At 62.4% G+C, this 56811-nt stretch carries 53 protein-coding genes and 2 tRNA genes (1 of these 55 only partly in view); 27 read left to right on the top strand and 28 right to left on the bottom strand.

The window, feature by feature from the left end; genetic code table 11:
- Positions 1 to 376, bottom strand: the 5' end (the start) of a protein-coding gene (locus tag ACF8K2_RS23940) for a TIGR01777 family oxidoreductase (protein ID WP_392468061.1). The gene continues 530 nt to the left of window position 1, outside the view; 376 of the gene's 906 nt are visible here — the first part of the coding sequence; it begins with the start codon at positions 374 to 376; the stop codon falls past the left edge of the window.
- Positions 377 to 563: 187 nt separating this feature from the next.
- Here ACF8K2_RS23940 and ACF8K2_RS23935 point away from each other — a divergent pair, with 187 nt between their 5' ends.
- The 5 genes from ACF8K2_RS23935 to ACF8K2_RS23915 all read left to right on the top strand — a co-directional run bounded on the left by ACF8K2_RS23935 (position 564) and on the right by ACF8K2_RS23915 (position 5622).
- Entirely contained in the window at positions 564 to 1550 is a 987-nt protein-coding gene (locus tag ACF8K2_RS23935) for an NAD(P)/FAD-dependent oxidoreductase (RefSeq protein WP_186554185.1), read from the top strand.
- A 108-nt stretch (positions 1551 to 1658) separates the two neighbouring features.
- Entirely contained in the window at positions 1659 to 2618 is a 960-nt protein-coding gene (locus tag ACF8K2_RS23930) for a DUF523 and DUF1722 domain-containing protein (protein WP_392468057.1), read from the top strand.
- Positions 2608 to 3477 (top strand): MerR family transcriptional regulator, encoded by an 870-nt coding sequence (locus ACF8K2_RS23925; protein ID WP_392468054.1) that lies wholly within the window; start codon positions 2608 to 2610, stop codon positions 3475 to 3477. The genes ACF8K2_RS23930 and ACF8K2_RS23925 overlap by 11 nt, the downstream gene beginning before the upstream one ends.
- A 7-nt stretch (positions 3478 to 3484) precedes the next feature.
- Positions 3485 to 4927 (top strand): deoxyribodipyrimidine photo-lyase, encoded by a 1443-nt coding sequence (gene phrB / locus ACF8K2_RS23920; protein ID WP_392468052.1) that lies wholly within the window; start codon positions 3485 to 3487, stop codon positions 4925 to 4927.
- Positions 4924 to 5622, top strand: coding sequence for an SDR family oxidoreductase (locus tag ACF8K2_RS23915; RefSeq protein ID WP_392468049.1), 699 nt, complete (start codon positions 4924 to 4926; stop codon positions 5620 to 5622). Before phrB ends, ACF8K2_RS23915 begins: the two co-directional genes overlap by 4 nt.
- A 32-nt stretch (positions 5623 to 5654) precedes the next feature.
- On the opposite strand, the gene ACF8K2_RS23910 is transcribed toward ACF8K2_RS23915, so the two are convergent.
- The 6 genes from ACF8K2_RS23910 to hemA form a co-directional block, all read right to left on the bottom strand.
- The gene (locus ACF8K2_RS23910) at positions 5655 to 6173 is read right to left on the bottom strand and encodes an acyloxyacyl hydrolase (RefSeq protein WP_264234733.1); all 519 of its coding nucleotides are present in this window, start codon (positions 6171 to 6173) and stop codon (positions 5655 to 5657) included.
- Between the two features lie 114 nt (positions 6174 to 6287).
- Complete coding sequence (gene murI, locus ACF8K2_RS23905) at positions 6288 to 7085, bottom strand: glutamate racemase (RefSeq protein ID WP_392468046.1); 798 nt, start codon at positions 7083 to 7085, stop codon at positions 6288 to 6290.
- Positions 7078 to 7833 carry a molybdopterin-synthase adenylyltransferase MoeB gene (locus tag ACF8K2_RS23900; RefSeq protein ID WP_186554192.1) on the bottom strand — a complete coding sequence of 252 codons (756 nt, stop codon included), beginning with the start codon at positions 7831 to 7833 and terminating at the stop codon, positions 7078 to 7080. The genes murI and ACF8K2_RS23900 overlap by 8 nt, the downstream gene beginning before the upstream one ends.
- A complete protein-coding gene (gene prmC / locus ACF8K2_RS23895) occupies positions 7827 to 8657 on the bottom strand; it encodes a peptide chain release factor N(5)-glutamine methyltransferase (protein ID WP_392468043.1) in 831 nt (276 codons plus the stop codon). The genes ACF8K2_RS23900 and prmC overlap by 7 nt, the downstream gene beginning before the upstream one ends.
- Complete coding sequence (gene prfA, locus ACF8K2_RS23890) at positions 8657 to 9739, bottom strand: peptide chain release factor 1 (RefSeq protein ID WP_186554194.1); 1083 nt, start codon at positions 9737 to 9739, stop codon at positions 8657 to 8659. The genes prmC and prfA overlap by 1 nt, the downstream gene beginning before the upstream one ends.
- Positions 9736 to 11013: a glutamyl-tRNA reductase gene (gene hemA / locus ACF8K2_RS23885; protein ID WP_392468039.1), complete on the bottom strand. Its 1278-nt coding sequence runs from the start codon at positions 11011 to 11013 to the stop codon at positions 9736 to 9738. The genes prfA and hemA overlap by 4 nt, the downstream gene beginning before the upstream one ends.
- A 212-nt stretch (positions 11014 to 11225) precedes the next feature.
- On the opposite strand from hemA, the gene ACF8K2_RS23880 reads away from it, so the two are divergent.
- The 9 genes from ACF8K2_RS23880 to ACF8K2_RS23840 all read left to right on the top strand — a co-directional run bounded on the left by ACF8K2_RS23880 (position 11226) and on the right by ACF8K2_RS23840 (position 19369).
- Positions 11226 to 12947 (top strand): tetratricopeptide repeat protein, encoded by a 1722-nt coding sequence (locus ACF8K2_RS23880; protein ID WP_392468037.1) that lies wholly within the window; start codon positions 11226 to 11228, stop codon positions 12945 to 12947.
- Positions 12948 to 12950: 3 nt separating this feature from the next.
- Complete coding sequence (gene lolB, locus ACF8K2_RS23875; RefSeq protein WP_186554197.1) at positions 12951 to 13568, top strand: lipoprotein insertase outer membrane protein LolB; 618 nt, start codon at positions 12951 to 12953, stop codon at positions 13566 to 13568.
- 3 nt (positions 13569 to 13571) lie between these two features.
- Positions 13572 to 14417, top strand: coding sequence for a 4-(cytidine 5'-diphospho)-2-C-methyl-D-erythritol kinase (gene ispE, locus ACF8K2_RS23870; protein ID WP_392468033.1), 846 nt, complete (start codon positions 13572 to 13574; stop codon positions 14415 to 14417).
- A 34-nt stretch (positions 14418 to 14451) separates the two neighbouring features.
- A tRNA-Gln gene (locus ACF8K2_RS23865) sits at positions 14452 to 14526 on the top strand.
- Positions 14527 to 14574: 48 nt separating this feature from the next.
- On the top strand, positions 14575 to 15516 hold the full coding sequence (locus ACF8K2_RS23860; protein WP_099773531.1) for a ribose-phosphate pyrophosphokinase: 942 nt from the start codon (positions 14575 to 14577) through the stop codon (positions 15514 to 15516).
- 125 nt (positions 15517 to 15641) lie between these two features.
- The gene (locus ACF8K2_RS23855; RefSeq protein ID WP_186554199.1) at positions 15642 to 16238 is read left to right on the top strand and encodes a 50S ribosomal protein L25/general stress protein Ctc; all 597 of its coding nucleotides are present in this window, start codon (positions 15642 to 15644) and stop codon (positions 16236 to 16238) included.
- Between the two features lie 77 nt (positions 16239 to 16315).
- Entirely contained in the window at positions 16316 to 16900 is a 585-nt protein-coding gene (pth, locus tag ACF8K2_RS23850) for an aminoacyl-tRNA hydrolase (protein ID WP_264234724.1), read from the top strand.
- A 22-nt stretch (positions 16901 to 16922) separates the two neighbouring features.
- The gene (gene ychF, locus ACF8K2_RS23845; protein WP_186554201.1) at positions 16923 to 18023 is read left to right on the top strand and encodes a redox-regulated ATPase YchF; all 1101 of its coding nucleotides are present in this window, start codon (positions 16923 to 16925) and stop codon (positions 18021 to 18023) included.
- Between the two features lie 164 nt (positions 18024 to 18187).
- The gene (locus ACF8K2_RS23840) at positions 18188 to 19369 is read left to right on the top strand and encodes an MFS transporter (RefSeq protein ID WP_392468027.1); all 1182 of its coding nucleotides are present in this window, start codon (positions 18188 to 18190) and stop codon (positions 19367 to 19369) included.
- Here the strand turns inward: ACF8K2_RS23840 and ACF8K2_RS23835 are convergent.
- The 5 genes from ACF8K2_RS23835 to ACF8K2_RS23815 form a co-directional block, all read right to left on the bottom strand.
- Positions 19341 to 20306, bottom strand: coding sequence for a LysR substrate-binding domain-containing protein (locus tag ACF8K2_RS23835; protein WP_392468024.1), 966 nt, complete (start codon positions 20304 to 20306; stop codon positions 19341 to 19343). The genes ACF8K2_RS23840 and ACF8K2_RS23835 overlap by 29 nt on opposite strands.
- Before the next feature lie 109 nt (positions 20307 to 20415).
- Positions 20416 to 21042, bottom strand: coding sequence for an isochorismate family cysteine hydrolase YcaC (gene ycaC, locus ACF8K2_RS23830; RefSeq protein WP_186554204.1), 627 nt, complete (start codon positions 21040 to 21042; stop codon positions 20416 to 20418).
- 44 nt (positions 21043 to 21086) lie between these two features.
- Positions 21087 to 21776 carry a hydrolase gene (locus tag ACF8K2_RS23825; protein ID WP_186554205.1) on the bottom strand — a complete coding sequence of 230 codons (690 nt, stop codon included), beginning with the start codon at positions 21774 to 21776 and terminating at the stop codon, positions 21087 to 21089.
- Between the two features lie 335 nt (positions 21777 to 22111).
- Complete coding sequence (locus ACF8K2_RS23820; RefSeq protein ID WP_392468021.1) at positions 22112 to 23416, bottom strand: McrC family protein; 1305 nt, start codon at positions 23414 to 23416, stop codon at positions 22112 to 22114.
- A 16-nt stretch (positions 23417 to 23432) separates the two neighbouring features.
- Positions 23433 to 25853, bottom strand: a complete 2421-nt coding sequence (locus ACF8K2_RS23815; protein ID WP_392468018.1) for an McrB family protein — start codon at positions 25851 to 25853, stop codon at positions 23433 to 23435.
- A gap of 237 nt (positions 25854 to 26090) precedes the next feature.
- On the opposite strand from ACF8K2_RS23815, the gene ACF8K2_RS23810 reads away from it, so the two are divergent.
- The 3 genes from ACF8K2_RS23810 to ACF8K2_RS23800 all read left to right on the top strand — a co-directional run bounded on the left by ACF8K2_RS23810 (position 26091) and on the right by ACF8K2_RS23800 (position 29526).
- Positions 26091 to 26480, top strand: a complete 390-nt coding sequence (locus ACF8K2_RS23810) for a YybH family protein (RefSeq protein ID WP_392468012.1) — start codon at positions 26091 to 26093, stop codon at positions 26478 to 26480.
- A 99-nt stretch (positions 26481 to 26579) separates the two neighbouring features.
- Entirely contained in the window at positions 26580 to 28082 is a 1503-nt protein-coding gene (locus ACF8K2_RS23805; protein ID WP_392468010.1) for a purine-cytosine permease family protein, read from the top strand.
- A gap of 13 nt (positions 28083 to 28095) precedes the next feature.
- Positions 28096 to 29526 carry an aldehyde dehydrogenase family protein gene (locus ACF8K2_RS23800; RefSeq protein ID WP_392468007.1) on the top strand — a complete coding sequence of 477 codons (1431 nt, stop codon included), beginning with the start codon at positions 28096 to 28098 and terminating at the stop codon, positions 29524 to 29526.
- Positions 29527 to 29628: 102 nt separating this feature from the next.
- Here the strand turns inward: ACF8K2_RS23800 and ACF8K2_RS23795 are convergent, their stop codons facing one another.
- From ACF8K2_RS23795 to ACF8K2_RS23785, 3 genes are all read right to left on the bottom strand, one after another.
- On the bottom strand, positions 29629 to 32031 hold the full coding sequence (locus ACF8K2_RS23795) for a DUF3772 domain-containing protein (protein WP_392468004.1): 2403 nt from the start codon (positions 32029 to 32031) through the stop codon (positions 29629 to 29631).
- A gap of 59 nt (positions 32032 to 32090) precedes the next feature.
- The gene (gene ada, locus ACF8K2_RS23790) at positions 32091 to 33137 is read right to left on the bottom strand and encodes a bifunctional DNA-binding transcriptional regulator/O6-methylguanine-DNA methyltransferase Ada (protein ID WP_392468001.1); all 1047 of its coding nucleotides are present in this window, start codon (positions 33135 to 33137) and stop codon (positions 32091 to 32093) included.
- A gap of 171 nt (positions 33138 to 33308) precedes the next feature.
- Positions 33309 to 33941: a DNA-3-methyladenine glycosylase family protein gene (locus ACF8K2_RS23785; RefSeq protein WP_392467998.1), complete on the bottom strand. Its 633-nt coding sequence runs from the start codon at positions 33939 to 33941 to the stop codon at positions 33309 to 33311.
- Between the two features lie 321 nt (positions 33942 to 34262).
- On the opposite strand from ACF8K2_RS23785, the gene ACF8K2_RS23780 reads away from it, so the two are divergent.
- From ACF8K2_RS23780 to ACF8K2_RS23770, 3 genes are all read left to right on the top strand, one after another.
- Positions 34263 to 34778, top strand: a complete 516-nt coding sequence (locus ACF8K2_RS23780; RefSeq protein WP_186554212.1) for a sigma-70 family RNA polymerase sigma factor — start codon at positions 34263 to 34265, stop codon at positions 34776 to 34778.
- A complete protein-coding gene (locus tag ACF8K2_RS23775; RefSeq protein WP_392467995.1) occupies positions 34765 to 35721 on the top strand; it encodes a FecR domain-containing protein in 957 nt (318 codons plus the stop codon). Before ACF8K2_RS23780 ends, ACF8K2_RS23775 begins: the two co-directional genes overlap by 14 nt.
- A 94-nt stretch (positions 35722 to 35815) precedes the next feature.
- Entirely contained in the window at positions 35816 to 38269 is a 2454-nt protein-coding gene (locus ACF8K2_RS23770) for a TonB-dependent siderophore receptor (protein WP_312152433.1), read from the top strand.
- A 38-nt stretch (positions 38270 to 38307) separates the two neighbouring features.
- On the opposite strand, the gene ACF8K2_RS23765 is transcribed toward ACF8K2_RS23770, so the two are convergent.
- The 3 genes from ACF8K2_RS23765 to ACF8K2_RS23755 all read right to left on the bottom strand — a co-directional run bounded on the left by ACF8K2_RS23765 (position 38308) and on the right by ACF8K2_RS23755 (position 41046).
- Positions 38308 to 39468, bottom strand: coding sequence for an MFS transporter (locus ACF8K2_RS23765; RefSeq protein WP_392467992.1), 1161 nt, complete (start codon positions 39466 to 39468; stop codon positions 38308 to 38310).
- A 124-nt stretch (positions 39469 to 39592) separates the two neighbouring features.
- On the bottom strand, positions 39593 to 39736 hold the full coding sequence (locus ACF8K2_RS23760; RefSeq protein ID WP_264234708.1) for a hypothetical protein: 144 nt from the start codon (positions 39734 to 39736) through the stop codon (positions 39593 to 39595).
- Positions 39737 to 39831: 95 nt separating this feature from the next.
- A complete protein-coding gene (locus tag ACF8K2_RS23755) occupies positions 39832 to 41046 on the bottom strand; it encodes an MFS transporter (protein WP_312152438.1) in 1215 nt (404 codons plus the stop codon).
- Positions 41047 to 41236: 190 nt separating this feature from the next.
- On the opposite strand from ACF8K2_RS23755, the gene ACF8K2_RS23750 reads away from it, so the two are divergent.
- Positions 41237 to 42160 (top strand): FecR family protein, encoded by a 924-nt coding sequence (locus tag ACF8K2_RS23750; RefSeq protein WP_392468100.1) that lies wholly within the window; start codon positions 41237 to 41239, stop codon positions 42158 to 42160.
- Between the two features lie 96 nt (positions 42161 to 42256).
- Positions 42257 to 42333 (top strand) — tRNA-Met (locus ACF8K2_RS23745).
- Between the two features lie 57 nt (positions 42334 to 42390).
- Here ACF8K2_RS23745 and ACF8K2_RS23740 read toward each other — a convergent pair.
- On the bottom strand, positions 42391 to 43008 hold the full coding sequence (locus ACF8K2_RS23740; protein ID WP_392467988.1) for a LysE family translocator: 618 nt from the start codon (positions 43006 to 43008) through the stop codon (positions 42391 to 42393).
- A 205-nt stretch (positions 43009 to 43213) separates the two neighbouring features.
- On the opposite strand from ACF8K2_RS23740, the gene ACF8K2_RS23735 reads away from it, so the two are divergent.
- On the top strand, positions 43214 to 44131 hold the full coding sequence (locus ACF8K2_RS23735; RefSeq protein WP_392467985.1) for a LysR substrate-binding domain-containing protein: 918 nt from the start codon (positions 43214 to 43216) through the stop codon (positions 44129 to 44131).
- Here the strand turns inward: ACF8K2_RS23735 and ACF8K2_RS23730 are convergent.
- The 4 genes from ACF8K2_RS23730 to ACF8K2_RS23715 form a co-directional block, all read right to left on the bottom strand.
- A complete protein-coding gene (locus ACF8K2_RS23730; protein WP_392467982.1) occupies positions 44071 to 44655 on the bottom strand; it encodes a D-Ala-D-Ala carboxypeptidase family metallohydrolase in 585 nt (194 codons plus the stop codon). The two genes, ACF8K2_RS23735 and ACF8K2_RS23730, sit on opposite strands and share 61 nt — an antisense overlap.
- 147 nt (positions 44656 to 44802) lie before the next feature.
- Positions 44803 to 45441, bottom strand: a complete 639-nt coding sequence (gene can, locus ACF8K2_RS23725; RefSeq protein WP_186554220.1) for a carbonate dehydratase — start codon at positions 45439 to 45441, stop codon at positions 44803 to 44805.
- 51 nt (positions 45442 to 45492) lie between these two features.
- Complete coding sequence (gene rimI / locus ACF8K2_RS23720; protein ID WP_186554221.1) at positions 45493 to 45948, bottom strand: ribosomal protein S18-alanine N-acetyltransferase; 456 nt, start codon at positions 45946 to 45948, stop codon at positions 45493 to 45495.
- Positions 45945 to 46733, bottom strand: a complete 789-nt coding sequence (locus ACF8K2_RS23715) for an energy transducer TonB (protein WP_392467979.1) — start codon at positions 46731 to 46733, stop codon at positions 45945 to 45947. The genes rimI and ACF8K2_RS23715 overlap by 4 nt, the downstream gene beginning before the upstream one ends.
- 263 nt (positions 46734 to 46996) lie before the next feature.
- Here ACF8K2_RS23715 and mksB point away from each other — a divergent pair, with 263 nt between their 5' ends.
- From mksB to mksF, 3 genes are read left to right on the top strand one after another with little or no spacing between them, the layout of a single operon-like run.
- Positions 46997 to 48265 (top strand): Mks condensin complex protein MksB, encoded by a 1269-nt coding sequence (gene mksB / locus ACF8K2_RS23710; protein ID WP_186554223.1) that lies wholly within the window; start codon positions 46997 to 46999, stop codon positions 48263 to 48265.
- Positions 48255 to 48962: an Mks condensin complex protein MksE gene (gene mksE, locus ACF8K2_RS23705; RefSeq protein WP_186554224.1), complete on the top strand. Its 708-nt coding sequence runs from the start codon at positions 48255 to 48257 to the stop codon at positions 48960 to 48962. Before mksB ends, mksE begins: the two co-directional genes overlap by 11 nt.
- A complete protein-coding gene (gene mksF, locus ACF8K2_RS23700) occupies positions 48959 to 51790 on the top strand; it encodes an Mks condensin complex protein MksF (RefSeq protein WP_392467975.1) in 2832 nt (943 codons plus the stop codon). The genes mksE and mksF overlap by 4 nt, the downstream gene beginning before the upstream one ends.
- A 108-nt stretch (positions 51791 to 51898) precedes the next feature.
- Here mksF and ACF8K2_RS23695 read toward each other — a convergent pair whose 3' ends face one another.
- The 5 genes from ACF8K2_RS23695 to rplU all read right to left on the bottom strand — a co-directional run bounded on the left by ACF8K2_RS23695 (position 51899) and on the right by rplU (position 55583).
- Positions 51899 to 52360: a CreA family protein gene (locus ACF8K2_RS23695; RefSeq protein ID WP_392467973.1), complete on the bottom strand. Its 462-nt coding sequence runs from the start codon at positions 52358 to 52360 to the stop codon at positions 51899 to 51901.
- 4 nt (positions 52361 to 52364) lie between these two features.
- Entirely contained in the window at positions 52365 to 53483 is a 1119-nt protein-coding gene (proB, locus tag ACF8K2_RS23690; protein WP_186554227.1) for a glutamate 5-kinase, read from the bottom strand.
- A gap of 76 nt (positions 53484 to 53559) precedes the next feature.
- Complete coding sequence (cgtA, locus tag ACF8K2_RS23685) at positions 53560 to 54786, bottom strand: Obg family GTPase CgtA (RefSeq protein WP_392467969.1); 1227 nt, start codon at positions 54784 to 54786, stop codon at positions 53560 to 53562.
- Between the two features lie 186 nt (positions 54787 to 54972).
- Entirely contained in the window at positions 54973 to 55230 is a 258-nt protein-coding gene (gene rpmA / locus ACF8K2_RS23680; RefSeq protein ID WP_101316402.1) for a 50S ribosomal protein L27, read from the bottom strand.
- Positions 55231 to 55268: 38 nt separating this feature from the next.
- On the bottom strand, positions 55269 to 55583 hold the full coding sequence (rplU, locus tag ACF8K2_RS23675; RefSeq protein ID WP_011532169.1) for a 50S ribosomal protein L21: 315 nt from the start codon (positions 55581 to 55583) through the stop codon (positions 55269 to 55271).
- Between the two features lie 245 nt (positions 55584 to 55828).
- Here rplU and ACF8K2_RS23670 point away from each other — a divergent pair, with 245 nt between their 5' ends.
- Positions 55829 to 56797, top strand: coding sequence for a polyprenyl synthetase family protein (locus ACF8K2_RS23670; RefSeq protein WP_392467964.1), 969 nt, complete (start codon positions 55829 to 55831; stop codon positions 56795 to 56797).
- Positions 56798 to 56811 lie beyond the last annotated feature (14 nt).

The raw sequence follows: 56811 nt of genomic DNA, 5'->3' as shown, positions 1-56811 counted from the left end.
GCTCACGCTCGCCACCATCGCCATACCAGCCGACAGCGGAGCCAGAAATCAACACCTGTGGGCGCTGCTGACGCTGCTCCAGCCAGCCCAGCAACTGCTCGGTGAGGGTAATCCGGCTGGCCCACAGCAGGTGGCGCCGGGCAGCGGTCCATGGCCGATCGGCAATCGGCGCGCCGGCCAGATTGACCACCACATCGACCACATCATCTGCGGCCAGGTCATCTAGACGGGCGATCCCGCGCACGCCCGAACCACACAATCTAGGCACCTGTTCCGGGCGGCGGCTCCAGACAGTCAGGCGATGGCCCTGGTTTATCCAGAACTGGCAAAGGTGCTGGCCGATCAAGCCAGTACCGCCGGTCAGCAATATATGCATGGCTGTGTCCTCGCAGAGGGCGGCCGTGGTCTATTTTTAAGATCAAGGCACTTTTTTGACCGAACGCTCTCGGATAAACATAGGCCAACCTAGCCTATCGAGCGGAATAACCTTATACAAACATTGTGCATTGTACAGGTTTGCCTGACCGCGTAATCTGCTTATAGCAAGGTTCGAAGAGGCCATCATGACAGTACCTATTGCCATCATCGGTGCCGGAATCGCCGGCCTTTCCGCAGCCCAGGCCTTGCAAAAGGCCGGGCAGACCGTCCACCTGTTCGACAAAGGCCATGGCAGCGGTGGGCGCATGGCCAGCAAGCGCAGCGAAGCTGGCGCGCTGGACCTGGGCGCCCAATACTTCACCGCCCGCGACCGACGCTTCGTCGAGCAGGTACAGCAGTGGGTGGCTGCCGGCTGGGCCGAGCAGTGGAAGCCGCAGCTGTATAACTACCGCGACGGCGAGCTAACCCCCTCCCCCGACGAACAGACCCGCTGGGTTGGCGTGCCACGCATGAGCGCGATCACCCGCGGCCTGCTCAAGGATGTCACGGTCAACTTCGGCTGCCGCATCGCCGAGGTATTTCGCGGCAAGCAGTACTGGCATCTGCAGGACACCGAAGGCTGCAGCCATGGCCCGTTCAGCCGCGTGGTGATCGCCGTGCCCGCGCCTCAGGCTACACCTTTGCTGGCCGCCACGCCAAAACTGGCCGCGGTTGCCGCTGGCGTGCAAATGGAGCCGACCTGGGCGATTGCCCTGGCCTTCGAAACGCCACTCGATACGCCGATGCAAGGCTGCTTCGTACAGGACAATCCGCTCGACTGGCTGGCCCGCAACCGTAGCAAGCCAGGCCGCGACGAGCAGTTGGATACCTGGGTACTGCATGCCACTTCAGACTGGAGCAAGCAGCATATCGACCTGAGCAAGGAGGCCGTGATCGAGCAATTGTGGGGTGAGTTCGCCGAACTGGTTGGTTGCGTAGTCCCCGCGCCCTCGTTCGCCCTGGCCCACCGCTGGCTTTACGCACGACCCGCGGGCAACCATGAATGGGGCGCGTTGGCCGATGCCGACCTGGGCTTGTATGCCTGTGGCGATTGGTGCCTGTCGGGCCGGGTCGAGGGCGCTTGGCTGAGCGGGCAAGAGGCGGCCAGACGACTGCTGGAGCACCTGGACTAAGTAACCGGGCAACCTATACAGAAATAATTGTTTGCATAAGTTTATGGCTGTGCTGGAATAGACTTGTACATAAGATACGCCTGTGTACAAGTTTTCCGGAGACAGCGAATGAACGCCTCGTCCAAACCCCGCATCGGTATCAGTGCCTGCCTGCTCGGCCATAGCGTGCGCTACAACGCAGGCCACAAGGCTTCCGAGCTGTGCCTCAAAGCTTTCGAGGCGCATTTCGATTGGGTGCCGCTGTGCCCGGAAGTGGCCATCGGCCTGGGCGTGCCGCGCGATCCTATCCGCCTGGTGGGCGATCCGCAGCGACCTGAAGTGGTCGCTACCCGCAACCCCGGTATGGACCTGTCCGGCCCGCTGCGCGCTTACGGCGAACAGATGGCCACTGAGCTCGATGATATCTGCGGCTACATCTTCATGCAGAAGTCGCCCTCCTGCGGCCTGGAGCGGGTCAAGGTGTACCAGGACAACGGCCATCCTTCGACCAAAGGCGGACGTGGCGCCTACGCCGATGAGTTCTGCGCGCGCCGCCCCAATCTACCTGTGGAGGAAGAAGGCCGCCTGCATGATCCGGTGCTTCGGGAAAACTTCATCAGCCGCGTCTATGCCTATGCCGACTGGCAGCAACAACTCGCCGAAGGACTCACTCGCGGGGCCTTGATCCGTTTCCATTCACGCTACAAATACCTGCTGATGGCCAATAACCCGCTGGCCTATCGTCAGCTTGGGCGGTTGCTGGGCAATCTGCGCCGTGATGACGACCCGCAGACCGTCGGTGCCGATTACTTCAGCCAGTTGATGCAGGCCTTGCGCCGCTGCGCCAGCCGTGGCACCCACGGCAATGTGCTGCAGCACCTGAGTGGTTACCTGCGCGGCGCACTAGGCAGTGACGACCGCGCCGAACTCCAGCAACTGATCGGCCAGTACCAGCAAGGCATCGTGCCGCTTGTAGTGCCGCTCACCTTGCTCAAACACCACCTGCGCAACCATCCGGATCCGTACTTGAATCAGCAAACTTATCTACAGCCACATCCTGAAAGCCTGGGATTGCGCAATGCCGTCTGAAACCCTGCTGGCCATTGGCGAGCTGGCGCGCCGCACTGGCGTCAACCCGGTCACCCTGCGCGCCTGGGAGCGACGTTACGGGCTGCTCAAGCCGCAGCGCACCGCCAAGGGGCACCGGTTGTATCCTGAGGAGCAAGTCGAGCGCGTGCAGACCATCCTCAGTTGGCTGGAACGCGGCGCTTCGGTGGGGCAGGTCCGCGAGCTGCTCGAGCGCGCGCCAAGCATCGCCCCCGTAGGCGATTGGCAGAGCCGTGAACAGGCGCTGATCGAGGCGATTGGCATGCTCGCCCAGCGCCCCCTTGACCACCAGCTCAACCAGGCCATGGCGCTGTACCCGGCGATCACCCTCTGCGAGCAGCTGCTGATGCCGCTGCTGCACAGCCTCGCACGGCGTTGGCAAACCCACTTCAATGCACGGTTGGAGCAAGCGTTCTTCTACACCTGGCTGCGCAGCAAGCTGGGGGCGCGGGTCTACCACGACAACCAGCAACTGCAAGGCAGCCCAATCCTGCTGGCCGTCGACAGCGAGCGCCCCTTCGATGCCCAGTTGTGGCTGTGCGCCTGGTTGCTGAGCAGCAGCGGCTATCCGGTCGAGGTGCTGGAGCAGCCGGTCGGTGGCGCGCAACTGCTACGCGCGGTCAATCAGTGGCAACCACGGGCCCTGCTGCTGCACCTGGGCCCGCGTATCGACCTGGTGGCGCTGGAGCGCACTTTGCAGGGCATCGACGGGGTGAAACTCCTGGGCGGCGAGACAGTCTCCCTCCATGAGGCCCAGTTGCATGCCTTGGCACTGCCGCAGCTGTTGTTGTTCGACACTCCGCAGGCGGCCTTGCGCCTCCTGCAGCAATCACTGAGATGACTCACTCATGCAACTGATCTGGCTGCGCAGCGACCTGCGAATAGATGACAACAGCGCCCTGAGTGCAGCCTGTGCGCGTGGGCCGACCATTGCCCTGTGGATCGCCAGCCCCGGCCAATGGCTGGAACATGACGACGCGCCGTGCAAGGTCGATTTCTGGCTGCGTAACCTGCGCGACCTGCGCCACTCGCTGGAACAACTGAACATCCCCTTGCTGATCCGCAAGACCGCGACCTGGCAGCAGGTGCCGCACGTGCTGCTTGAGGTCTGCCGTGAGCACCAGGTAGAAGCCGTGCACTGGAACGAGGAGTACGGCATCAATGAACAGCGACGCGACGAGGCCGTGCAAGCCCTGCTGGATCATTCCGCAGTGTCCACATCGACCTATCTTGATCAACTGCTGCTGCGCCCTGGCACAGTCCTGACCCGCAGCGGGCACTACTTCCAAGTGTTCGGCCAATTCAAGCGTGCCTGCCTGGAGCGATTGCATCATGGCCTGCCAGCGATGGCGCACAAGGTCAACGCGCAGGCGCCTTTAGCCATCGCCAACGACCCCATCCCACACCAGATCGAGGGTTTCGAAACGCCCCCGCGCACCCTGCGCGAGCATTGGCCCGCTGGCGAAGCCGAGGCGCAGCGCCGCCTGGCGGCCTTTATCGAGGACGTGGTCGAGGATTATCCGCAGCTGCGTGACCTGCCCGCCGAACCTGGCACCAGCCAGCTCTCACCGTATCTGGCCGCCGGAGTGATTTCGCCACGCCAATGCCTGCACGCTGCCCTGTCCGCCAACCGCGGCGAGCTCGACAGCGGCAGCAGCGGGGTTCAGACCTGGATCAACGAGCTGCTCTGGCGCGAATTCTACAAGCACATCCTGGTGGGTTATCCACAGGTGTCGCGCCATCGCCCGTTCCGTGCGCATACCGAAGCGCTGCCGTGGCGAGATGCCCCTGAAGACTTGAAGGCCTGGCAGGAAGGACGTACCGGTTTCCCACTGATCGACGCCGCCATGCGCCAACTGCTGGAAACCGGCTGGATGCACAATCGCTTACGGATGATCGTCGCCATGTTCCTGAGCAAGAATTTATTGATCGACTGGCGCCAGGGCGAGCGCTACTTCATGCGTCACTTGATCGACGGCGACCTGGCAGCCAACAACGGCGGCTGGCAATGGAGCGCATCGACTGGAACCGACTCCGTGCCGTATTTCCGCATCTTCAATCCGGTCACCCAATCGCAACGCTTCGACCCCAAGGGGCGCTTCATTCGCCATTGGCTACCTCAATTGAAGGGCCTGGATGAAAAAACTATTCATTTGCCCGTGAAGTCTGCCGATCTTTTTGCTACACATTCTTATCAGAGTCCGATTGTCGATCTCGCAAGTAGTCGCCAGCGCGCATTGGAAGCCTTCAAAGGCTTGGCCGGCTGGCAGGATCAGAGGGCAGTATCTTGAATAACTCACGCAGTTTCTGGGTGACAGGAGCGACCAATGGACTCGGTTTAGCTCTGGTGAGCGGATTGCTCGAGCAGGGGCATCGGGTCGCCGCCAGTGGTATGCAAAGCCAGGAGCTCACAGCCTTGGCCAGCCACTACGGCGAACGCCTGCTGCTTTTGCCTGGGCAGTTGCATGACAGTTCGCAGGCGCAGGCCGCCGTTACAAAGCTGCAGGCGGAGTGGGGATCGCTGGATGGTTTGATCATCAATGCCGGCACCTGCGACTACCTGGCGGATGATCTGCCGGATACCGACCTGTTCCAAAGCATCGTGACCAGTAACCTGCAAGCCAGTGCCAATTGCCTGGCCGCCGCCCTGCCCTTGCTGACCAAGGGCGATGCTGCACAGGTCATGGCTATCCTCAGTCGTTACTCGGCGATGCAGCTGTATGAACCCAATCAGCCACTGAGTGGTTTCAACAGCCCTCCGCACTGGTTCCGCGAGCAGCGCCAGGTATTGCAGGATCTGGGTATCGATCTGACGCTAGTGGCGCCGCAGTCGTTGAAAGCGCCGGTGACGCTGGCCCAGGCGGTGCCTGAACAGTGGACGGCGCAGACTGCTGCGCAAGTATTGCTGGCCAGCCTGCCCAAGCGTGAACCTGAGCTGGTGCTAGAGGCTCTGAGCCTCAACAGCCTTTGGCCGTTGCCACGGTAGGCAACAAGGGCCGCAAAGCGGCCCCAGCAAACCTAAAGTGCCATGCGGTAGTGCAGGCTATAGCTCTCAACCCCATCGTTGGGTTGCTTGATCCCGGCGTTGGAATAATGAATGGCGCGCACGCCAATCTCATGCCCGCCGGCAAAGCGCAAACCAAAGCCGATGCGGTCCTCGAACTGGAAGGACGAACCCAGCTCATTGCTTTCAAGTTCAGTGCTGGAGAACGCCGCCACGCCGATTCCCGCTTCGATGTACGGCTTGACCGAGTCCCCGGCAAACTCGTAGACGAATACCGGCGCGAACGACAGGCTATGGTTGCTCGCGGTCTGATCGCCATCCCAGTAGGTGTACGCCCCATCCCAATAGCCGGTCAGGCGACCGACACTGGTCTGCCACCAGCTTGCATCCCAGTTCGATTGCAGACCCAACCGGTAGACCATGGTCGAATCACCGGTCTGCCCCACCGAGAAAGATACATCAGCGGCCTGCGCCGCGCCCAAGTGCCCCACAGTCAAGGCGGCAGCCGCCACCAAACCAAGCAGTTTCTTCATGAGAAACGTCCTTTTTCCTGATGCTGTTGTTAGTGTTTCGCCCTCACAGGCACAACAATAGAAATCGGCAGTTGTACGATAGTTCAGCTTTCTGCGTGGCTTTTCACACTTTTTTTACATCGAAAAGCTTTGCACACTGTCGGACGTCTCCCACAGCAACGGTAGGATTTTTCTCAGATTTTCCGGATCAGCACTGCTCCAGAACACCGTATCGCGGGCCGGGCCGTCGGCCAGCAACTGGCGCTCGGCCAGTAGCCGTTGCAGCTGCCGCGCCACCGCAGCGCCGGTGTCGATGATCGCCACATCGGCCGGCACCATTTCGGCCAGCAGCGGACGCAAGAAGGGGTAGTGGGTGCAACCGAGAATCAAGGTATCGCAGCCGGCACTGAGCAGCGGCTGCACGTAGCCAGCCAGTAGCTGGCGCAATTGGGGGCTGAACAAGTCACCCGCCTCGATGCACTCGACCAGGCCCGGACATGGCTGGGTGATTACCCGTACATCACTGGCAAAGCGATCGAGCAAGGCGGCGAACTTGGCACTCTGCAGGGTGCCGGTGGTGGCCAGCACCCCGACCACGCCCGAGCGGGTCGCCGCAGCAGCGGGCTTGACCGCAGGCTCCATGCCCACCAGCGGCCAGCTGGGATACAGCTCGCGCAGGTCGGCCACTGCGGCCACGGTAGCCGTGTTGCAGGCCAGGACCATGGCCTTGGCGCCTTGCTGCTGGAAGAACCCGGCGATATGGCGCAAGCGCTGGCGGATGTAATCGGGAGACTTTTCGCCATACGGCACATGCCCGCTGTCAGCCACATACAACAGCGACTCGTGGGGCAGCAGGCGCTGGATCTCGGCGAGTACCGACAGACCGCCGACCCCCGAATCCATCACGCCCACTGGCGCCGAACGATCAGCCATGGCGAGTGCCACACACTGCACACGCAGGGTCGCGCTTGACCCGGAGCTCGCGCATGCGCGTGCTCAGCGCGTCGATCAGCAGCAGGCGGCCGACCAACGGCTCGCCAAAGCCAGCGAGCAGCTTCAATGCCTCTAGCGCTTGCAGGCTGCCCACCAGCCCCACCAAGGGGCCGATCACGCCGGCTTCACTGCAGGTCAGCTCGGCTTCGCTACCATGGCCATACAGGCAGTGGTAGCACGGGCTGTTTTCCCGGCGCGGATCGAATACCGAAAGCTGCCCCTCCAGACGAATCGCCGCCCCACTGACCAGTGGCTTGCCAGCCGCCACGCAAGCGGCGTTGACCGCCTCACGGGTGGTGAAATTGTCGGAGCAGTCCAGTACCAGGTCGACCGCTGCCACCGCAGCGGACAGCGAATCTTCATCCAGCGCCTGGCGATGAGCGACCAGCGTGATTTCAGGATTGATCGCCTGCAAGCGCTTGATCGCCGAATCCACCTTGCCCAGGCCAACGCTGTCGGTGTCGTGGATGATCTGGCGCTGCAGGTTGGTCAGGTCGACCGTATCGAAGTCAGCCAGGTGCAGTTCGCCGACACCCGCTGCCGCGAGGTACAGCGCCACCGGCGAGCCGAGCCCACCCACGCCGACCACCAGCGCCTTGCTTTGCTTGAGCCGCAGCTGGCCGTCGATGTCGACCTGGGCCAGCAGGATCTGCCGGCTGTAACGCAGCAGTTCCTGGTCACTCAGCATGGCAGGCGCCCCAAGGAGATGCGCTCATGGCCGCCCAGGTCAATCCGGCTGCAAACGTCACCGAAACCGTGCTGGCTGAGCAACTCACGCACGTCTGCGGCCTGATCGTAGCCGTGTTCGAGCAGCAGCCAGCCGCCCGGCAGCAAGTGTCCTGGGGCCTGGGCAATGATGACGCGCAGATCATCCAGCCCGTCCTGGCCCGCCACCAAGGCACTGCTCGGTTCGAAGCGGACATCGCCAGCCACCAGGTGCGGATCTTCGGCACGGATGTAGGGCGGGTTACTGATGATCAGGTCAAAACGTTCGCCGTCCAGGGCGTCGTACCAGTGGCTGGTGCGCACGTGGACATTGTTCAGCTGCAGACGCTGGCGGTTGCGCTCGGCCAGGGCCACCGCCTCATCGATACGGTCCACTGCCATCACCTGCCAAGCCGGTCGCTCGCTGGCCAGGGCCAGGGCGATGGCGCCCGTGCCGGTGCCCAAATCGAGCATTCGTACGGGGGTCGCAGGCAGCAATTCAAGGGCAGTTTCCACCAGCAGCTCGGTGTCTGGACGGGGAATCAGGGTATGCGGCGCCACTTCCAGGTCGAGCTTCCAGAAGCCCTGCTGACCGAGGATGTACGCCACCGGCTCACCGGCGCGACGGCGGCTGAGGAAATCGGCGAACACTTGCGCCGCCTCGCTGCTGACGATTCGCTCGGGCCAGGTGTGCAGGTAGCTGCGCGACTTGCCCAGGGCGGCAGCCAGCAGCAGCTCGGCATCCAGCCGTTCGGTCGGGGAGTCGGGCAGCTGCGCGTTGCGCAGCAGGCTGGCGATGATGGTCATTATTCCCCCAGGGCGGCCAATTGATCGGCCTGGTACTCGGCCAGCAACGGTTCGATCACGGCTTCGACGCCACCGGCGAGGATGTCGTCGAGCGAGTACAGGGTCAGGTTGATGCGGTGATCAGTGACTCGGCCCTGTGGATAGTTGTAGGTGCGGATCCGCTCGGAGCGGTCACCGGAGCCGACCAGCAGCTTGCGCTCGCTGGCAATCGCGTTCTGCGCGGCGCTGGTCTGAATGTCGTTGAGCTTGGCCGACAACCAGGACATGGCGCGAGCACGGTTCTTGTGCTGCGAGCGCTCTTCCTGGCACTCGACCACGATCCCGGTGGGCAAGTGGGTAATGCGGATTGCCGAGTCGGTCTTGTTGATGTGCTGACCACCGGCGCCAGAGGCACGGTAGGTGTCGACACGCAGGTCGGCCGGGTTGATCTCGATCGCCACCTGCTCATCCGGCTCGGGCAGTACCGCCACGGTACACGCCGAGGTGTGGATACGCCCCTGCGACTCGGTCTCTGGCACGCGCTGCACGCGATGCGCGCCCGACTCGAACTTGAGCTTGGCGTAGACATTGTCGCCTTCGACCCGGGCGATGATTTCCTTGTAGCCGCCGTGCTCGCCCTCGTTCTCGGAGAGAATCTCCAGGCGCCAGCCGCGTTTTTCGGCGTAGCGCGAGTACATGCGGAACAGATCGCCGGAGAAAATCGCCGCCTCGTCACCGCCGGTGCCAGCGCGGATTTCCAGGAACACGTTGCGCCCGTCGTTAGGGTCCTTGGGCAGCAGCATGCGCTGCAGCTGAACCTCCAACGCAGCCAGCTGCTCCTTGGCCTCGCGCACTTCTTCCACGGCCATTTCGCGCAGGTCCGGGTCGCTGTCCTTGAGCAGCGCTTGCGCGCCTTCGAGGTCGTCCTGAACCTTGCGCCACTCCTTAAAAGCAGTGATCACCGGCTCGACTTCGGCGTACTCGCGCGAATAGGCACGAAAACGGGTCTGGTCGGAAATGACCTCGGCATCGCCCAGCAGGGCGGTGAGTTCCTCGAAGCGATCCTGGAGAATGTCCAGTTTGTTCAGCAGCGACGCTTTCATTGCGGGGGTTTGTCCGTGGAGCCCTCATTGAGGGCAAAGAGTTCCTGGGCCATGGCCAGCGCATCGACGCGGCCCTCGGCCGAGAGCTTTTTCAGTTGCACGCTGGGGGCGTGCAGGAGTTTGTTAGTCAGACCGCGAGCCAGCTGGGCCAGCACATCTTCCGGGTTGCCACCGTTGGCCAGCAGGCGCTGGGCCTTTTGCAGTTCTTCATCGCGCAGGCGCTCGCTCTGCTGGCGGTAGGCCTTGAGCACATCCACCGCGGCCAGCTCGCGCAGGCGCACCATGAAATCCTCGGCGCCCACCGAGACCAGCTCTTCGGCGGCCTGGGCCGCGCCCTGGCGGCTCTTGAGGTTTTCCGCGACCACATCGTGCAGGTCGTCGACGGTATACAGGTAGACGTCGTCCAATTCGCCAACTTCTGTCTCGATATCGCGCGGCACCGCAATGTCGACCATGAAGATCGGTTTGTGCCGGCGCTGTTTCAAGGCGCTTTCCACCGCCCCTTTGCCGAGGATCGGCAACTGACTGGCGGTCGAACTGATGACGATGTCGCTGTTGGCCAATTCCTGGGGGATGTCGGCCAGCAGCACGGCATGCGCGCCAAACTGTTCGGCAAGAATACTGGCGCGCTCCAGTGTCCGGTTGGCCACCACGATGCGTCGCACACCTTGTTCATGCAGATGGCGGGCGACCAGGGTGATGGTCTCGCCAGCACCGATCAGCAGCGCTTGACTGCGGCCCAGGTCGCTGAAGATCTGCCGGGCCAGGCTAACTGCGGCAAATGCCACCGACACCGGGTTCTCGCCGATCGCGGTGTCGGTGCGCACCTGCTTGGCGGCGCTGAAGGTGGCCTGGAACAATCGGCCAAGCAGCGGACCAATGGTGCCAGCCTCGCGAGCGACGGCGTAGGCCGACTTCATCTGGCCAAGAATCTGCGGCTCGCCAAGCACCAGCGAGTCGAGCCCGGAGGCGACCCGCATCATATGCCGCACGGCGTCGTGCTCTTCGTGCACGTAGGCACTGGCGCGCAGCTCGTCGAGGCTAAGCTTATGGTACTCGGCCAGCCATTGCAGCACGGCATCGGCTGCCAGGTGGTCCTGCTCTATATAGAGCTCACTGCGGTTGCAGGTCGAAAGAATCGCCGCCTCACGGCTGGCGGTCAGTCGGCAAAGCTGCTGCAGGGCATCGACCAGCTGCTCTGGCGTAAACGCCACGCGCTCGCGTACGTCTACCGAGGCAGTCTTATGGTTGATACCAAGTGCAAGAAAGGCCATGCAAGGTCGCTGGTTGTGACGTGAAGCCGATAATTGTCCTACTTCGCAGGATTCAGAACAACCACCGTTCGCTATTGTCCTAATAGATTGCGGCCATACCCTGGCGCAAACACAGTCATCCTGAAATGAACAGCATGCCTTCGCAGGTGGGTTTGCCACTGCGCTTGTGTCATCATGCTCCGACCGCCGGTTAGCACTTCTAAGCCTCATCTATGAATAGATCCTACGCACTGCTGCTTACCCTCGCCCTGCTCCAGGGCTGCCAGAGCCTGGCCCCGAAAGACAGCGAGGCGCAGTCGCCTGTTGCCGCCAAGGCCGAGCAGGAAAAGCCCGTGGCGTACGGATCGTTCAAGCAGGAAACCGTCTACAGCCTGCTGGTAGCGGAGCTGGCCGGCCAGCGCAACCGCTTCGACATCGCCCTGGCCAACTACGTCGATCAGGCCGAGAAAACCCAAGACCCCGCCGTTTCCGAACGCGCCTACCGCATCGCCGAGTACCTCGGGGCTGACGAACCGGCCCTGGATACCGCGTTGATCTGGGCGCGCAATGACGCGCAGAACCTTGATGCGCAGCGCGCCGCGGCGATCCAGCTGGCACGCTCCGGGCGTTATGACGAATCCATGACCTACATGGAAAAAGTCCTGCAAGGCCAAGGCGATACTCACTTCGACTTCCTCGCCCTGTCTGCCGCAGAAACCGACCAAAGCACCCGTGACGGCCTGATGCAAAGCTTCGAACGGCTGCTGGTCAAATACCCCAATAACGGTCAGCTGGTGTTCGGCAAGGCGCTGCTGCTCAATCAGGACGGCAAGGCTGAAGAAGCGCTGTCGCTGCTTGAGGCGCACCCGCCGCAAAACGGCGAAATCGCCCCGATCCTGCTTCGCGCTCGCCTGCTACAAGCCTTGGACCGTGGTTCGGAGGCCTTGCCGCTGCTGCGCGGGGCCATTCGCGACAACCCCGACGACAAACGCCTGCGCCTGACCTACGCCCGCACCCTGGTAGAACAGGATCACATCGGCGACGCCAAGGCCGAATTCGAAAGCATGCTCCAGCAGTACCCGGAGGATGACGAGCTGCGTTACTCGCTGGCGCTGGTGTGCCTGGAAAACAAAGACTGGGACGAAGCCGAGGGCTACCTGCAAGAGCTGGTCGAGCGCGACAGCAACGTCGATGCCGCACATTTGAACCTGGGGCGCATCCGCGAGGAGCGCAACGACCCTGAAGCGGCGCTGCGCGAGTACGCCCTGGTCGGCAGCGGCCCAGACTATCTGCCGGCGCAACTGCGCCAGGCCGACATCCTGATTGCCAATGGCCGCGGCAGCGAAGCCTCGCGCCTGCTCGCCGAAGCCCGCGAAGCACAACCTGACTACGCCATCCAGCTGTACCTGATCGAAGCCGAGAGCTACGGCAACAACGGCAAAGACGCGCAAGCCGACCAGGTACTGCAACAAGCGATCAAGCGCTACCCGGACGACCTCAACCTGCTCTACACCCGCGCCATGCTGGCGGAGAAGCGCGGCGATCTTGCCGAAATGGAAAAAGACTTGCGCGCGATCATCGCTCGCGAGCCGGAAAACGCCATGGCCATCAACGCCCTGGGCTACACCCTGGCCGACCGCACCACCCGCTATGCCGAGGCCAAGCAGCTGATCGAAAAAGCCCATCAGCTGACTCCGGATGACCCCGCCGTGCTCGACAGCCTGGGCTGGGTCAACTACCGCCTGGGCAACCTCGACGAGGCCGAACGCCTGCTGCGCCAGGCCCTGGAGCGCTTCCCCGATCATGAAGTGGCCGCCCACCTGGGCGAAGTGCTCTGGGCCAACGGCAAGCGTCGTGAAGCCCGCCAGGTCTGGGCCAAAGCCTTCCAAGCCCAGCCCGACAGCACCATCCTGCGCAAGACCGTCTTGCGCCTGACCGGATCAGAGACCCTTTAAGCCATGTTTCTGCGTCATTGCATCACCTTTACCCTGATCGCCCTGCTGGCCGGTTGCGCCGGCTTCGGTTCTCGCGAAGCCTTGCACGGCCAGGGCGACCCAAAGCTGTGGCGTGAGCACAAAGCTCAGCTGAGCACCCTCGACGGCTGGCAGATCAACGGCAAGGTCGGTATCCGTGCGCCGAAAGACTCCGGCAGCGGCACCCTGTTCTGGCTGCAACGCCAGGACTACTACGACATTCGCCTGGCCGGCCCGCTCGGCCGTGGCGCGGCGCGGCTGACCGGTCGCCCCGGCGGCGTGGTGCTGGAAGTGGCCAACCAGGGCCGCTATGAAGCACCCAGCCCTGAGGCTCTGCTCGAACAACAACTGGGCTGGCAGTTGCCGGTTTCCCACCTGGTCTGGTGGGTGCGCGGCCTGCCCGCCCCTGACAGCAAGAGCCAGCTCACCCTGGGCGATGACAGCCGCCTGGCCAGCCTCAGCCAAGACGGCTGGCAAGTGCAGTACCTGAGCTACACCGAGCAAAACGGCTACTGGCTGCCCGAGCGCCTCAAGTTGCACGGCAAAGATATCGACGTGACCCTGGTGGTCAAAGACTGGCAACCACGCCAGCTGGGGCACTGATCTGTGGATAAGCTCACCCTGCCTGCCCCGGCCAAGCTCAATCTCTGGCTGCACATCATCGGTCGCCGCGCCGATGGTTATCACGAGCTGGAAACCGTTTTCCAATTCCTCGACTACGCCGACCACCTGACCTTCGCCCTGCGCGACGACGGTCAGGTGCGTTTGCAAACCGCAATTAACGGGGTCGACCACGACAGCAACCTGATCGTGCGCGCCGCCCGCCAACTGCAAGCGCAATCGGGCTGTACGCTGGGCGTCGACATCTGGCTGGACAAGATCCTGCCCATGGGCGGCGGCATCGGCGGCGGCAGTTCCGATGCTGCCACCACCTTGCTGGGCCTGAACCATCTGTGGCAACTGGGCTGGGATGCCGATCGCCTGGCCCAGCTGGGCCTGAGCCTGGGCGCCGACGTGCCTGTGTTCGTACACGGTCACGCAGCGTTCGCCCAAGGCGTCGGTGAACAGCTGACCCCGGTCGATCCAGAACAGCCGTGGTATGTCGTGCTGGTGCCGCAAGTGTCTGTCAGCACAGCGGAAATTTTTTCACATCCGCAGTTGACACGTGATTCCCTCCCCCTTAAGATGCGCCCCGTTCCCGAGGGAAACAGTCGAAATGACTGCCAACCGGTGGTAGAGCAAAGTTATCCAGAAGTTCGCAATGCGTTGAATCTACTGGGTAAATACACTGAAGCTCGACTGACCGGCACTGGAAGTTGTGTGTTTGGGGCCTTCCCAAGCAAAGCCGAAGCTGATAAAGTTCTGGCCCTTCTTTCAGAGACCCAAACAGGGTTTGTGGCGAAAGGAAGCAATATTTCGATGTTGCATCAACAGCTACAAAGTCTGCTCTAGAAGTCGAGTGCCAAGCACTCGCAGCAACAGATACAGGGGCGTCGCCAAGCGGTAAGGCAGCAGGTTTTGATCCTGCCATGCGTTGGTTCGAATCCAGCCGCCCCTGCCATTTTCCTTATACTCATCCAGGTATACCCTCAGCCTTCAGGTACTGCGCGTGTCCAAGATGATGGTCTTTACGGGGAACGCTAACCCCGATCTGGCTCGGCGTGTCGTACGTCAGCTGCATATCCCTCTCGGTGACGTCTCTGTCGGTAAATTCTCCGACGGCGAGATCAGCACTGAGATCAATGAAAATGTCCGCGGTAAAGACGTCTTCATTATTCAGCCGACCTGCGCTCCGACCAACGATAATCTGATGGAACTGGTAGTGATGGCCGACGCCTTCCGCCGCTCCTCAGCTTCCCGAATCACTGCCGTGATTCCTTACTTCGGATACGCCCGCCAGGACCGCCGTCCGCGTTCGGCACGTGTAGCCATCAGCGCCAAAGTTGTCGCTGACATGCTCACTGTCGTGGGTATCGACCGTGTTCTCACCGTCGACCTGCACGCTGACCAGATCCAGGGTTTCTTCGATATTCCTGTCGACAACATCTACGGCTCGCCCGTATTGGTCGACGATATCGAAGACCAGCGTTTCGAGAACCTGATGATCGTCTCCCCAGACATCGGCGGCGTCGTGCGTGCACGTGCTGTTGCCAAGTCGCTGGGTGTCGATCTGGGTATCATCGACAAACGCCGTGAAAAGGCCAATCACTCCGAAGTGATGCATATCATCGGCGACGTCGAAGGACGCACTTGCATCCTGGTAGACGACATGGTCGACACCGCCGGCACCCTGTGCCACGCGGCCAAGGCCCTGAAAGAGCACGGCGCTGCCAAGGTTTACGCCTACTGCACGCACCCTGTTCTGTCTGGCCGAGCGATCGAGAACATCGAGAAGTCGGTACTGGACGAGCTGGTGGTGACCAACACCATCCCGCTGTCCGCCGCTGCTCAAGCCTGTGACCGTATCCGCCAGTTGGATATCGCACCGGTTGTCGCTGAAGCGGTCCGCCGTATCAGCAACGAAGAATCGATCAGCGCGATGTTCCGCTAAGCGGAACACACGTTGACGAAAAGCGCCCCGCCCCAACACTCGCTGTTGGGGCGGGGCTTTTTTGCCCACCCCGTTTGGCGCTGGTCGCAAACGCCTGCGGGAGATGGCTATTTTGGAGAAACAAAATGACTGATTTCATCCTGAACGCCCAAGCGCGTACTGACCTGGGGAAAGGTGCGAGCCGCCGCCTGCGTCACTCCGCCAGCATCCCTGCCGTTGTCTACGGTGGCGGTAAAGAAGCGCAATCCCTGACCATCGTGGCCAAGGAAATCGCCAAACTGTTCGAAAACGAAGCTGCCTACAGCCACGTGATCGAGCTGAACGTTGACGGCGCCAAGCAAAACGTCATCGTTAAAGCCATGCAGCGTCACCCAGCCAAGCAATTCATCATGCACGCTGACTTCATTCGCGTCGTTGCTGGCCAGAAGCTGACTGCTGTTGTTCCAGTGCACTTCATCAACGAAGAAGCACCGGTCAAGAAAGGCGGCGAGATCTCGCACGTTGAGTCGCAGATCGAAGTGTCCTGCGAAGCCAAGGACCTGCCAGAGTTCATCGAAGTCGACCTGGCTAACGCTGAAATCGGCACCATCATCCACCTGTCGGACCTGAAAGCTCCGAAAGGCGTAGAGTTCGTCGCTCTGGCCCACGGTGATGACAAAGCTGTTGCCAACGTTCACGCTCCGCGTGTTGCGCCGGAAGCTGCAGAAGGCGCTGCTGAGTAATCTACTCGGCACGCCGGTGTTGACCGGGTTACAGTGCTCAGCGCTGTAACCCACCAACTCCAAGGAAGAGCCCCTACGTGACCGCCATCCAGTTGATCGTTGGCCTGGGTAACCCCGGCCCCGAATACGAACAGACCCGGCATAACGCAGGGGCTCTTTTCGTTGAACGCATTGCTAGCGCCCAGCGTGTCTCCTTGACTGCTGACCGCAAATATTTCGGCCTGACGGCTAAATTCAGCCATCAGGGCAACGACGTTCGTCTGTTGATCCCCACCACCTACATGAACCGTAGCGGCCAGTCCGTAGCGGCTTTGGCCAATTTCTTCCGGATCAAGCCGGAAGCGATTCTGGTGGCTCACGACGAACTCGACCTGCCTCCCGGCGTCGCCAAGCTCAAGAAGGGCGGCGGCCACGGCGGGCATAACGGCCTGCGCGACATCATCGCGCAGCTCGGCAACCAGAACGACTTCCATCGCCTGCGGCTCGGCATCGGCCACCCAGGTGACGCCAAGCTGGTCTCCAACTTCGTCCTCGGCCGCGCACCGCGCGCTGAACAGGACAAGCTCGACGCCAGCATCGACTTTGCCCTCGGCGTGCTGCCGGACGTGCTCGCCGGCGATTTCGCCAAGGCCATGCGCGAGCTGCACGGCCAGAAGGCCTGATATCACCTAGAGGGGAATTTCCATGGGTTTCAATTGCGGCATCGTCGGCCTGCCCAACGTCGGCAAGTCCACCCTGTTCAACGCGCTGACCAAATCCGGCATCGCGGCTGAGAACTTCCCCTTCTGCACCATCGAGCCGAACAGCGGCATCGTGCCGATGCCCGACGCGCGCCTGGCGGCCCTGGCCGAGATCGTCAAGCCTAACCGCATCCTGCCGACCACCATGGAGTTCGTCGACATCGCAGGCCTGGTGGCCGGTGCCTCCAAAGGTGAAGGCCTGGGCAACAAGTTCCTCGCCAACATCCGCGAGACCGACGCCATCGCCCACGTGGTGCGCTGCTTCGAAGACGAGAACGTGATTCACGTCTCCAACAGCGTCGACCCCAAGCGCGACATCGAGATCATCGACCTGGAGCTGATCTTCGCTGACCTCGACAGCTGCGAGAAGCAACTGCAGAAGGTTGCCCGTAACGCCAAGGGCGGCGACAAGGATGCCCTGGCGCAGAAAGCCATCCTGGAAAAACTGATCCCGCACTTCACCGAAGGCAAGCCAGCGCGCAGCCTGATGAAGAACATGGCTGACGACGAGAAAGCCGTGATCCGTGGCTTCCACCTGCTGACCAGCAAGCCGGTGATGTACATCGCCAACGTCGCTGAAGACGGCTTCGACAACAACCCGCACCTGGACGTAGTCCGCGCCATCGCCGAAGAAGAAGGCGCAGTGGTGGTGCCGGTGTGCAACAAGATCGAAGCCGAGATCGCTGAACTCGACGACGGCGAAGAGAAAGACATGTTCCTCGAGGCCCTGGGCCTGGAAGAGCCTGGCCTGAACCGGGTGATCCGCGCAGGTTACGAGCTGCTCAACCTGCAAACCTACTTCACTGCCGGCGTGCAGGAAGTACGTGCCTGGACCGTACGTGTCGGCGCCACCGCCCCGCAAGCGGCCGGCGTGATCCACACCGACTTCGAGAAAGGCTTCATCCGCGCCGAAGTGGTGGCCTATGACGACTTCATCCAGTACAAGGGTGAAGGCGGTGCAAAAGAAGCCGGCAAATGGCGCCTGGAAGGCAAGGACTACATCGTCAAAGATGGCGACGTGATGCACTTTCGCTTCAACGTCTGATTCGGCTGTAATACGCGACGCCCTCACGCAAAGCACTACACTGAAGGCGTAACTGAAGCGGGATAACCGAAGCGCTGCCTCGAAACCCGATGGTCTTGACCCCCTGCCGGTCGACCGTCGGGCCTGCAGGTCCGGCCCACACCGGCTTGCACATCGGAGCACACATGAGCGCACGTATCTGGCTTCTGGCCCTGGCGACCTTCGTCACCGGCATGGCAGAAAACATCACTATCGGCATCTTGCCGGCCCTGGTCGACGGGCTCGACGTGCCACTGGGCGTCGCCGGGCAACTGACTACAGTCTTCTCCCTGGCATTCGCCGCCGCAGCCCCCTTCTCACCCCTGCTGACCCGCCGCTTCCCGTTGCGTGGCCTGCTGTGCGCGGCGCTGGGCCTGTTCGCACTATTCAACCTGATCGCAGCCCTGGCCCCTGGCTATGGCCTGCTGGTCGCCGCTCGCATCGGCATGGCGGCGACTAGCGCGCTGACCTGCCTGACTTGCACCCTGATGGCCACCCGCATGGTGCCCGACGCCCTGCGAGGTCGGGCCATCGGCGTGATTTTCATGGGGATCAGTGGCTCGCTGGTGCTGGGTGTGCCAGTCGGCATGCTGTTGTGCGACGCCCTCGGCTGGCGCGGCGTTTTCATTGGCCTGGCGCTGCTCGCCTGCGCCGTGCTACTGCTGACAGGGCGAGCGCTGCCCGTGCTTGAGGGCAGTGAGCGGGTTGCGCCGCGGATGTATCTGCAACACCTGGGTAACGGGCGCCTGCTCGCCGCTCAGCTGGTCTCGCTGCTGATGATCGCCGGACACTTCACCGTCTTCGCCTACCTTGCCCCATACGCCCTGCAGGTTGGGCAGATCCCCACCCAATGGCTGGCTGCAGTGTTTGCCGCCTTTGGCATTGCAGGCGTCTCTGGGGGCTATGTCGGCGGCTGGATGGCCGACCGGTTGGGCGCCAACCGGGCCATTTTGATTACCCCACTGCTGTACCTGGCCAGCCTGCTGATGATGCCCTTGGGCGCGGCAACGCCGTGGCTGTTCCTACCGATGATGATGCTCTGGGGTTGTGTGAGCTGGATGGTCTCGCCGGTGGTGCAAAGCTACCTCGCCAGCCGCGGGGCGCAGACCTTCCCGGCAGGCATGAGCCTTAACTTGTCTGCCATGCACCTGGGAGTGGGTGTGGGCACAGCGGTCGGCGGCCTGGTGATCACGGGCGCAAGCCTCACCGCCACACCCTGGGCGGGTGCCCTGCTGACCGCAGTGGCTGCGGTATTGGCGGCCTGGTCGGCGAGCACCTCGAAGCGAAGGAAACCCGCGTTCAGCGAGCGCGAGATGGCACAAAGTTAACTGACTCAACCGCCGAGGTATTCGCAGCAAACGGCCCAAGCTGCTCCTGCTCGAACGCCTGGGCAAGAAAGTCGATCAGCTTGCGCACCGCCGGCATCAGCCCACGCCGCGAAGGGAACAGCGCCACCACCTCGCCTTCGCGTGGCGCCCAGCCCTCCAGCACATGCACCAACCGGCCGTTGGCCAGGTATTGGCTGACTGCCTCCTCAGGCAGCAGCGCTACGCCAACACCGGCCAGGACACCTTCGCGCAACACGGCCAGATCGTCCGAGACCAGCCGGGGACGAAACTCGATAGAGGCTTCGGCGCCCTGCGGCCCGACCAGATCCCAGGTGTAGTCGTGCACATTGATGCCCCAGCACAGGCTTGGCAGCGCGGGCAGTTGCGCCGGGGTTTGCGGCTGGCCATGTTCAGCGAGCAGGCTCGGGGCAGCCACCAGGCAATGCCGACTCGGCGCCAGCCGGCGCATGATCAACTCGCTACTTTCCAGCGGCTGGTGGCGCACGCTCAGGACCAAATCGAAGCCCTCGCCGATCACGTCGACCCGCCGGTTATAGCTTTTCACCAGCAGTTCCACCACCGGGCACTGGGCCATGAAACGCGCAAGGATCGGCGCCAGGCGCGAATCCAATAGTGACGTGCTGCTGGCCAGGCGGACGATGCCGCGTGGCTCGAGCCGATTACGCTCGATCGCATCCTCGGCAGCTATTGCTTGTTCGAGCATGCCCAGGCAATGGTGGTAATACTCCAGGCCCACTTCAGTAACCGCGAACTGCCGTGTCGAGCGCTGGATCAGGCGCACGCCCAGGCGCTCCTCCAACTTGGCCACGCGACGACTCAAGCGTGACTTGGGCAAGTCCAGGATGCGTCCGGCAGGGGCAAACCCGCCGTGCTCCACCACCTTGGCGTAAAGATACAGGTCGTTCAGGTCAAACATCGGCATCACTCGTCCACGACTCACGCGTACATCATCCGCCTTTACGCAAGGATTGTGGTGCCCTTCGAGGTGCCGACCCGGGCCTCCTTGCAGAGGCCCGGGTCTTGCGTCACTTGGACTCGGTGAGTGTGCTGTAGCTGGTCATCAGGTTGCGGTAATCGGGAATGTGGTTGGAGAACAGCGTCCCCAGCCCCTCGATATCGTTGCGCCAGTCGCGATGCAACTCACAGGCCACGCCGAACCAGGTCATCAACTGTGCCCCAGCGGCTTCCATGCGCCGCCAGGCCGAATCGCGGGTCAGCTCGTTGAAGGTACCCGAGGCGTCAGTCACGACGAACACCTCGAAGCCCTCCTCCAGTGCCGACAGTGCCGGGAAGGCCACGCAGACCTCGGTCACCACCCCTGCGATAAGCAGCTGCTTCTTGCCGGTGGCCTTGACCGCCTTGACGAAGTCCTCGTTGTCCCAGGCATTGATATTGCCGGGCCGCGCCACGTAGGGCGCATCCGGGAATTGCGCCTTGAGCTCCGGCACCAGCGGGCCATTGGGGCCACTTTCGAAACTGGTGGTGAGAATGGTCGGCAACTTGAAGTACTGGGCCAGGTCAGCCAGCGCCAGCACGTTGTTCTTGAAGCGATCCGGATCGATGTCGCGCACCAGCGACAGCAAGCCGGTCTGGTGATCGACCAGCAGTACCGCTGCGTTGTTCTTGTCCAGACGCTTGTATTGAAATGCCATGGTGGATCTCCTTGCGTGGATGGGAAAACGCGCCCCGCGTGGGGTCAGCTACGTTGCGAATCCAACTGCTCGTTCTGGCTGACGACGGCCTGGGCCTTCATGTAGCTCTCGATCAGCAGCTGGTAGTGCGGGAATACTGCGCTGTAGGCCTCAGCCCACTGGGCGGCGTCCGGACGGTTCCAGGTGCGTTGCACCTCCGAGCAAACCGCTGCGGTGTCCATCGGTACCACGCCAGCCTGGACCACCCGCGCCAGGGTCACTTCCTGGGCCATCTTCGAGTAGGTACCTGACGCGTCGATGACAGCGAACACCTGATAACCGGCATTTACCGCGCTGATGCTGGGGAAGGCCATGCAGACACTGGTGATGGTGCCGGCGATGATCAGTTGCTTGCGCCCGGTCGCCTTCACGGCGGCCACGAACTCGGGATTGTCCCAGGCGTTGATCTCACCCTTGCGCGCGACGTACTGGGCGTGCGGAGCGGCTTCGTGAATCTCTGGAATCAGCGGGCCGTTGGGCCCCTGGGGCACGGAGGCGGTGGTGATGACCGGAATCTTGGCCAGGCTGGCGACTTTGGCCAGGGTGATGGCGTTGGCCCGCAGCTCGGTCATGGGCATGTCCTTGACCGTCTGGAACAGGCCACTCTGGTGGTCGATCAGCAGCATCGTGGCATTGTCAGGATCGATCCGGGGGATCTGGCCTTCGAAGTTGGCAGCTTGCGAGAAATTGCTCATCGTTCTCTCCTCTTGTTTGGAGAACCGGCCATCCTGGCCAATGCGGTCGGGCCGCGACCCACAGGTCCACAGTGGGGATTATGAGAGTAGGCAACGCAGGCTGAGTGAGACGACCGTCAGTCGGCGACCTGAAGTTATTGCGCTCGCCAAACAGGCTGAGCGCACGACAGGCGTAACGGTAAAGGCCGGGCGAACCGGTCGGTAGCCCCATTGGCGCACCCTCAGAGTTCCATTGCGTGAACGATGGGTGGCGCTTCGGCGGTTGTTCCCTGACGCTGAGTCGGGGATCGAAGTTCGTGGCCCGCGCCTAGACCGCAGCGGGTCAGCGCAAGCGATCAATGAGTGGTGAGGGGGTAATCAGAGCAGCTATCAGCCTGCGTGCGTAGCGGCAACCCAGCCAGATCGCTACCCAGCAAGTACTCGTTCTCCAGATCGAACGGCAGTACCCACAGATGCAGATCGGCACCGTAGTCAAATACCGGCAACGCTTTCTGCAAGCCCGGCCAATACGGATAGATCAGCACCAGCCTCGGCGCCTGTCCATCTCTGTACTTATGCCCATAGGCGAATAGCTGATAGAAATCGCTTTGTTGCAGCTGATAATTGTCGCCATGAGCGTCGCTGCGCAGGCGCTTCCATTTGGTATCTAGCACCCAACGCCTTGAACAGCTATCAATAAGGAAGTCAGGCCTCAGCCCGAACATTTGGCCTTGGCCATGCGCGCACAGGTACTTGCCGTCGGCCTGACAACTCAACGTCGCCTGTGTCGATAATTGCCGCTGTAACCAGTCACCTACGAAGTTCTCGAACAGCTTCTCCATCGGGAACAACATGCTCAAGCCCTGCCACTGCCCCGCCACAGCGATGGGCATCTGCTGATTGAGGATCAGCTCGCACCACGGCTTGACGTCACGATAATGCGCCATCAATCGATCCTTGCCCCAGGCCAGCAAGTCACTCTTCACGTGCTTGCTGGCAGGGACCTCCTCGAACAATCCGCGCAGCTCGTTGGCCAGCCGCCAGTTGCGCGCATCTTGTGTGGTGCTTGCGACCTGCAGCAGCGCCAGTTTAAGCAGGCGATTTTCGGCGCGATCAGGCAGATAAACGTCATGGCGCAGTTGGAAGTAATGCTGTCGCCCAGGTGGCTGACGCATCTGTTTGACCATGTCTAGCTGACCACGCAAGAAGCGCTGTTCTTCTTCGATCCGCTGGTAGTCAAAGCGAATGCCGCGCTTGAGCAAATAGTCCAACTGATCGAGAAACTGCCCCATCACCCACTCGCTCAGTGGCGCATCGAATAATTCGAGGCTGGTGAGTGAAGTTTGCCTGGGGGTCAGATGCAGCGCGGTTTGGATCAACTTACGCAGCAGTTGTCGACTTCCAAGCAGGCAATCACCCTGCTCGATGTGTTTTGGCAAGATCTCGATGCGCACACCGCAGGGGGTCTCCAGGATGCCCACGTAGGAATCCCAGCGTAACCAACGTCGTCCTTCTACCTGTAACAAGCGCGCGCCGCGCTTGCTGAAACCGGCACTCAACTCGCACAGCCAGTCAAAAGCACTCGGAGTTACCTGGGCAAGATCCAATGAAGGCTCGACGCGCTCTGTGGTGAGCAGGGCGTACTCACGAATAGTGATCACGGCAACGCTCACCCGCTCAGCCCAAAATGTTCAGATAGCTGTCGCGCTGACTAAACGCCTCGCTGTTGAGCAGCCAGCGCCGGTCATCCACCTTCGCCGCCACGTCGCGGCCAAACAGCTCAGCAAGATCAGCCTGGCTTGCCGGGCGCGTGATGAAGGGCTGAGAACCGCTGGCGTTGGCGTGCTGGTCATTCAACACCCAGCTGATCCGTTCCCAATCCTCAAAGAAGTACTCCTGAAGCAACGGCACAATATGCTTACGGAAGATGTGTGCCAAACACTCAAGCGTGGGGCTCTGCTCGAGGGGAAGGAAGTAAGCATGGCCCAGACAGTGGTCACGATCGAGCAAGACTTCGATGCGCTTGTTCATCACCTCCAACAGTGTGGAGATTGCAATCCCCTCCACCTGCACCTGCGCCAGGATATCTGGCCGGGGCAACATCTCCTTGAAAGCGAAACGACGGCGCAATGCGATATCAAGCCCGGACAACGAGCGATCAGCACTGTTCATGGTACCGATCACGTGCACATTGCTAGGCACGCTGAAGAAATCTTTCGAATAAGGCAGCCTGACCGACAAGGCCTCCGCCTGGCCTGCGCGCTTGGATTCTTCCAGCAGGGTAATCAGCTCGCCAAAGATCCGAGAAATATTGCCGCGATTGATCTCATCGATAATCAGAACATAGTTGCGCCGCTGACGAGGTTGTTCCTGGGACGGGTCAAACTCCGCGAGCCCACATTCATTCTGCAAGTAGCGCAGGATGCCCTGAACATAGGACGCGTTATGCATGTAGCTCTTGTCACCGGTTCGGTACAGACGTCGGAGATCGCTCAGGGATGCACGATAGGGCATCTTCTGATCGGCAGAGACAGCAGGAAACACTCGGAAGGTTTCACCGCCCACATAGTCGAAGTCAAATGAGTGATTTCTCACCGTCTGTGCGGTCAGCGGTTGTCCGCCACTGCTCAACTTTTCCTTCAGTCGGGTGAAGGCCTGTTCAAACGGATCATTGTCGATATCGATGTCCGCCGCGGCGTTGCTGCAGAGCGCCTTGAAAATCCCCGGTTCAATCCGATAAACCAGCTGCCCATCCTCATTGTCGGCGCGTATGCCCTCCACAAAGTCTTCGTAGCTGAAGCTCTGGTGGAACGTGCAGAACACGACTTGCTGGCTTTTCACATATCCGTTGAATGCCTCGGTCAACGCCTGGCGAGTAACACCAGGGCGCGTGAGTAATTCAGGTTCAAGGATGGCCAGCGCTTCATTGACAGTGTGGTAGGTTTTTCCGGTACCCGGCGGGCCGAACAGAATCTGGTTGAGCGGTGCATTCGCGCATTGCCTTGCATCCAGCGATTGCGGCTCGGCTTCAAGTGCTACCGGCTTGCCGCCCTTGAAGGCTGCGAGCAACTGCCACATGGCAATATTGTTTTCCAATACGTCGTTTGGGTTGACCTGCGCCGCTTGCAGGCATTGTTTGATCTGTCGGTTGAGCTCACACCATCCACCCAGGCCTGCACCCGCGCCGAGCTGGAACTTCGACTTGAGCCCTGCCAATAACAATTGACAGTCTTTATCGGTGAGGATGCTGGTATAAAGTTGCGGCGCGAATGCGGCAAACACCCGACTGATCATTGCCGGTCGATTGGCATGGAAATGCCCGGCACGCACGCTATCGCGCCATTGTTGAAGAGTGCTGTCGTAAGTTTCCGGGGTGGGCGCTGCCATGATCTTCAGGGTCATGGCTTCGATCAAAGGGAACTGATCATTGAACTCCTCAGATGACATCACCCCTTGCTTCAAACTGGATATGCCGTTGTTGCGGTCAATCCACAATTGCTCCAGAGCCGAACGGTCGAGCATCACTCGGCGCTGGCTGAGCCCTTCTGCGTATTGGGTGGCTGCCTCATAGCTGCGCAACCATTTAGGCTGTGATGAGGCATCGTCTGCCGAACTCCATTCAATGAACTGCCGCAAGCTATGCTTGCCAGCCCCAGTGCGCCAGAGCTCGTCCAACACCTCTGCTCTGGACTGCGGGAGGCCTGTGCCGGTAATGGTCGGACTCCAGCTTCGCATTGCCAAAGCCTCAGTCAACAACTCAAGAGGCAGCAAACCACGCGCGCAATCCGGACGCCGCTCTTCTATGGCAATGTGCAAGCGGTTGGCGCCTGCCTGAGCGACGGTGCCGCGAGCGACAATGCCCGGCGTGGCACCAGGCGATACCAAATACACCCGATCCCCAACCTGGGGTTGGAGTAAGTAGCAATCGAGCTGAATCTCTTCTCGGGTGCCAACAGAAACGCTCTGCGATTGCCAGGCGGGATCCGGGGTCCATGTCAGCAAGAAGGCCGAGATACGTGCGGGGTTATCCTCGTCAACCTCCGAGGCGAAGGTCGGCTCGGGCATTGCGTCCGATAGGCTTCTATTCAACTCATTCATGCGCAGCACTCCATGCACCCGCCTACTGACAGGCCAGCTCGCTTCAAGAAGGGAAACGCCCTAGCGGGGCGCAAGGCATATTGCCACTAGCACCCACCTGTCTCAACCTCTCACGCAGCATGCAAACCCTTGGTTCACAGATTTCTGAACTAATTATTTGCCCACAGCGATTTTTCCCTCGCCCCTCCCTCACCAGAATCGCATCACCACAATCACAATAACCGTGAGGCCACTCCCGTGGACCAGACACTCCAGGTACGGCAAGCCGCCGCCGACCTCGTCGCCGCCTTTGCCAGCAACGACAGCGCCCGCTACTTCGCCTGCTTCAGCGAAGACGCCACCTTTCTTTTCCACACATTGGCGCAACCCCTGCTGTCACGCCGCGCTTATGAACAGCTTTGGGCCCAGTGGCAAGCCGAAGGTTTTGCCGTGCTCGCGTGCCAGTCGAGCAACGTCCACATCAGCCTGCAAGGTGAGCTAGCGATCTTCATCCACGATGTCGCCACGCGCATTCGCATCGCGGGTGAAGAGCACGCGCTGAGCGAGCGCGAGACCATCGTTTTCCGCCGCCAGGATGAGCGCTGGCTGGCCTGCCATGAGCACCTTTCAGTGGTTAGCCAAGCCTGAAACCGTTTTAGCCTTTGCGGCCCTGCCGCCACTGCCAACGCACCCACAAGAGGGTCTGCGCACTGCGCCGACCTACAACAACCGCGCTGGAGCATCATCATGAGCCACTCGACCGGTATCGAGACCAATGGCGTCGAACAGATCCCCGACGATCAACGCGACGCCACCCCGCTTGACCTGTTCCGCCTGATCTTCGGCGGCGCCAATACCTTCGCCACTGCGGTGCTGGGGAGCTTCCCGGTGCTGTTCGGCCTGTCGTTCCAGGCCGGCGTCTGGGCGATTCTGCTGGGGGTCGGCATCGGCGCCTTGATCCTCGCCCCGATGGGCCTGTTCGGCGCACTCAACGGCACCAACAATGCGGTGTCGTCCGGCGCGCATTTCGGCGTGCACGGGCGTATCGTCGGCTCGTTCCTGTCACTGCTCACTGCCGTGGCGTTCTTCTCGCTGTCGGTGTGGAGCTCGGGCGATGCGCTGGTCGGCGGCGCCAAGCGCCTGGCCGGACTGCCGGAAACCGACCTGACCCTGGGGCTGGCCTATGGCTTGTTCGCGGTGCTGGTGCTGGTGGTGTGCATCTTTGGTTTCCGCTTCATGCTGTGGGTCAACAAGATCGCCGTGTGGGCCTCCAGCCTGTTGTTCTTGCTGGGCCTCTTCGCCTTCGCCGGGCCTTTTGACGCGGGCTTTGCCGGTAGCGTCAATCTCGGCCAGGCAGGCTTCTGGGCGGCCTTCGTCGGGGCCGCGATCCTGGCCATGAGCAACCCGGTGTCGTTTGGCGCGTTTCTCGGCGACTGGTCGCGCTACATCCCGCGTAAGACGCCCAAGGCGCGCATCATGCTGGCGGTGATCGCCGCCCAGGCGGCCACCTTGATCCCGTTCCTGTTTGGCCTGTGCACCGCCACCCTGGTGGCCAGCCAGGCGCCGGACTACATCGCCGCCAACAACTACGTCGGCGGGCTGCTGGCCATTTCGCCGAGCTGGTTCTTCCTGCCGGTGTGCCTGATCGCGGTAATCGGCGGCATGTCCACCGGCACCACCGCCTTGTATGGCACCGGCCTGGACATGTCCAGCGTATTTCCCCGACTGCTCAGCCGCGCAGGTGCCACTTTGCTGATCGGCGTTGCAGCCATTGGCTTCATCTTCCTGGGGCGCTTCACCTTCAACCTGGTGCAGAGCGTGTCGACCTTCGCCGTGCTGATCATCACCTGCACCAGCCCATGGATGGTGATCATGATCCTCGGCCTGATCACCCGTCGCGGCTTCTACCACGCCGATGATCTGCAGGTGTTCACCCGCGGCCAGCGGGGCGGTCACTACTGGTTCCTGCATGGCTGGAACTGGCGTGGCATGGGCGCCTGGCTGCCGAGCGCGGCGGTCGGCCTGTGCTTCGTCAACCTGCCGGGGCAGTTCGTCGGCCCGCTTGGCGAACTGGCCGCAGGCATCGACCTGAGCCTGCCGGTAACCCTGGGAATCGCCGCTGTGCTGTATCTGCTCCTGCTCAACCTGTTCCCTGAACCTGCTGGCGTGTATGGCCCTCTAGGCCCGCGCTGGGTGCGCTGCAAACGCACCCCACACATGCCGGTAACCCCTGCTGCCGAAATGGCCTGACTGGAATTCGCCCATGACCACTCCTCACTACATCGACGGCCGCTGGGTCGAAGGCCAAGGCAACGACTGCATCACGGTGCATGAGCCAGCGCTGGGCTTGCCCTTCGCCGAGCTGATGTCGGCCAGCACTGCGCAAGTCGACCAGGCAGTGGCAGCCGCCCGCCGCGCCCTGCCGGCTTGGAAGCAGACCTCTGCCGCTGCACGGGCGGCGCTGCTACGCGGTTTCGCCGAGCAACTTGGCGCGCGCCGCGACCCGCTGATCGCCTTGCAGATGCGCAACAACGGCAAGCCGCGCCATGAGGCCGAGATCGATCTGGACGATGCCGTGGCGACTTTCGCCTACTACGCTGATCTTGCCGAGCAACTCCCAGAGAAGAATCGCGCTGTGCCGCTGGCGGTGCCTGGCTTCAGTGCGCGCACGCGCTTGGAGCCGGTCGGCGTGGTGGGCCTGATCGTGCCGTGGAACTTCCCGCTGGTGACCAGCGCCTGGAAGCTCGCCCCTGCCCTGGCAGCTGGCTGCACGGTGGTCCTCAAGCCCTCGGAAGTCACCCCGCTGATCGAGCAGGCCTACGGCCAGATTGCCGACGTACTTGGCTTGCCGGCAGGCGTGCTGAACATCGTCAACGGCAAGGCCGAAACCGGCGCGGCACTGAGCAGCCACAGCGGCTTGGACAAGCTGTCGTTCACCGGCAGCAATGGCGTTGGCAGCCAGGTGATGCGCGCCAGCGCGGCGCAGTGTCGGCCGGTGACGCTGGAGCTGGGCGGCAAGTCGGCGATCGTCGTGTTCGACGATTGCGATGTCGACCAGGCGGTGCAATGGATCATTGCCGGTATCACCTGGAACGCCGGACAGATGTGCTCGGCGACCTCACGCCTGCTGGTCCAGGACGGCATTGCCGATGCACTGCTGGCGCGCTTGCAAGCAGCGCTGGAGACGATGCACGTAGGTAATCCCCTAACTGAAGAGGTACAGATGGGGCCGCTGACCAGCCAGGCGCAATGGCTGAAGGTTGCCGGCTACTTTGCCACTGCACGGGAAGAGGGGTTGCGGTGCCTGGCGGGCGGCAAGGTGCTCGATCGCGATGGCTGGTTCGTCAGCCCCACGCTGTATGTCGATGTGCCTGAACACAGCCGGCTGTGGCTGGAAGAAATCTTTGGCCCGGTGCTGTGCGCTCGGCGTTTCAGCACTGAACAGCAAGCCATTGCCCAGGCTAACGACAGCCGTTTTGGCTTGGTCGCCACCGTCTGCTCAGCCGACTTGCAACGCGCCGAGCGCGTGGCCGATGCGCTGGAAGTGGGCCATGTGTGGATCAACTCGGTGCAGGCGGTATTCGTTGAAACCTCATGGGGCGGCACCAAGGGCAGCGGGATCGGGCGTGAGCTTGGGCCTTGGGGGTTGGCGGCGTATCAGTCGGTCAAGCATGTGACGCGGTGTCTGGGCTAAGCGCAGGCCGCTAAATGTGCTGCGTTCATGAGACTGAGCGCCGCTCGTGCGGCGCTCGATCTCAAGGGCACAGCTGAAACACTGACTTACTGCGCAGCAGGTTCAAGCAGGCTCGTCGGCCGGCCGCTGGCCTTCTTGCACCAGCACCATGCTCTGAGGCGACGACAAGGGAATGTCTTCGTCTCGCAGACGCCCCAGCACAGTGAACAGCAGATCACTGCGCGCTCCCGACACCTGCCGTGGGCTGGCCACGTAGCCGCTGACACTCAGCACCATGCCACTGGCGGTGAGGTCCTTGAAGGTCACCGAAGGCGTCGGTGCATCGAGGATCGCTTCGTGCTCGTGGTAGGCATTGAGCAACAGCTCGCGCACTTGGCTGGCGTCGGTCTCCAACGGCAAGGTCAGGGTAATGCTCACTACCCCCAGCGCATTGCCCATGGTCACGTTACGCACGTTCTGCGAAATGAACTGCGAGTTCGGCACGATTACCGTGGAGCGGTCGGACATCTGGATCTCGGTGGCGCGCACGTTGATGCGGCGGATGTCGCCTTCGACCCCGGCAAGGCTGACCCAATCGCCCACTTTGACCGGGCGCTCGGTCAACAGAATCAAGCCAGAAATGAAGTTCTGCACGATCTGCTGCAAACCGAAACCAATACCGACCGATAGCGCACTGACCACCCAGGTCAAGCTGGTCAGATTGATGCGCAGGGTCGACATCACCAGCATCGCCAGGAACAGGAAGCCCAGGTAACCGACCAGGGTCACCAGCGACGCGCGCATGCCGGCATCCATGTCGGTTTCCGGCAGCAGGCGCTCGCTCAGCCAACGCTTGACCACGCGAATGGCGAACAGACCACCGAAGAACATCGCCAAGGCCAGGAAGATATCCTGCGGGACGATGTTAAGGTTACCGAGCACCTTACCGCCGCTGCCATCCCAATCGGCCAGGCTCATCAGCAGCTCACCCGGGCTGGTGCCCGACGGCATCAGCGCGAGCAGCGCGGCGGCGAACAGCAGCAAGGTGCGGCCAATCCCGGCCAGGATGGTGCTGGCCTGGGCTTGGTGACGCTGGGCCAGGCCGAGTGCCGAGGCCAGCGCCAAGCCGCCCGGCTGGCGCGGTGAAAGCAGGGTTTCGCAGAGGTCGCCGAACACCGTGACCAGCAGGTAGGCACAGGTTGCGACCACGCTGATCCACAACAGCTTGGCAGTGAGGAAGTAAGCCAGGGTCAGGTAACCGGTCAGCAGCGCCAACACGGTCAGCGCCAACCATACGACGATGACGAACGGGATCAGCCCGGCCAGGCCTGGCGGTCGCTCAAGCTTGTGCAGGCGACGAGTACGGCGGTAGCGGACCAAGGCGGCGAAGAAGATCGACGCCACCACCAAGGCGGTCAAGCCGTTGGTGGCCAGGGTCAGCGCCAGGCTGGTGCCGATCACGCTGTTGATCCGCTCCTGGCTGAGCAGCACCATCAGCGCCAGCGCCAGCAGTTTCGGGAACCAACCCAGGGCACTGGCGACCTCGTCCGGGATCGGCGGCAAACGCCAAGAGGGGCGCTGCAACATCAACATGGCACGGCCCAGACCGGTGATGAAGGCGCTGAACACCACCAGGGTCAACACATGGTTGATCAGGCTGGCGATGTCGGCGCCCAGCTCGGCGCTGGTCTCAAGGCCCCAACGCACCAGCGACACCGAGCCGGAAATGGTGCCCAGGGTCGCCAGGCTGACGCTCAGGGCCAGGGCGCTGCGGCGCAGGCGACCTTCAGGCAGCCAGCGGATCATCGCATCGGCCAACAGCTGCTCGAGTACCCGTCTTACCAGGGTCCACACCAGCAGCGCCGCGATCAGGCTGGTGATGAACAGCCAGCGGTTTTCAGGGCTGAAGGCACTGGCCAGGGCATCGGCTGCTTCGCCACGCAGGGCCCGCAGGCGGGCAACGTCATCGTCGGTCGGCCGGATAAAGCTCGACCAGAACGCTGGGCTCAGCGGGCTCGCCGCGCGGCTGGTGATCTGCGAGTTGAACTGGCTGCGGCGCAGGTTGACGATCTGGGTCGACAGGTCGCGCGCCGATTGGGTCAGCTGGGTGGCGGTCTGCTGCTGGGCGAGCAAGGCCTTCTTGTCGCTGGTCAGTTGCTGACGCTGGCGGGTGATGCTGTCGGCTTCGTCCGGCAGCACTGGTCCGAGCACCTTGAGCTGGTCTTCCACGCGCTCCAGATCGGTCGTGCGCAATGCCACCTGGGCATCGGCCTGGCGCTGCACCTGCATGGCCGCCTGGCGCAACTGCGAGAGCTGGTCGTCATTGGCATTGGTGGTCACGCCCTGGCGGATCTGGTCGAGCCGGTCGCTCAGTTGCTCCAGGCTGGCGTTTTCTTCCAGCGCAGGCATTTCCCCGGCCAGCAATTGCCCCACAGGGGTAGCACCCGCCGACCAAGCCGGTGTGGCCACCCACAAGAGCAAGGCCAGAATCCCTACGCAGAAACGGTCAAGGCTTATACGCCTCATTGAAATCCCCTAATGTTCACAAGCACAACTGGCGGGGAATTCTACGCTGCTGCGCGTGATCAGGAGAGTGCCGTCTCTCGGTCCAGCAATTGCCGCTTGCGCTCGACCCCCCAGCGATAACCGCTGATATCGCCATCCCGACGCACTACCCGGTGGCAAGGGATGGCCACGGCGATGCGGTTGGCAGCGCAGGCCTGCGCCACCGCGCGGACCGCCTTGGGCGCGCCAATACGCTCGGCGATCTCGCTATAGCTGACGCGCTGGCCTGCCGGGACCTCACGCAATGCCTGCCAGACCCGCTCTTGAAAGGCTGTGCCTTGAACGTCCAGTGGCAGGTCCAGGCCGAGGGCGGGTTGCTCGACGAACCCCACTATCACGGCGATCAAACGCTCGAAATCGGGATCAGCGCCGATCAGCTGCGCCTTGGGGAATTGATCCTGCAAATCATTGAGCAACGCTTCAGGGTCGTCACCCAGGAGAATGGCGCAGATACCGCGCTGACTCTGCGCCACCAGAATGGCGCCCAGCGAGCATTGGCCAAGGGCGAAATGGATGATGGCGCCTTGGCCGCCTGCACGGTACTGCTTGGGCAGCATACCCAGACGCTGGCCGGCGCTTTCGTAGAAGCGGCTGTTGGAGTTGTAGCCGGCGTCGTAAATGGCCTCGGTCACCGAGCTGGTTTTGTCGCCCAGGCGATCGCGCAGGCGCTGGGCGCGGAAGGCCGAGGCGTAGGCTTTTGGCGTCAAGCCGGTTTCGGCCTTGAACAGGCGGTGCAGGTGGAACGGGCTGAGGCACAGTTCGATGCCCAGCTGATCGAGGTTGGGGGCGCTGTCGCTGGCTTCGATCAGGCGACAGGCGCGGGCGATCAGATCGCTGCGCCGGGATGCTCCAGCGCAGCGTTGGCAGGCGCGAAAGCCTGCCGCTTCGGCGGCGCTAGGGTCAGCAAAGAAGGTGACGTTTTCGCGTTTAGCCAGCCGTGACTTGCAGCCAGGTTGGCAGTAGATGCCCGTGGTGCGCACGGCGTAGACGAAGTGCCCGGCTGCGCTGTTGTCGCGGTTTTGCACGGCGAGCCAGCGCTCGGCGTCGGTGGCGTAGGCGGGCTTCATGGGGAGCGGCTCCTGGCGGTGGATGGGAGTGAGATTGCCAGCTGCCGGTGCCGGGTTCACTCCGATTCTTGCGCGTAAACTTCACGATGATGGGGCCGCTGCGCGGCCCTTTCGCGGGTAAACCCACTCCTACACTGACCGCGCCGTTCGGAAGATCGGCGCAGCACCCTATCACCCGACAGCCCGCCACAGATACCAGGCGGCCTCCGTCCGGTGCGGGCTCCACACACTGGCCAGCGATCTCATCTGGGCGGGTGTCGGCGCCTTGTCCAGGCCCTTGATCCGCCGATAGCCTTCGCGCACGCCGAAATCATCCACAGGCAGTATGTCCGAGCGCTCCAGGCAGTAGATCAAGAGCATCTCCACTGTCCACCGCCCTACTCCACGCAAGGTCACCAGCCGCTCGATCAGCACCTCATCGGTAAGCCCCAGCGCTTGCTCACGACTGGGCACGATACCGTCCAGGCGGGCCTGGGCAATGCCCTGCACGGTCGCCAACTTGCTCGCTGAAAAGCCACAGGCGCGCAACGCCTCGGGGCGGATCGCCAGCAGTTGATCAGGGCTGGGAAATGCCGAACCAGGAAACAGTGCCAGCATCCGCCCCAGGATCGCCTCGGCCGCACGCGCATGCAGTTGCTGGTAGGCAATCGCTCGCACCAGCGCTTCATAGGGCTCGCGCCCGGGCGTTGCCTGATGCAGGCATGGCCCGGTCGCAGCAATGTGCTGGGACCAGTGCGGATCGAGCGCCGCGAGATAATCTGCAGCTTCGCGAAACGCGGCGGGCGAAAGATCGGCCAGAATCATCGACGACTACCCAGTGCAGAAAACCTTCATCTTAGCCCTAATACGGTTCACTCAAAGCCCTTGTCGCCTGCTTTTGGGCCGCTCTGCGCCGCTCGGACCGACGGCGCTATACCTGTGCGGGCTTGCCCGCGAAGGGGCGCAGAGCGGCCCAAAAAATCTTAAGTGAACAGCATTATCACTTTAGCCCAGCCGTTTATCGGGGAAACGCCGGATCTTGCGCGATAATTTCCTGGTATACCGTTGCCCTGGCTCATCGACCCCGCCTAGAATTGAGAACTATTAACAAACGCAGTTACTTCCAGGGTCAAGGCCGTTGCCACGATGCAGATGAACGACACGCTCAAGCCGGCCGAAATCGATCTGCTCTATCAGTCCCATCATGCTTGGCTGCGCGGCTGGCTCAAGGCCCGGGTCGGTTGCCGGGAGAACGCCGCCGACCTGGCCCAGGACACCTTCGTGCGCCTGCTGCGGGCGCGCCAGGTTTCGCCGTTGAAAGAGCCACGCGCCTACCTGAGCAGCATCGCCCGTGGCCTGATGATCGATCAGTTCCGCCGTCGGGCGCTGGAGCGGGCTTATCAAGAGAGCCTGGCCAACTTGCCAGAAGGCGAGGCGCCCAGCGAAGAGTATCGACGGGTGATTCTCGACACCCTCGAACGCCTGGACCGTGCCCTGCACCAGTTGAAACCGCGGGTGCGCCAGGCTTTTCTACTGGCCCAACTCGATGGCCTGAGCATCGCCCAGATCGCCCTGCGCCTGGATGTCTCGCGCGCGACCATCGAACGTGACTTGGCCAAGGCCCTGGGCACCTGCTATCGGTTGCGCTATGCCGACGCCTGAGCGCATTCCCGCACAAGCCCAGGTCGATCAAGCCATCGACTGGCTGGTAAAACTGCGCTTCGACGAACCCAGTGCGCGCACCGAGCGGCAGTTCCAGCAGTGGCTGACCAGCCACCCGCACAACGCCTTGGCCTGGCAGCGGGTGAGCACGCTGAGCGACGAACTCGCCGGCCTGCCCAGCGACCTCAGCCGGCGCACCCTCGAAGGCAGCCGGCGCCAGCAGATCAGCCGGCGCGATCATCTCAAGCTGCTCGCAGTCCTGGCGGTGGGTGGCAGCCTCGGTTGGGCGGCGCGCGAACCACTGGGCCTACCCGCCCTGCTGGCCGACAGCAGTACCGCCACTGGCGAGCGACGTGACGTGCAAGGCAGCGACGGCAGCCGCATCCAGCTCAACACCGCCAGCGCCATCGACTTGCGCTACAGCGCCGATCAACGCCTGCTGACGCTGATTCGCGGCGAGCTGACCCTGGACAGCAATGCCAACGACAAACGCCCTTTCATCATCGACACCCAACTCGGTGCGTTGAGCACCCACGACGGCCAACTGTTACTGCGAGAAAACGCTCAAGGCCTGTTGCTGGCAGTGCGCCGCGGCGAGGTCACCCTGATGCCCCACTCGGCGCCGTTACGCCAAGTGTACCCAGGCCAAGTGCTGCAGCTGGCCGCGTCCGGCGCAATCCAGCCAGCGCTGGTGCATGGCGACCCCTGGGGCTGGACCGATGGCGTACTCAGCGTGCAGCAGATGCCGCTCAGCGAATTTACCGCTGAACTGTCGCGTTATCGCCCGGGGCTGTTGCGCTGCGCACCTGAGGTAGCCGATCTGAAAGTGTCCGGCACCTATCAACTGGCCGACACCGAGCAAATCCTCCAGCTGCTGGCGCGCAGCCTGCCGCTGCAGATCGACTACCGCACGCGCTATTGGGTCAGCATCGGGGCTGCATGAAAAACCTGAAAATAAATGAGGTGGAATCTCATTCTCGCTCGGCCTGAAGGAACAAAGCCCGAAAAGTGGTCTTCACAACCTTCAGGAGCGCGTCATGATTCACCTTTGTTCTCTCCGCAACGACAGGCTACGCCACGCCGTACGCGCCGCCGTGCTCGGCTTGAGCCTGGCGAGCAGCTGCGCGCTGCCGCTGGTGGCCCACGCAGCGGCCAGCCAGAGCCAGCAGTTGGACTGGAACATTGCCGCTGGCCCATTGGCCCCTGCGCTGGACCAGATGGCCCGGCAAGGTGGCCTGAACCTGTCGTTCGATGCGAACAGCCTGCAAGGCAAGACCACCCGCGGTGTGCAAGGCCACTATGACAGCGCCCAGGCCCTGTCGATTGTGTTGCAAGGCAGCGACGTGCAGGTGCAACAGGAGAGTGACAAGAGCTTTTTGTTGATCCCGGCAATCGACACTGGCTCTGCGTTGGAGTTGGGAGCGACCAGCATTTCCAGCAATCGCTTGGGTGAAGTCACTGAAAATACGGGTTCCTACACGACTGGCGCGGTGACCATCGGCAAAATGCCACAGACCCTGCGCCATACCCCGCAGTCGGTAACCGTGGTCACCCGCCAGCGCATCGACGATCAGAACATCACCAACCTCACCAACTTGCTCGAGCAGACGCCGGGGGTGGTGGTCAACTACACCGACAGCGAACGCGTTCAGTATTACTCCCGCGGCTTCGCCATCGATGCCATCCAGTATGACGGCGCCACCGTGGTGCAAAGCAGCGGCGGTGGTTCATTCATTCAGAGCGATTCGGCCTTCATCGACCGCGCCGAAATCCTGCGCGGCGCAACCGGCATGTTGCGCGGCGCGGGCAACCCATCCGGCACCGTCAACCTGGTGCGCAAACGACCAACCCACGACTTTCAGGCCCAGGGCTTGGTCACCTTGGGCTCGTGGAACGCTCAGCGCTATGTCGCTGATGTTTCCGGCCCGCTGAACGAAACGGGTAACGTTCGCGGCCGAGTCATCGCCGTGCATGATGACCGCGACCTGTTCCAGGATTCGCGGATGGAGCGCAAGGAGGCCTTCTCCGGCCAATTGGCCTTCGACTTGAGCGAGAGCACAACACTGACTACCGGCGTTGAATGGACCAAGCTCGATGCCACCGGAGCCTGGGGCAATTTGCCGGCCAATTTCGACGGCTCGCCCCTGCCACTGGGCCGTAGCACGTACCTGGGCGCCGAATGGAACCGCTGGGATCGCAGCAATCTGCAGACCTTCGCAGAACTCGAGCATCGCTTCGACAACGACTGGACGCTCAAGCTGATGGCCCTGCGCACTCACTTCGAGCTGGACGACAATGGTTTCAAACAAACCTACATGTCGCGAGCCAGCGCCACCAACCCTTACTTGATGACCTACCAGGTCACTGAAGGGGACGGCGGTGAAAGTCTCCAGAACAACCTCAGCGCTACCCTCAATGGCCCCTTCGAGCTGTTGGGCCGCACCCACGAATTGATGCTGGGAGTAGAGCGAATCCGCAACGACTCCTACGCCTCCGGCACCAATCGCGTGGTGTACTCGGACATCATCGACATCCGCCACTGGGACCCCAAGACCAGCTTGCCAGAGCCCACCATTGACGGTATCCCCCATCCGTTACGCACGCGCACAACTCAAGAGGCGGCACATGCGACATGGCGGATTTCCCTGGCAGATCCATTGACCGCCGTAATCGGCGCACGGATCAATTGGTACGACTACGAACAGGAGTTCGCCGCTGCAGCTGACAAGACATTCAGCATCGACGAAGAGATCGTGCCCTACGCGGCGCTTATCTACGACCTGAATGACAACTTCAGCGTCTACGCCAGCTATACCGAAATCTTCAACCCACAGACGGTTGTGGATAAGAACCTGACGGTGCTCGACCCGGTAGTGGGCGAGGCTTACGAGACCGGGATCAAAGGCGAGTTCTATGACGGGCGCCTGAATACCTCGCTGGCCTTTTTCCGTATAAACCAAGTCGGCACGCCGGTAGATGACTTCTCGACAGAACCCGGCTGCGGCGGTGGTACCGCTCGCTGCAAAATCGCCTCTGGCAAGAGCCGCAGCGAAGGCATCGACCTGGAAGTGAGCGGCGAGGTCTTACCCGGCTGGCAGCTAACAGGCGGCTATACCTACAACACAACCGAGTATGTAAAGAACACGGCGGCCACCAATGGCGACGCCATCCGCACCACCGACCCTGAGCACATGCTGCGCGTGTTCAGCAGCTATCGCCTGCCAGGTGCACTGGATGCCTGGACCGTTGGCGGCGGCGTGCAGGCGCAGAGCAATATCTATGCGCAAAGTGGCACCGCCAAGGCAACCCAATCGGGATATGCGGTCTACAACGCGCTGCTCAAATACCGCTTCAACGATAACTACACGGTTCAGTTGAATGCCAATAACCTGTTCGACAAGAAGTACTACCGACAGATTGGTACGACTGCCACGGGCTATTACTGGGGTGATCCGCGCAATGTGTCGGTAACCCTGCGCGGGACTTTCTGAGCCAAACGAGGGCTCTGCCCTCGTTCACGGTAAAGACATTACTCAGCCACCGCCTTGAGCCTTCCTGCCCGGCGATACGACTGCCGGGCAAAGCACACGAACAACCCCGCCATCAGCGCCAGGGCCATCGGCAAGCCGTGCGGGGCAACGCCCATCGCCGCGCCACTGACCAATGGCCCGACCAGGCTGCCGACACCCCACAGCAAGCCGACGCTGGCATTGGCCGTAACCAGGTCACGGCCCTTGAAGCGCTGGCCGATCAACACCAGCGCCAAGGTATAGATGCCACCGGCAACCGCGCCCAGCAGCACCAGCATCGGCCACAGCAGCCAGGTCAGGTTGAGCAGCCACGGCAGAGCGATACCGATCGCCATCGCTATCAAACCGCAGAGCAAATGCAACCCGGTCCGCTCGACCCGGTCAGCCAACCAGCCCAACGGCAACTGGAACAGCATGTCGCCAGCGAACACCACGGTCACCATCAGTGCCGCCACCGCCACGGCAAAGCCATGGCTGCTGGCGTATACCGGCAGCAACGACAGCACCACGGCGTCGAAGAACGAGAAAAACAGCACGGCCACGCACAGCGCCGGGGCCACGCGGAAGAACCCGGCCAGGGTGAAGCTCTTCTCGCCGTCATCTTCGTGCTGCACATGGTCGTTCGGCACGGTCACCAGGATGCACAGCAAGGCCAGGCCATAGCAGGCCGTCACCACGCCGGTGACCCAAGGGCTGTTGGCGCCGACCACCGCCAGCATCGCCGGCCCCAGCACCTGGAACCCGGTGAAGCTAGTCGCATACAAGGCCATGATCTTGCCGCGATTGTGCTCAGGGCACAGCTCGTTGACCCACGACTCGCCAAGGATGATCGCAATCCCCATGCCCAGGCCCAACCCCAGGCGCAGTAGCGCCAGCAGCCAGATCGAGGAGAACGCCCACTCCAGCAAGCCAATGCTCAAGGTGCACAGGCTAAAGCACAGCAGGTAGATGGTGCGCCGGGTCAGGTGCCGGCAGCAGGCATCGACCATGAACGCCGAAAGCATCATGCCCGCTGCTGGAATGGCCGACAGAATACCGATCTCAAGGGTGCTCGCGCCCGCCTCATGCAGACGCAACGACACCAGCGGCAGGCTCGCCCCCAGGCTGAAACCCACGACCGAAACGGCGAACAACAGGCCCGCCAGCAAACGCATGTTCATTACCACTCCTTGCAAGCCGACGCACCTAGGCCTTGCTGGCCCGGTCGGCTTAAAATCACTGAAAAATGTTCGCACGCGAACGCCCGCAATCACGCCGGGGAGGCGTTGGACGCAGGCACGCGGATCAGCTCAGGGCAAGGTGTGGCGAGAAGGTGAAGGCAAACAGCACGCTGCGCCGCCGCTTGAGCACCGTGTCGCTCGGCCAGGCACGCCGACAGGCCTGGGCAGCAGGCTGGCGGGCTTGGAGGAGACGCTGAGTACGGCGCATTGCATCGACTACGCAGGTAAAGAGGAGGCGGCACTCTAGGCCAAGGCTGATCGATTCGTCAATTGTTGGGACCGCGCGAAGCGGCCCCAACAATCTCAGCGCTTACCCGTAGACGGCAAGAACACCGCCAACAAGCCAAACAGCGGCAGATACGAGCACAACCCATACACATACTCGATCCCGCGCAAGTCGGCCACATAGCCGAGCAGCGCCGCGCCAATCCCGCCAAAGCCAAACATCAGGCCGAAGAAGATCCCGGCAATCATGCCGACATTGCCCGGCACCAGTTCCTGGGCATACACCACGATGGCCGAAAACGCCGAGGCGAGGATAAAGCCGATCACCAGGCTCAGCACCGTCGTCCAGAACAGGTCGGCATACGGCAGGGCGAGGGTGAACGGCGCCACCCCAAGAATCGAAAACCAGATCACCGCCTTGCGCCCGATGCGATCACCAATCGGCCCACCGAAGAAGGTCCCTGCCGCCACCGCGCCAAGGAACAGGAACAGATGCAGCTGGGAGCTGGCCACCGACAGGTCGAACTTCTCGATCAAATAGAAGGTGAAGTAGCTGGTGAAACTGGCCATATAGAAGTACTTGGAGAACACCAGCAGGCCGAGCACGATGAGCGCAGCGATCACCCGCTGGCGCGACAGGCCATGGGTCGCCTGCACCGCCTTGCGCGCCTTGGCCTGGTTGAGGTGAGCCTTGTACCAGCGGCGCAGCATCAGCGTCACGGCAAAGAAGAACAGTCCTGCCAGGCCAAACCAGGCGACATGGCTCTGGCCGAACGGAATGACGATCGCCGCCGCCAGTAGAGGGCCGAACGCGGAACCGGCGTTGCCCCCGACCTGGAAGGTCGACTGGGCCAGGCCAAAGCGCCCGCCCGAGGCCAGGCGGGCGATACGCGAGGTTTCGGGGTGGAAGGTCGAGGAGCCGATGCCGACCAGCGCCGAGGCCAGCAGAATCATCGGAAAGCTGCCGACGAACGCCAGCATCACAATCCCCACCAGCGTGCACAGGGTGCCCAGCGGCAGCAAGTTAGGGGTCGGACGCTTGTCGGTGAAAAAACCTACCCACGGCTGCAACAGCGAGGCGGTGATCTGGAACGTCAGGGTGATCAGGCCGATCTGGGCGAAGCTCAGGTCGTAGTTGGCCTTGAGCATCGGATAAATAGCCGGCAGCACCGACTGGATCAGGTCGTTGATCAGATGCGCCAGCGCGCAAAAGCCGATGATGCGCATCACCAAGGGGTTGGCGCCTTGGGCAGCCGACACAGGGGTGGTGGTCTGGGTACTACTGATGGCCATGGGCTAGATATCCGTCCGCAGGTTTGGGATCCGATTATCGGGAAACAAATAGATACATAGCTAGCTTTTTTGCCACCGGTCCGCCACGCACTTGTAAATGGTTCTCAATATATTTAGCATCCATGGCACATTGCCCTGCCACTATTGCGCGACTACGCCCTTTCTCGCGAGCAACCCGACCATGATCCCGATGCCCGCCCTGCAGCTTCAGCCCGACCCCGAACGCGAGGCGCTGGAGTGGTTCTCCCGCCTGCGCCAGCCCGGTAGCGACGAGCAGCTACGCCGCGCCTTCGCCGCCTGGTGCCAGGAGCCTGACAATGCCCGTGCCTATGCCGAACTCGAGGCGTACTGGCAGCAACTCAAGCCGCCCACAGCTCGGCCGCGGCCACGCCTGCTCAAGGCCCGTCGCAGCCATCTGGGCAAGGTTTTGGCAGCACTGTTCCTCTTGCTGCTGGCAGCCCTGGCCTACCTCTACTGGCCGCTGATGCAGCGCCTGGCCAGCGAGCTGCATACCGCCAGCGGCGAGCGGCGCAGTGTGCGCCTGGCCGACGGATCGACCCTGCACCTGGACAGCGCCAGCGCGATGAACGTCGATCTGCGTGGCCGCACACGCCAATTGCATCTGGTGCAAGGGCAAGTCTATCTGGAGGTGATGCTCGATGGCCGGGCAATGGAAGTACAGGTCGACGATGCGCGGATCCAAGTGTTTGGCACTCGCCTGATGATCGCCCGCACGCCCGCGCACGACGAACTGGTGGTGCTCAACGGCAAGGCGATGGTTATTCAGGGGGGCGACCAGCGCATGGTGTCGGCCGGCGAGCGGGTGACCTTCTCCGACAGCCGCATCGATCCGGTACAGAAGATCGACGCCAAGCACGCCGATGCCTGGCGCAACGGTCACTTGCTGGCCAAGGACATGCCATTGGCGCAGGTCCTACAGCGCTTGGCCGGCTACCAGGGCAAGCGCGTCTGGCTGATGGATGAGCAAACCGCCTATCGCCGCGTCAGTGGCGACTTCAACCTGGATCGTCCGGCAGAAAGCCTGGAGCAGCTCGCCAGCGAACAGCTATTGCAGCTGCACAGCCTGCTTGGGCAGTGGCTGATCGTCCGCTGAATCGGCCCTAGCCGGCTAAGCTTTTGAAAGCGTGTAAATTTTTTTTGAAATGAGTGTTGACAGAGGGGCGTTTGAAGAGAATAATGCGCGCCAGTTGGCTACATAGCTCAGTTGGTTAGAGCATAGCATTCATAATGCTGGGGTCCGGGGTTCAAGTCCCTGTGTAGCCACCAAATTCGAAAAGGGCTTACCGCAAGGTAAGCCCTTTTTCTTTGTCCGGGCAAAAGCCATCAGCGCACGCCTGACACCATCACCGCCAAGCCCAGGCCAATCAGTGCTACACCTATCAGCCGATCGACCACCACCTGCCGCTCGATCATGGCCTTGCGCAAGGCTGCACTGGAAAAGAACACTGCCACCAGGCTGAACCACAGCCAATGGGCCACGGACATGAATGCGCCATAGGCGAAGTCCACTGCCAATGGGCTACCTGGCTGGACCACCTGGGTATAGGCACTGACCACGAACAGCATGGTCTTGGGGTTTAGCGCGTTGGTCAGAAAACCGCTGCGCAATGCCATCCACAGGCTTGCACTGTCATCCTGCCCGAGCCCATCAAGGCGAATCCGCGTGGAGTTGGTCAGCGACTTGTAGCCCAAGTAGATCAAGTAACCCGCCCCCAGCACTTTCATGGCCAAAAACAGCGCCGGGCTTTGGCTGATGATCACGGCAATCCCCAGCACGGTGTACAGCACATGCACCTGCACGCCCAATGCAATGCCCAACGCGGCTGCCAGTCCAGCTTTGCGGCCCTGTGCATAACTGCTGCGGGTGACCATGGCAAAGTCCGCGCCCGGGCTGATGACAGCCAGGATTGTAAACAGGGCGACGGCGATCAATTCATTCACAGGATATGTCCTCGATAGACAATGAAAATGCACAGAGCGCTGATTATCGAAGGCTTATCCACAGGTAAAAATCGATTTATAGTGCGACTGATCCGCTAGTTTTATTCACATATTCTCTTTGTCTGTACCGGCATCATCGCGGGGACGTGGCCCCCGTGGGAGCGGGCTTGCCCCGCGATGAGGCCCGCACAGCCGACACAAAAAAATGAAAACACCCCCACTCAACGCCTTTCGCTACTTCGACATCGCCGCACAAACCGAGAGCTTCGTGCGCGCCGCCGAGCGCCTGCACGTCACCCACGGCGCGGTCAGCCGCCAGGTGCGCCTGCTTGAAGAGAGCCTCGGAGTGGCGCTGTTCGAGCGGCGCAACCGGGCGATTTTCCTCACCCCCGCCGGGCGCGATTTGCACGCCGCGACCCAATCGATCTTCGAGCAACTGCAAAGCGCCGTGCAGCGCGTGCAGCAACAAGAGCAGGACAAGGTGCTGGTACTGTCCTGCGAGCCGACCATCGCCATGCGCTGGCTGATCCCCCGCCTGCCCGGCTTTCACGCTGCCCATCCAGATATCCAGCTGCATCTGGTCGCGGCCGGCGGCCCGGTGGATTTCGCCCGCGGCGGTATCGACCTGGCGCTGCGCCGCGATGATTTTCACTGGGACCGCCAGCTGCACAGCCTGAAGATCTGTGACGAATGGGTCGGCCCGGTCTGCCGCCCAGGCCAGGATCAGCGCCTGGATGGCCAACGCCTGCTGCACAGCCGCACCCGGGCAGACGCCTGGAGCAGTTGGTTGCGTTTGAGCAAACAGCACGCCCGGCATACCGAGCGCAGTGACTATGAGCATTTCTATCTGTCGATCCAGGCTGCCAGCGCCGGCCTAGGGCTGGCGATCGCCTCGGCGCTGATGGTGCGTGACGAGCTGGACAGTGGCCAGCTACAAGCCCCATTCGGCTTCTTGCGGGACGGCTCGGCCTATCACCTGCTCAGCCCGCAACCGCTGCAAGACGGCAGCCAACGGCAACGCTTCGCACAATGGGTGATCAACGAATGCCAGGCTTGCCTGACTCACTTGGGCTTGACGCAGAACGACGAATCAGCGCTGCCATCACCACCCCAGGTGCGATAACCCGCCGTGTCGATATGAATGCGCCCCGACGGATAGCGACCCAAGCCCATGTTCCAGGCCTGGCCGTGTTGCTGCCAGAAGCTGCACAGTGGATTGGGATCGGCCCAGGCGGGCAACAACAGGTCGACAGCGAACGCCCGGGTATGCGCGCTACCCACCGCGCCACCGGCGCAGGCGTTGAGGCGTGGGTCGCGATAGGCCGAGACCACCTCGAATTGGCGCAGCGCGCCCCGGTCGTCGAGGGTCTTGATCAAGGCCAGGGTCGAGCGTACCGCCGGCCACTGGCTGGCGGGCGGTACGGCGAAGGGTGAAGCCCGGCACAGGCGCCAATCAGAGGCTGAACGCAGCAATTGATGGATCGGCACGATGCCGTAGAGGCGAGCATCGACCAGCATCTGGCGAAACGGCCGGGTCTGATGATCTCCCGCCCATTGGGCGAACATCCACAGGTCGCGCTCGTCGGCCTGGGTGACTGCAGCGCTCAGCAGACCCGCTGCCAGGATCAGTTTCCTTGCTCGCTCCATCCCTGCCCCCCCCCTATCCGTCGGCTGCCTGAGAGGCAGTTAAGCACGGCGAGCCGCTGCGCGACTCGTTCGCGGGCAAGCCCGCTCCTACAGGGAGCGGACTTGCCCGCGAACAGGCCACCCCTGCTCACGCAATACTCAGAGGCTTTACTCCAATGGCCGCAAGCGATACTGCGGCGGCAACTGGGCAAAGCCGCTGATGGTGGTGTCCAGGCTCTTCCAGCGGCCATCCTTGATGCCATAGATGCAACCATGGATCGACAGCTCCTGCCCCCGGTGCCAGGCATTCTGGACGATGCTGGTGTGCGCCACATTGGCCACCTGCTGGATCACGTTCAGCTCGCACAGACGATCGACCTGTGCATCGATGCTGTCCAGCTTGGCCAGCTCGCCACGCTTCTCGTAGTACAGATCGCGGATCGAGCGCAGCCAGCCATCGATCAGGCCCAGCTGACGGTCCTGCATGGCCGCACGCACCCCGCCGCAGCCATAGTGGCCGGTCACCAGGATGTGTTTGACCTTGAGCACCTCGACCGCGTACTGAATCACCGACAAGCAGTTGAGGTCGGTGTGCAACACCACGTTGGCGACGTTGCGGTGCACGAACAGATCACCCGGCAGCATGCCGACGATCTCGTTGGCCGGCACCCGCGCATCGGAGCAGCCGATCCAGAGAAATTCCGGCGTCTGCTGGCGGGCCAGCTTGGCGAAGAAATCGGGATCGCGCTGGGTAATGGCATCCGCCCAGCGCTGGTTGTTGTCGATCAATTCCTGCAGGTCGTGCATGGTCTTGCCTCATCAGGTTATGCCTGTGTGACTCGACCTACCCCTGCGGGGTCACTCTTCGAATAGAGTGCAGGCCATCACCAGGGCGTCTTCGCGTCCTCCAGCCATCGGGTAGTAGTCCCGACGCCGACCGACTTCGTTGAATCCGTAGCGTTCGTACAGGCGGTAGGCCGACTGGTTGCTTGCGCGTACTTCCAGGAAGCACTCGCGGCCGTTGAGCTGATAGGCCCGTGCCATCAGGTGCTCGAGCAGGCGCAGGCCCAGCCCGCAGCCCTGGTTTTCCGGCTTGACGGTGATATTGAGCAGATGCGCCTCATCGATGATCACGTTGATCACGCCATGGCCAACCTGCTGCTGACCGTCGAACATCAGCCACACTTCATATGACTTGAGCGCATCCTGGAAGATTCCACGGGTCCAGGGATGACTGAACGCGGCATATTCGATCTTAAGCACGGCATCCAGATCCGCCTCGGTCATCGGGCGGAAACTGATCGAATCACTCATTCAACGCTCTTCCAGCGCGCCATCAGCTGGCGCATCGCTTGCCAGACGTCCGCTTTGCGTTGCGGCTCGTCCATCAACAGTTCAAGACCAGGCAAGGCCCAGGCATCGCCCAGACCGTCGACCTTCAGTTCTTGGTAATAGGCTTCAGTCTGAACTTCAGCGGCAAAGCGCAGCGCTGGCAGGCCGACCAGCCACAGGCAGGTGCAGGGGGTTTCTTCCAGCCGCGCCTGGATAAAACCCTGGACGAAATCGCGGGCGGCTTCCGGGCCTTGGTCCATATTGCCGCGCACCAGCAGCGGCCAGCGCACCGGCTCGCCGATGATTTGCGGCGCATCGGGCAGACCGGCGGCGCGCAGCATGTCCTTGAGCAGCAGGTAGGACGGGTCGCGGCTCTGGAACGGCTGGCCGGTGGCAAGCTCGACCAACAGCAGGCAACTGCCGGCGCGCAGCAGCTGCAAAGCAAAACGTGGCGGTGGCACCGGTGCCGGGCGTACCACAGGCGCGGTTTCTTCGGCCTCGACCTCCTTGGGCGCAGGCTTGGCGGTGCTGGCTGGGCGAGGTATCTCGATTTTCGGTCGTTCGCCGGAGCGCGCTTGTGGCGCAGCTGGCGGCGGCGTAGCGCTGGGCGCGGCAGGGCGGACGTCGAACTCGATGTCCTCGACTGGCGCCTGCGGCAACAGCAGCTCCGGGCGCGACGGCGCGGCGAACGGCAGTTCGGCGCGCGGCAGCCAATGCACCACTTGCATGGCGCAAAGGTAGGCGCGGCGGCGGGACTCGATCAGCACAGCACGGTCATCCAGGGAGAAGTCAGTCGGCCATTCTACCGCCCTTGGCCGGCTTGCGCCGCTACTGGCTGGCGGAAATTTGTTGCCTGCACTGACGCCATCGCGGGGCAAGCCCGCTCCCACGAAGCGCCCCGACACGAAACTGTCCCGCGATAAGGGCGCTGCAGACCCTGCAAATCCTCATTACAGACCAAGGGGTGAAATCCTCCCCCCCGGATGCAGTACAATCGCCGCTTTTAACTTGGCAACGAGTCGACCCGCCAATGATCGAACCCAAGCGCGTCCTGCGCGCCCTAGCCGAACACTGGGCATTGATCGAGCCGCTGTGCGAGCGTTTCGACCAGGGCACCCTGAGCCTGATCGAGCTGCGCCAGCAACTGGGCCGCCAGCAGGTGGAAAGCACCCCGCAGGACATCACCCAGCTACTCGATGTGTGGATCCGCCTGGATATCCTGGTGCCGGTGGCGAAAAGCCCGAACCGTTTCGAGCTCAACGCCCAGATCCACGACTTCCTCGCCTACCTGCGCCGCGAACACCGCCTGGGCCTGTGCCTGGAGATCGAAGCCTACCTGCGCCACCTGGAGCGGTTGGCCGGGCATATCCAGGACGCCTTCGACAACCGCGACAGCGACGATTTGGCGCGCCAGCTGCGCCTGCTCGACATGCGTGTGCGCGACGTCCTCAAGAAGCTCGACAACGACGAGCAGGCGTTGGTCGCCGTGGCCGAACGGGCCAAGACCAGCAACCGCCAGATCCCCCTGCGTCAGCGCTATGCCGAGGTCCTGGCGACCTGGGACGAGTACGTCGAGCCGATGATCCAACTGGTCAACGCCGACGGCGCTTTCGAGCAAGGCGTGCGCAAGGTCGAGACCGTGCTGCTGCGCCTGCTCGGCGAACAGGCGCGACTCGGTCACCTGGTCGATGACGACATGTTGCTGCGTACCCACGCGCGCATCCTTGAGATGCAGACCAGCGCCCAGCTGACCCTGCGTCACGCCCGCGAGCTGCTGCTGCCGCTGCGCGAAGAAGCGCGCCGGCATAACGCCGTGACCCGCGGCGCCGCCCTGGCCCTGTCGGTGATCCGCCGCAAAGGCATCGACGCCGTGCCACAGGCGGCGATGCCGATGTTTACCCGTCCGCAGAGCACCTTCCTCGGCAGCGCCAGCCAGGTCGAGGCCTACGTCTATGCCCTGGCCCGCTTCGAGCCCAAGCCTGCGCGCTTCCCCAAGGCGCACAAGACCAACAAGGGCCCGGCGCCGCGCGCGCCGCGCACGGTCAAGGAAATGCTCGAACGCTGCCAGGACGCCCTGCCCCTGCCCGACCTAATGGTCTGGCTGCTGGAGCAGGAGCCCGAAGGCGCCACCGACGAACTGCTGTACTGGTTCTCGCGCCTGTCGCGAGAAAAGCGCTTCAGCCGCGAACGCCTCGAGCGGCGTGACTACACCACCCGTGAACACCTGGTGAGTCTGCGCTCGTTCGCCCTGACCGCACCATCGCCTGAATCCAACGCGAGCCCAGCCAATGCATCTTGATCTTTCCGAACTGTCCCAGCTCGCGCCGATCTTCCGCGAGCTGTTCAAGGGCTTCCATGTCAGCCGCCGCGACCCGGAGCTGTACGCCCAGCTGTCGAACTTCCAGGACCAGTACCGCACCCTGTTCAAGGCCCTGGGCTTCGAGCTGGTGTGCGATACCCGCGGCTTCTACTATTTCGTTCCGGAGCTGGCTGCCGCGCAGGTCAACAAGACCGCCCAGCGCCTCTCGCTGTTCACCTTCATCCTGGTCGAGCACCTGGCCGACCAGGGCCGCGACCCGATTGCCGTGCTCGATGGCGGCAGCATTGGCCGCGATGAACTGCCGTCGCTGCTGGAAAAATACCGCGACCTGTTCATCCAGGCCGAAGTGCAGACCGTCGACGAGCTGGAAGAAAAGATCCTGCGACGCATGACCCAGCTGGGCTTCGCTCATGAAGAAGGTGGTATCTACCGCTTCCTGCCGCCGATGCACCGCTTCCTCGATGTGTGCCTGTCGGTCCAGCAGGACCGCGACCTGGCCGCCACCCTGCACAGCGACCTGCCCCTGCCGACGCCGGTACTGGTCGAAGAAGAAAGCCCCGAGGAGCTGGCGCGCACCGACGACCCGCTCGACCTGAGCCCGTTCGACGGCGAGGAAAGCGAAGAAGACGCCCTGGCCCGGGCCATCCGCGAAGAGCAACAGGAGATTGACGCATGAGCCAGGAACGCTACGGCATCCGCCGCTTCGCATTGCTCAACACCGCCGGCTACAGCCTGGGCCTGTTCCCCCTGGAACACCCGCTGTCGGTCTACGGCGCCAACAACCTGGGCAAGTCCGCCTCGATCAACGCCTTGCAGTTCCCGATCCTGGCGCGCATGTCCGACATGAGCTTCGGCAAGTACAGCCTGGAGCAGTCGCGGCGCTTTTACTTTGCCAGCGACACCAGCTACATCCTCTGCGAACTGAACCTGCCGCACGGCCCGCACGTGATCGGCGTGGTCGGCCGCGGCCCAGGCGGCGGTTTCGGTCACCAGTTCTTCGCCTACCAGGGCGAGCTGGACCTGTCCCACTACCAGAAAGACGACACCTGCCTGCGCCAGAAAGAGCTGTTCACCAACCTTGAGCGCAACGGCCTGAAGGCCTACGAGCTCAAGCCGGACGAACTGCGCCGGCTGCTGGTCGGTGGCCACACCTCGGTGCCGTTGGACCTGACCCTGATCCCGCTGCGCTCGACCAGCGAACAGAGCCTGAAGACCTTCCGCGCCCTGTTCATCAACCTGCTGCACATGCGCGAGATCACTGCCGCCAAGCTAAAGCAGCTGTTCCTCGATGCCTTCGAGCACAGCCTGCGCTCCGGTAGCGTCGACTACATCGCCGCCTGCGAAGAAGCCTTCCGCGACGTACGCCGCATGGAAGGCGACTACAACGCCCTGGTCGCTGCCGGGCCACTGGTCGAGGCCCTGGCCGGCGGCGTGGCCCAGCGCGACATCCTGCGCGGCAAGCTGCATCGCCTGTCGCCGCTGCTCGACAACCTGCTGGGCACTTGGCAGGACTACGCCATGGCGCGCAAGGAAGAGCTGGTGATCCAGTCCGAGCACTACCGCGCCGAGCAGGACCGCCTGCAAAACGACCAGCGCGGCGGCACCCAGGAGCTGATGCGCCTGGAGCGCGAGATCACCGGCATCCAGCGCTGGTTGGGTGAACTGTCGGTGCTCAAGCATCGCTTTGCCCTGGTCACCGACGTCAAGGTCCTGGAGCAGCAGTTGCTCGCTGCCAAGGACGCCCACGATGAGCTGGCCGGCGCCCTGGCCCAGTCGCGGCAGTTCTCTGCCGAAGACCTCGACGAGCGCGTGCGCGATCTGGAAAAGCGCGTCAAAGCGGTCAAGCAGCAGCTCGAGCACGCCGACAACAACAGCTACGCCCGCCTGCGCGAAGAGTTCTCGCAGCAGGACGTCGACCGCCTGATGCGCCTGTTCAACGGCGCCCTGTTCAGCCTACCGCTGGGCGAGCGCGGCATCGAACTGGACGACAGCGACCTGTGGGTGAAATCCCTCGAAGCCGTGCTCGATAGCTTCAAGGGCGAGCGTTTCGAAGCGCCTGGCCTGTCCATCGACCTGTCGCACATCGATCCCCCAGCGTTGCAAGCACTGGCCGACCGCGCCGCCCTGCGCGACCAGAAAGACCGCCTGGATCGCGAGCTCAAGCAGCTCAAGACCCAGCAAGCAGTAGCCGCCGACCGTTCGGCGAGCAAGGCCCAGACCGAAGCCCTGTATCAGCAGGTACTGGATGCGCAGAAAGCCCTGGAAGACTTCCGCCGCACTGAAACCCTGAGCGCCGAAGAGCCGGAGAAGCTCGAGCAACTCAGCCAGCTGGAAGCGGCCCAGGACGAGCTCAAGCGCTCCAGCGACGCCTTCACCGAGCGCGTTCAGCAGCTCTCGGCCAAGCTGCAACTGGTGGGCCGGCAAATCGCCGACCTCGAAGCCAAGCAACGCACCCTCGAAGACGCCCTGCGTCGTCGTCAGCTGCTGCCGGCCGACCTTCCGTTCGGCACGCCGTTCATGGAGCCGGTGGACGACTCGATGGACAACCTGCTGCCGCTGCTCAACGACTACCAGGACAGCTGGCAGGGCCTGCAACGGGTCGACAACCAGATCGAGGCGCTGTACGCCCAGGTACGCCTCAAGGGCGTGGCCAAGTTCGACAGCGAAGACGATATGGAGCGTCGCCTGCAGCTGCTGATCAACGCCTATTCGCACCGCACCGAAGAAGCCCTGACCCTGGCCAAGGCCCGCCGCGCTGCGGTCACCGACATCGCCCGGACCTTGCGCAACATCCGCAGCGACTACGACAGCCTCGAGCACCAGCTGGCCCTGTTCAACCGCGAGATCAACAAGCGCCAGGTGTCCAACCTGGAGAGCTTCCGCGTGGTGCTGGCGCCGAACAAGGAAGCGCTCAAGCACATCGACCAGATCATCCACAGCGCCGGCCAGTACGAAGAAGGCGAAACCCTGTCGGTGTTCGACCTGACCCAGAGCGCCGACCAGGATCACAAGAACGAAGAGGCCAAGGAGTATCTGGCGCGGCTGGTGGCGGCCAACCACAACCAGCTGGGCCTCAAGGACCTGTTCGAACTGGCGTTCGAGATCACCAAGATCAACAGCCAGCCGGTGATCCACGCCGACATCGACGGCGCCGCCTCCAACGGCACCACCATGACCATCAAGGCGCTGACCAACATGTACTTGTTGCTGCACCTGATGGACCGTGACCTGGCCGGACGTATTCGCCTGCCCTACTACCTCGACGAGGCGGCAGACATCGACGAACGCAACCAGGCGGCGCTGCTGGAAACCAGCCAGCAACTGGGCTTCGTGCCGATTCTGGCGAGCGTCAAGCCGCAGGTGTCGGCGCGGGTGGCAATCGATCTGGAAGGGGGTAGCGGGCCCAATGGTATCTACATCGACGAGTCGGACTGGAAGTACATCAGCCGCATCGATGAAGTGAAGGCCATCGTTCGCGAAGATCAGGCCGAAGAATTGGCCTGATCAGGGCGTAGAACCCTCGCGGGGCAAGCCCGCCCCCACGAAGCCCACCCAGCATGGCGGGATGGCATCGTGGGAGCGGGCTTGCCCCGCGATCATTTCAACGCAGTCTTACTGCGCCCACGGCACGATCGGAATCGCCGTCACCGCATTTTGCGGGCTGCCTTCGATCAGGCGGTCGCTGTACACCAGATAGACCAAGGTATTGCGCTTCTTGTCGAGGAAACGCACCACCTGCATGGTCTTGAACACCAGCGAGGTGCGTTCCTTGAACACTTCCTCGCCATCCTTGAGTTCGCCCTTGAAGTTGATCGGCCCAACCTGGCGGCAAGCAATCGACGCCTCGGCGCGATCCTCGGCCAAGCCTAAACCACCCTTCAACCCCCCGGTCTTGGCCCGCGACAGGTAGCAGGTCACGCCCTCGACCTTGGGATCGTCGAACGCCTCGACGACAATCCGGTCATTAGGCCCGACGAACTTGAACACGGTGGACGCCTGGCCAACTTCCTCGGCACTCGCGACCATCGGCAGCGCCAGCGCCGCCACGGCAATCAGCCTTTTCAACACAGTCATTTCCTCAGACCAGAACCAGGTTATCGCGGTGCACCAGCTCAGGCTCTGCGCTATAGCCGAGCAGGGCTTCGATGGCATCGGACGGCTGGCCGATGATCTTCTGCGCTTCCAGGGCACTGTAGTTGGCCAGGCCACGCGCAACCTCTTGGCCATCAGGGCCGACGCAGACCACCATCTCGCCACGCCGGAAGCTGCCTTGGACGGTTTTCACCCCAACCGGCAACAGGCTCTTGTTGGCCCCACGCAGGGCCTGTACGGCACCGGCGTCGAGCACCAGGGTGCCACGGGTCTGCAGGTGGCCAGCCAGCCACTGCTTGCGCGCCGCGAGCATGCCGCGCTCGGGCGACAGCAAGGTGCCCAGGCGCTCGCCGGCCTTGAGCCGATCGAGCACGCGCTCGATGCGCCCGCCGACGATGATGGTGTGGGCGCCGGAACGCGCCGCCAGGCGCGCAGCGCGCAGCTTAGTCTGCATGCCGCCACGGCCCAGCGCACCACCTGTGCTGCCAGCCACGGCATCCAGCGCCGGATCATCGGCGCGGGCTTCGAAGATCAGCTGGGCATCGGGATTGTTGCGTGGGTCGGCGTCGAACATGCCGTCGCGGTCGGTGAGGATCACCAGCAAGTCGGCTTCCACCAGGTTGGCCACCAAGGCGGCCAGGGTGTCGTTGTCGCCAAAGCGGATCTCGTCGGTGACCACGGTGTCGTTCTCGTTGATCACCGGCACCACACCCAGGTCAACCAGGGTGCGCAGGGTGCTGCGGGCATTGAGGTAACGCTTGCGGTCGGAAAGGTCGTCGTGGGTCAGAAGAATCTGCGCGGTGTGCTTGCCGTGCTCGCCGAAGCTCGACTCCCAAGCCTGCACCAGGCGCATCTGGCCCAGCGAAGCAGCAGCCTGCAGCTCGTTCATCGCGCTCGGTCGCTTGCTCCAACCGAGCTGGCTCATGCCGGCGGCCACGGCCCCAGAGGAGACCAGCACCAGTTCCACGCCTGCTTCGCGCAAGGCCACCATCTGCTCGACCCAAACACCCATGGCGCCGCGGTCCAGGCCCTTGCCATCCGCGGTCAGCAGGGCGCTGCCGATCTTCACGACCCAGCGCTTCGCGCCCGTCACCTTGCTTCGCATCTTCTTCCAACCTATGTCGAATCTGTAGATACCAAAACGCCGCTCATTTGAGCGGCGTTTAGTGTACTGCAACCGGTCAGTCGCGCACGTAAATGATTTCCGGACCGTCTTCGTCGTCCTCGAAATCATCATCCCAGTCGTCATCGTCGCCGATGTCATGCACGCTCTTGACGCCAGTACGGCGCAGAGTGCGGGCATCGTCCAGGGCCTGCAACTGAGCACGGGCTTCGTCTTCGATACGCTGATCGAGCTCGGCCAGCTCTTGGGCGTAGGCCGGGTCGTTGGCCAGGCGATCGGCGCGGTCTTCGAGATAGCGCATCAGGTCGCGGCTGAGCTGCTCGGTACCCTGCTTGGAGATGGCCGAGATCACGTAGACCGGACCTTCCCACTGCAGGCGATCGACCACTTCCTTGACGCGCTCGTCGCGCTCGTCGTCCATGATCATGTCCGACTTGTTCAGCACCAGCCAGCGCTCGCGCTGGGCCAGCGACGGGCTGAAGCCGGTCAGCTCGTTGACGATCACTTCAGCAGCATCGGCCGGGCTGGTTTCATCCAGCGGCGCCAGGTCGACCAGGTGCAGCAGCACGCGGGTTCGGGCCAGGTGCTTGAGGAAGCGGATACCCAGGCCGGCACCGTCGGAGGCACCTTCGATCAGGCCCGGGATGTCGGCGATGACGAAGCTCTTCCAACGGTCGACACTGACCACACCCAGGTTCGGCACCAGGGTGGTGAACGGGTAGTCGGCGACTTTCGGCTTGGCGGCCGAAACTGCGCGGATGAAGGTGCTCTTGCCGGCGTTGGGCAGACCGAGCAGGCCGACGTCGGCCAGCACTTTCATTTCCAGCTTCAGGTCACGCTGATCACCCGGCTTGCCTGGGGTGGTCTGGCGCGGTGCCCGGTTGGTGCTGGACTTGAAACGGGTGTTGCCCAGGCCGTGCCAGCCGCCTTGGGCGACCATCAGCTTCTGGCCAGGGGCGATCAGGTCGCCGATCACTTCCTGGGTCGAAGCGTCGATCACCGTGGTGCCGACCGGTACGCGCAGGATCAGGTCTTCACCCTTCTTGCCGGTGCAGTCGGTGCTGCCGCCGTTGGCGCCGCGCTGGGCTTCGTGGTGACGGGTGTAGCGGTAGTCGACCAGGGTATTGAGGTTTTCGTCGGCGATCATGTACACCGAGCCACCGTCGCCACCATCGCCACCGTTGGGGCCACCGTTCTCGATGAACTTCTCGCGGCGGAAGCTCATGCAACCGTTACCGCCATCACCGGCTTTGACCCGGATCGATACTTCGTCAACAAACTTCATAAAAACCGCCTCTCGTCAGGTGACGAGCTGAAATGACTCAAAAACATGAGGCTCTTGCAAAAATGAGCGCGGCGACCCCGATACGCAGAGACCAACGCCGGCAGCCCAGGCAAACAGCTTTGCAAGAGGCTCACCACAAACGAAAAAGCCCCGTCGCATGACGGGGCTTCTCCAGCGACAGCGCGATTAGCCCGCGACGACGCTCACGTAACGGCGGTTGAACTCGCCTTTCTTCTCGAACTTGATCACGCCTTCGATCTTAGCGAACAGGGTGTGATCTTTGCCCATGCCAACGCCGTAGCCGGCGTGGAACTGGGTGCCGCGCTGGCGGACGATGATGTTGCCGGCCTTGATGACCTGGCCGCCATACATCTTCACGCCAAGGCGTTTCGATTCTGAGTCGCGACCGTTACGAGTACTACCACCAGCCTTCTTGTGAGCCATGGTTCAATTCTCCAAATAAATTCAGGGGATCTAGGAAATTAAGCCTGGATGCCGGTGATTTTGATCTCGGTGAACCACTGGCGGTGGCCCATACGCTTCATGTGGTGCTTACGACGACGGAACTTGATGATACGAACCTTGTCGTGACGGCCTTGCGAAACGACTTCAGCAACGACCTTGGCACCAGCAACGACTGGAGCGCCGATGGTAACGTCGTCGCCGTTGGCGACCAGCAGGACGCGATCGAAAGTCACGGATTCGCCAGTAGCGACTTCCAGTTTCTCGATCTTGAGGAATTCACCTTCAGCGACTTTGTACTGCTTGCCGCCGGTAACGATTACTGCGTAAGACATGGTATTTCTCCGATAATCCTGCTCACCCAGCTCTTTATATGATGAGTATTGGCTGGCATGGCTGCACAAGGCTGGAACGGCCCGGCGCAATTGCGTAAGGCAGGTGCTGCCCAGGAAAGTTAGGGTGCGCGATTGTACGCAACCCAAGATTGCCTTGCAAGTCCCGCCCCCGGCCGCCAGGCACCGTGCCTTGACACACCGGGACCCGCGACCTAGCATGCCGCGCAACCCCAATGGAGCAGCCGATGCAACCCCAAACCTTCTACCGCGCGGTAGCTGACGATTTCAGCGCCGTCGACGAGATCATCAAGAAGCAGCTGACCTCGCGCGTGCCGCTGGTATCGAAGATCGGCGACTATATCACTTCCGCCGGTGGCAAGCGCCTGCGCCCCCTGCTGGTGCTGCTGTGCGGCAAGGCATTGGGCCGCGAAGGCGACGACCTGCGCTTGCTCGCCGCGACCATCGAGTTCCTGCACACCGCCACCCTGCTGCATGACGACGTGGTCGACATGTCGGGTATGCGCCGTGGTCGCTCCACCGCCAACGCCCTGTGGGGCAACGCGCCGAGCGTGCTGGTCGGTGACTTCCTCTATTCGCGCTCGTTCGAAATGATGGTCGAGCTGGGCTCGATGCCGGTCATGCAGATCCTCTCCAAGGCCACCCGGGTCATCGCCGAAGGTGAAGTGCTGCAGCTGTCGCGGGTACGTGACGCCAGCACCACCGAAGAGGTGTACATGGAGGTCATCCGCGGCAAGACCGCGATGCTGTTCGAGGCGTCGACCCACAGTGCCGCGGCACTGGCCCAAGCCAGCAACGAACAGCGCGAGGCCCTGCGCACCTTTGGCGATCACCTGGGCGTGGCCTTCCAGCTGGTCGACGACCTGCTCGACTACAAGGGCGACTCGCAAACCCTGGGCAAGAACGTCGGCGACGATCTGGCCGAGGGCAAGCCGACCCTGCCGCTGATCTACACCATGCGCGAAGGCACTGCCGAGCAGGCTGCCCTGGTGCGTCAGGCGATCCAAAAAGGTGGCCTGGATGATCTGGAGCAGATCCGCGCAGCCGTGGAAGCCTCTGGCGCCCTCGACTACACCGCGCAGATGGCCCGCGACTATGTCGCTCGTGCCATTGCCTGCCTGGAAGTGCTGCCAGCCAGCGAATACCGCAATGCGCTGGTCGAGCTGAGTGAGTTTGCGGTCGCTCGTACCCACTGATATCGCGTAACACC

It is taken from the genome of Pseudomonas sp. xss_2, assembly GCF_043104195.1.
Taxonomy (GTDB): domain Bacteria; phylum Pseudomonadota; class Gammaproteobacteria; order Pseudomonadales; family Pseudomonadaceae; genus Aquipseudomonas; species Aquipseudomonas urmiensis.
Note: the sequence above shows the minus strand (reverse complement) of the source record. Positions and strands in the feature narration are given on the sequence as shown.

Coding starts and splice junctions, on each gene's coding strand:
- phrB (WP_392468052.1), top strand. CDS start 3,485: ATGCAACTGATCTGGCTGCGCAGCGACCTGCGAATAGATGACAACAGC.
- lolB (WP_186554197.1), top strand. CDS start 12,951: ATGTTTCTGCGTCATTGCATCACCTTTACCCTGATCGCCCTGCTGGCC.
- ycaC (WP_186554204.1), bottom strand. CDS start 21,042: ATGGCATTTCAATACAAGCGTCTGGACAAGAACAACGCAGCGGTACTG.
- rimI (WP_186554221.1), bottom strand. CDS start 45,948: ATGAGTGATTCGATCAGTTTCCGCCCGATGACCGAGGCGGATCTGGAT.
- rplU (WP_011532169.1), bottom strand. CDS start 55,583: ATGTCTTACGCAGTAATCGTTACCGGCGGCAAGCAGTACAAAGTCGCT.
- ACF8K2_RS23855 (WP_186554199.1), top strand. CDS start 15,642: ATGACTGATTTCATCCTGAACGCCCAAGCGCGTACTGACCTGGGGAAA.
- ACF8K2_RS23695 (WP_392467973.1), bottom strand. CDS start 52,360: ATGACTGTGTTGAAAAGGCTGATTGCCGTGGCGGCGCTGGCGCTGCCG.
- ada (WP_392468001.1), bottom strand. CDS start 33,137: ATGAAGCCCGCCTACGCCACCGACGCCGAGCGCTGGCTCGCCGTGCAA.
- cgtA (WP_392467969.1), bottom strand. CDS start 54,786: ATGAAGTTTGTTGACGAAGTATCGATCCGGGTCAAAGCCGGTGATGGC.
- mksB (WP_186554223.1), top strand. CDS start 46,997: ATGATCGAACCCAAGCGCGTCCTGCGCGCCCTAGCCGAACACTGGGCA.
- hemA (WP_392468039.1), bottom strand. CDS start 11,013: ATGGCCTTTCTTGCACTTGGTATCAACCATAAGACTGCCTCGGTAGAC.
- mksF (WP_392467975.1), top strand. CDS start 48,959: ATGAGCCAGGAACGCTACGGCATCCGCCGCTTCGCATTGCTCAACACC.
- ACF8K2_RS23780 (WP_186554212.1), top strand. CDS start 34,263: ATGCAGATGAACGACACGCTCAAGCCGGCCGAAATCGATCTGCTCTAT.
- ACF8K2_RS23785 (WP_392467998.1), bottom strand. CDS start 33,941: ATGATTCTGGCCGATCTTTCGCCCGCCGCGTTTCGCGAAGCTGCAGAT.
- can (WP_186554220.1), bottom strand. CDS start 45,441: ATGCACGACCTGCAGGAATTGATCGACAACAACCAGCGCTGGGCGGAT.
- ACF8K2_RS23770 (WP_312152433.1), top strand. CDS start 35,816: ATGATTCACCTTTGTTCTCTCCGCAACGACAGGCTACGCCACGCCGTA.
- ACF8K2_RS23910 (WP_264234733.1), bottom strand. CDS start 6,173: ATGAAGAAACTGCTTGGTTTGGTGGCGGCTGCCGCCTTGACTGTGGGG.
- ACF8K2_RS23750 (WP_392468100.1), top strand. CDS start 41,237: ATGCCCGCCCTGCAGCTTCAGCCCGACCCCGAACGCGAGGCGCTGGAG.
- murI (WP_392468046.1), bottom strand. CDS start 7,085: ATGGCTGATCGTTCGGCGCCAGTGGGCGTGATGGATTCGGGGGTCGGC.
- ACF8K2_RS23795 (WP_392468004.1), bottom strand. CDS start 32,031: ATGAGGCGTATAAGCCTTGACCGTTTCTGCGTAGGGATTCTGGCCTTG.
- ACF8K2_RS23925 (WP_392468054.1), top strand. CDS start 2,608: ATGCCGTCTGAAACCCTGCTGGCCATTGGCGAGCTGGCGCGCCGCACT.
- proB (WP_186554227.1), bottom strand. CDS start 53,483: ATGCGAAGCAAGGTGACGGGCGCGAAGCGCTGGGTCGTGAAGATCGGC.
- ACF8K2_RS23935 (WP_186554185.1), top strand. CDS start 564: ATGACAGTACCTATTGCCATCATCGGTGCCGGAATCGCCGGCCTTTCC.
- ychF (WP_186554201.1), top strand. CDS start 16,923: ATGGGTTTCAATTGCGGCATCGTCGGCCTGCCCAACGTCGGCAAGTCC.
- ACF8K2_RS23755 (WP_312152438.1), bottom strand. CDS start 41,046: ATGGCCATCAGTAGTACCCAGACCACCACCCCTGTGTCGGCTGCCCAA.
- ACF8K2_RS23760 (WP_264234708.1), bottom strand. CDS start 39,736: ATGCGCCGTACTCAGCGTCTCCTCCAAGCCCGCCAGCCTGCTGCCCAG.
- ACF8K2_RS23735 (WP_392467985.1), top strand. CDS start 43,214: ATGAAAACACCCCCACTCAACGCCTTTCGCTACTTCGACATCGCCGCA.
- ACF8K2_RS23835 (WP_392468024.1), bottom strand. CDS start 20,306: ATGTTTGACCTGAACGACCTGTATCTTTACGCCAAGGTGGTGGAGCAC.
- ACF8K2_RS23805 (WP_392468010.1), top strand. CDS start 26,580: ATGAGCCACTCGACCGGTATCGAGACCAATGGCGTCGAACAGATCCCC.
- ACF8K2_RS23900 (WP_186554192.1), bottom strand. CDS start 7,833: ATGCTGAGTGACCAGGAACTGCTGCGTTACAGCCGGCAGATCCTGCTG.
- ACF8K2_RS23765 (WP_392467992.1), bottom strand. CDS start 39,468: ATGAACATGCGTTTGCTGGCGGGCCTGTTGTTCGCCGTTTCGGTCGTG.
- ACF8K2_RS23930 (WP_392468057.1), top strand. CDS start 1,659: ATGAACGCCTCGTCCAAACCCCGCATCGGTATCAGTGCCTGCCTGCTC.
- ACF8K2_RS23800 (WP_392468007.1), top strand. CDS start 28,096: ATGACCACTCCTCACTACATCGACGGCCGCTGGGTCGAAGGCCAAGGC.
- ACF8K2_RS23730 (WP_392467982.1), bottom strand. CDS start 44,655: ATGGAGCGAGCAAGGAAACTGATCCTGGCAGCGGGTCTGCTGAGCGCT.
- prmC (WP_392468043.1), bottom strand. CDS start 8,657: ATGACCATCATCGCCAGCCTGCTGCGCAACGCGCAGCTGCCCGACTCC.
- ACF8K2_RS23670 (WP_392467964.1), top strand. CDS start 55,829: ATGCAACCCCAAACCTTCTACCGCGCGGTAGCTGACGATTTCAGCGCC.
- ACF8K2_RS23775 (WP_392467995.1), top strand. CDS start 34,765: ATGCCGACGCCTGAGCGCATTCCCGCACAAGCCCAGGTCGATCAAGCC.
- ACF8K2_RS23840 (WP_392468027.1), top strand. CDS start 18,188: ATGAGCGCACGTATCTGGCTTCTGGCCCTGGCGACCTTCGTCACCGGC.
- prfA (WP_186554194.1), bottom strand. CDS start 9,739: ATGAAAGCGTCGCTGCTGAACAAACTGGACATTCTCCAGGATCGCTTC.
- mksE (WP_186554224.1), top strand. CDS start 48,255: ATGCATCTTGATCTTTCCGAACTGTCCCAGCTCGCGCCGATCTTCCGC.
- rpmA (WP_101316402.1), bottom strand. CDS start 55,230: ATGGCTCACAAGAAGGCTGGTGGTAGTACTCGTAACGGTCGCGACTCA.
- ACF8K2_RS23825 (WP_186554205.1), bottom strand. CDS start 21,776: ATGAGCAATTTCTCGCAAGCTGCCAACTTCGAAGGCCAGATCCCCCGG.
- ACF8K2_RS23815 (WP_392468018.1), bottom strand. CDS start 25,853: ATGAATGAGTTGAATAGAAGCCTATCGGACGCAATGCCCGAGCCGACC.
- ACF8K2_RS23880 (WP_392468037.1), top strand. CDS start 11,226: ATGAATAGATCCTACGCACTGCTGCTTACCCTCGCCCTGCTCCAGGGC.